We start from the raw sequence: 51,675 nt of genomic DNA, 5'->3' as shown, positions 1-51,675 counted from the left end.
ACGAGCACAGATATAGCTCAGCTTAGGACAGCAATCAAGAACAAATAGAGAACACACTTGCCTGCCCATGTCCTCACTCTCATTCTGAGAGTTCGGCTCCTATGGCGCGACAGCCCTCCCCCTTGTGAGGAGGAGTGGGGAGTGGGGGGCTTCAGAACGAACCGTCAAAGCCCTCACCTCCTCAGGATGAGGGCTGTGGGAAACGAGAAAGGCCAGGGATGACGGGGAGGGGGGCGCATCAGGCACTATCATTCCAGGCCGGAGCGCAGCAGCCATTGCCCGTTTTATCTTGCAACGCCGGTAGTTCTGAACTCGGTCTCTGCCGGAACGAAAAGGGGGGGTAGAGCCAGGCGATAATAGCCGTTGCAACAAACTGTTCATAAAGCGGAATGTACAGTCGCAACCAGGGGTTATGTGTTGCAAAATTTCAAAAAGGGGGTCCACTCAGACGACTGAGCAGGGGGTAAAAATGTCTGCATCAGCCATTCTCGGCATTATCTTTCTTTTTCTCCCATTCGCACTTGTTTTCGCTCTCTACAGGTTATGGAAGGAGAGAGGCCAAAGGCGGGCCCTCGAAACGCGATTCAAAGGCGTTATTGATGCAGATGCTGAGGTGCAGAGCCTAGGAAAGCAGGCTTCAGAACTGCGCCAGGAAATCGAAAAAATTCGTGCCGATTATGCGTCCAAGCGAGCGACGTACAATCAACTGGCGAAAGAGGTCGCGATATTCGATGAGAAGCTCGCCTTCGCGGAAATGGGTATCTATGAACCTCATTTCGACTTCACGGGATAGCGAGGCATACAAAGATGCTATCCAGAATGTTCGCGAGGAGCAGAAACAACTGGTCTCTCTCGGACAGGCCGTTCTCTGCACCAAGCAATGGTCCATTGATGGCAGCGCCGCAAAGGGCAAGACCATGACCAATCGCAACATTCGGCTGACGCTAAGAGCTTTTAACAATGAATGCGATGCAGCTATCGCGAACACTCGATGGAACAATGTCAATGCCATGGAGAAACGGATTGTTCGCGCTCAGGAGCAGATAGACAAGCTGAATGCCTCCAATTGGATCTTCATCACCAAAGAATATCTTTCCCTGAAGCTGAAGGAGTTGTTCCTCACCCATGAGTATCGAGAGAAGCTCAAGCAAGAGCGTGAGGAGCGCGCCGAAGCGGCGCGTCTAGCCAAGGAGGAGCAGAAGCTTCTTCGTAATATGGAAAAAGCACAGGACGAGGAAGCTTACTATCAAAAGCTACTTTCTAAGGCCAAAGCAGAGGCGGCCAAGGCTACAGACCTGCAACTAGAGGCGGTTACTGAACCGACCAAAAAGTTGGAACGCGATCTTGCGGATGCGCACGCAAGGGTTGAGCGAGCGCAAGCCACGGCTGAGAAGACGCGATCAGGATATGTCTACATCGTATCGAATATCGGTTCATTCGGTGACGATGTGGTGAAGATTGGCCTCACTCGGCGCCTCGATCCTGCGGACCGGATAAGAGAGTTGGGCGATGCAAGCGTGCCTTTCACTTTCGATACACATGCCATCATTTACAGCGATGATGCGCCTGCTCTTGAGCGAGCTCTGCACAATGAGTTTGAAAAATATCGCGTGAACGCGGGCAACTATCGCAAAGAACTTTTTTAGAGTTTCAATCAGCGATGTTGAGGTTGCAGTTAAACGATTGGCACCAGAGGCACCATTCTTCCGAGACATTGAAGCGCAGGAGTATCAGGAGACGCTCGCTCGCAGACAGGCCGCATTGAGTCCTGCGAATACAGCCGAGTTAACTCCGCTACCCGAAGCAATATAGAGCGAGTGGTGGCATACCAGCCATGACCAAAACACCCGACGAGCGGCTCGAAACCGAAGGCCCGGAATACGCTGAGTTCCGGCGCTACAGGGCCTTCGTGGCGCGGCACCGGGAGGCGGAGGGGCGGCGCAGGCGCGCGGCCTTCCGGCGGCGGGTTCTCGTCCGCGCCGCGCTGCTGGCGCTGCTGCCTGCCGGAATCCTGGCGGCGGCCTGGGGCGTCGGGCGGCTGAACGAGCGCGCGCGGCCGGTCCATCCGAGCGCCTGGACTTTTGCGGTGAAGGCGCGGCACGAGGCGGCCCGCCCGCGCGGCGGGCCTCGCGCCAGCCTTCCGGGGCGAGCCCGGCTACTGGCCGCATCTCGACCGGGACGGCGACGGGATCGCCTGCGAGACCACCCTCTTCGGCATGATCGGCCAGGGGCTCCGCACGCTCCTCGGCGTGCGGTGAGAAAGCGGCAGGGCAGGGGCTGAGGGCCGCGCGGGCGGGCCGGTCCTCGTCGCCAAGAAAGGGGCTCTATTGCGGGTCGATGCCGTCGACCCGCAGGGCGAAGAGCGAGGCGAATTCGGCGATGCCCTTATAGGTGTTGCACTCGAGGGTGACCGGCTCGACGTCCTTGACAGGAAGCGTCGCCTGGAGGGCGATGCAGCCGCGCCAGGATTGCGTCGCCCAGACGGTCACCGCGTCGAGCGGGACGTTCTGGTGATGCAGGATCTTGGCGTTCACGAACTGGTTGTCCCCGTCGTGATTGTAGACGAGGACGCGGCCGAAGAGCGCCCAGTCGCCCAATCTCAGCATCAGCTTGACGAGCTCCGTATCGGCGAAGCCGTTCAACTGAACGAAGCTGTCCCTCCTGGCGGTCGCAACGATCTCGGCGCCCATGGTCGGTCTCCCCTCGGCCCCGCGGCGCGCGGGGCATGGAAGCCTTTATGAGCCCCGGCTGCGGCTTTCGCCTCCCCTGAACGGTGGACGCGGCGCGGCCCGCGCGGCGCTAGCCTCGATGTCCTGTCCCGAACGCCCGCCCGGTCCGGGGCGGGCAGGGGCTGCGGCGCGAGGCCTATTCGTCATGAACGGCATGTCGGCATTTCTCTCGGGGGCAACGGTCGGGCTCGCCATCACGGTGCCGGTCGGGCCGATGAGCGTCCTGTGCATCCAGCGGGCGCTGAGTTTCGGTGCGGCGGCGGGCTTCGCCACGGGGCTCGGGGCCGCGACGGTACTCGCGGTCTATACGGCCTGCGCGGTGATGGGGCCGGGCTCCGCCATGCTCCCGGCGCTCGACGGCTGCGAGGCTTTCGTCTCCGCGGTCTCGGCCTGTCTCCTGCTCTGGTTCAGCGCGCGGATCCTGAGCCGCAGCGTGTCCCTGGCGGGGGCCGTCGCGGAGGGGCGGGGCGTCCTGTCCTCCTATGGCAGCGCGGTAGCCTGCGCGCTCCTCAACCCGCTGACGCCGGTGCTTCTCGCGGCGGTGCTGCCCGCCGTCGCGGCGCCGGAGCCGGCGGCCGCCTCCACCATGATCGCGGGCGTCTTCGCCGCTTCCGTGACCTGGTGGATGCTGGTGAGCGGCGGCGTCGCCGCCCTGCGCTCGCGGGTGAGCGTGGCTTTGCTCAACCTCATCAACAAGGCGTCGGGCCTGGCGCTCGGCGCGCTCGGCCTGATGATGGCGGTGCAGACCTATGGGCTGCGGTTTTAAGGCATCGGACGAGCGCATCGCCGCGCGCGGCCCTCCGGCTCCGCACGGGGCCCTAGAGCATCGTGCGGAAAAGTGGATTCGGTNATGGCGGTGCAGACCTATGGGCTGCGGTTTTAAGGCATCGGACGAGCGCATCGCCGCGCGCGGCCCTCCGGCTCCGCACGGGGCCCTAGAGCATCGTGCGGAAAAGTGGATTCGGTTTTTCCGCACTCAACGATGCTCTCATCATAAGAGAAAGCATCGGATGGGATCCCAAAAGTATAAGAGAAAGCATCGGATGGGATCCCAAAAGTGCAAGTCCACTTTTGGGTCCGATGCTTTAGGGAAGCCTGTCGGGCGCAGCCGGGAGGACGGGCTGGGTCATCCGCATGGTCAGGCGGATCAGCTCCGTCTGGCGGGACACGCCGGTCTTGGCGAAGATGTGGTCGAGATGCGTTTTCGCGGTCGAGGGAGCGACGCCGCAATGGGCGGCGGCCTCGGCGAGCGTATGGCCTGCGAGCAGGCTCTCCAGGATGCGCGTCTCGGCGGCGGTGAGGTCGAAGGCGCGGGCCACGAGCCCGACGCCGCTCTGCTCGTCGGGCAGGCCGATGAAGAGCGCGGCCACGGCGCGGGGCATGAGCCGCGTGCGCAGGTCGCCCGCCTGCATGGGAAGCACATGGGCGTAGGCGGGCGGCGTGTCGGATTCCGTGAGGCGGATGGCGGCGCTCATCCCGCCCTGCGGCGTCTCCTCGCGGGCGGCGCGCGCGATCGCGCTGCGAAGCTCCCGGTTCGCACGGGGCGCGCTCGCCGCCACGACGCGGTTCGCGCTCCTGATCGGGCCGCCCTTGCGCATCATGCGCTCGGCGGAGCGGTTGGCGTGCAGGATGGTGCCGCGCCCGTCGGTGAGCACGACGCCGCAGCGCAGCGCGTCGAGGGCCTCGGCCATGCGCGCGCGCTCGATGGTGCGCACGTCCAGGATGTCGCTGATCGTCACCGCCTTGCGCAGATGCGGCAGCAGCAGGCGGCCGAGTTCGATCTCGCGCGCCGTGATCACGCCCTGCCGCGCGTGCCGCCCCAATCCGATCTCCGCGAATTGCCGGTGCGTGTACATCAGGAACATGTGCATGATGTCCACGATGCCCTGCGGCTTCAGGCATTCCTCAACGTAGAGCGACGTCGCGATGTATTCGGGAGGCAGGTGCCGCGAGGTGACGAACATCTCGTTGGCGGAGGGCTGCGCGGCCAGCCACTCGGTCAGGCGCGCGTTGATCTCGGCGACGTGCCGCTCCGACTTGAGCCGCAGCAGCTCGGGCTCCCAACCGGCGGCCTTGTTGATCAGGAAGCGGTTGTGCCGGACATCGTTGAGGGTCAGGGACACGAAGGCGCAGTCGAGGGTCTCGGCTATCTTCGCCAGCGTCGCCTCCCAGCGGCCGGGATCGAGCGCGCAGTCATAGATCTCGCCGATCAAGGCCGACAATGCGCAATGCGACAGCGCCTCGCCCATCGATTCCCGCTCCCGGGCCGAATCCGCCGTCCACTTTACGGCTCCCGGCCCGGAGGCGGGATTCCCCTTTCGGGCAGCGCCTCATCCGTCAGGGCGGACCTGGTGGCGGGCAATGCGGGCGAGGCCTGCGATCAGCGCCGCTTTCGGGGACTTCACCTGCGTTGCGATGCCGTGGCGGGCGAGCGCCTGGACGTAGAGCCCGGCGCGGTCCTCGCTCGCCAGGATCGTGACCGAGGCGGGGCGGCCGAACTGGGCCAGCGCCCCGTTGATCTCGTCGCCGGTCAGGAGCCCCGAGAGATAGGGGGCGAGCAGCCCCGTGCCCATGCGGCCCGAGACCACCGCCGCCCGCGCTCCGAAGAGAAGGTGGAGCAGGCCGACCCCGTGCTCCCCGTGGTTGCGGTGGGCGGCGTCGAGCCCGAGGGCGAAGCCCGCCGGGTCCTCCGGCTCCGTGGCCGGGCGGCTGATCATGGAATGCTCGCGCAGGAGCGCGTACATCTCGCCGGTCATGTAGGTGGCGAAGCGCGTGAGGCGGCCGCCGCGCATCTCGATCCACTTGGGATGGGTGCCGGCGGAGCAGATGAGCCCGTCCTCGACGCCTGCGCCCAGCGCCAGGGTCTCCTCGCCGCGCATCACGTCGGACGCGCCCGGGATCGGCTCGCAGAACAGGCCCGGCACGATGCGCGCCTGACGCCCGCCCTCGAGGTCGACGGAGACGAGCGCCGCCGCGATGTCGGCGGGACCGGCGGGGCAGGCGGCGTAGGGAGCCTCCACCCAGCCCTCGCGGCTTCCCGCCATGCCGACCAGCAGCACGGGCGCGTCGGGATGGGCGTTGAGCCAGTGCCCGCATCGGCGCAGGAAGATTTCACGATGCTGGCCCTTCTGAAGGGCCGAGACGCCCTCGTCCGACGCGACCTGATCGAGAACGGTCTCGTTCTCGATCAGATAGCCACGAAAGCGGGTGGTTCCCCAGTCGGCGACGATGACGCGCAAGCTCTCCATCCTTCTCGACTACGCTTCGCAGTCCTCATCCTGAGGAGGTGCGTAAGCACCGTCTCGAAGGACGAGGGCGTCTCCAGTGCTCCCTGGATCATCCTTCGAGATGCCTGCTGCGCAGGCTCCTCAGGATGAGGTCTTCGAGGTCGGCAACCGCAGTGTGATTAACCGGCCCGGTCTCTAGCGCGTTCCATACATCCGGTCGCCGGCGTCGCCCAGGCCCGGCACGATGTAGCCGTGGTCGTTGAGGCGCTCGTCGATGGAGGCGGTCCAGATATGCACGTCGGGGTGCGCGCCGCGCAGCTTCTCGATGCCCTCGGGCGCCGCCAGCAGGCAGACGAAGCGAAGGTCCTTCGCGCCGCGCTCCTTCAGCCGGTCGATGGCGGCCACCGCGGAATTGGCGGTGGCGAGCATCGGGTCGAGCACCAGCACCATGCGGTCGGCGAGATCGGAGGGGGCCTTGAAGTAGTATTCCACCGCCTGGAGCGATTCCGGATCGCGGTAGAGGCCGATATGCGCCACGCGGGCGGCGGGGACGAGGGTGAGCATGCCGTCGAGAAAGCCCACGCCTGCGCGGAGAATCGGGGCGAAGACGAGCTTCTTGCCGGCGATCTGCGCACCCTCCATGGTGGTGAGCGGCGTGTCGATCTGGATGCGCTCCATCGGCAGGTCGCGGGTGACCTCGTAGCAGAGCAGCATGCCGATCTCGTTGAGGAGCTGGCGGAAGCCCTTCGTGGAGCGCTCCTTGTCCCGCATCAGGGTCAGCTTGTGCTGCACCAGTGGATGATCGACCACCGTGACGCCCTGCATGCTCTGTCCCCCCTTTGCCGTCATGTGCTGATTCATTTTCAAAATACCGTTCCGTCGCTGATCACGCTGAGAGGAGGAGAGCCGTCGCCGCGCTTGGCTCTTGCGAGCCTGCGCCCCGTGGCCCAGGTGCCGCCTTCGAGCACCTTGGCGAGGGGAAAGTTCTCAGGCCGCAATCCCAGCTTCTGTCGTATGGGATCGGCAATGCGGTCCAGAAGCGCGACCGTCAAGGCCCGCCACTCGACCACAAGCCGGGAATCCACCGCATGCGCGCGATCCGCATCGGCGGGGTCCTTGAGCGCGATCACGCCGGTGTCGAGGAAAAGCCCGCCATTGCGGTATTCGGGCAGGCCCGTGAGCCCGTCCACATCCGTCACCGTGTAGCCCGCCCATTCGAGGGGCTCGATCAGCGAATAGGAGAGCCATTGGGAGAGCTTGTGGAAGGGGATGAGCCTCTTCGTTTCGTCCGGGGCCTCGACCAAGGGATGGCGCCAGGTGTCGCCGAGATCGACGCCGCCCGACGTGATGCGGCCTGGCCAGATGGGCCCCAAATGGGTGAGCAGCGCCTCCAGGATCGCAGGCGCGCGGATGCGGTCGTCCTCGGCCGTTCCTGCGATCACGTCGAAGAGCCCGCCGGGCCGCGGATCGTCCGCCTGCCCGAAGATGTCCGGGTTCGTCGCCACCACGCGCCCGAGGCGGTTGAGCAGGGATGCGCGGCCCTCCAGCCCCACGAGCGGGTTGTCGGGCGAGACCTGGAAACCCGATGCGAGATCCTCGCCGTTGAGCGCGAGCAGCACGTCCGCATCGACGCGGAAAGGGTCCTCCGGGCGGCTCGAAAACGCGCCGCTCACGAACATGTCGAAGCTCGCCACAGCAAGCCCCTCGGAGCGGGCATAGGTCTCGCCGGTGCGGCCTTCCTCGTAGCGCCACTGAGCGCCCGCGCCCGCATCGAGGAGCACGGAGACGATGGCGAGGTCGAAGGCGGCGCGGGCCATCTCGGCGGCGTTCTGCCAGGGTGCGCCGTGCATCACCGCATCCCAGCGGTCGTGCCCTCCGGCCGAGAAATGCCGCCAGCGGGCATGGAAGGGAATCTCGAGGGACGGATAGGCCTCGCGGATGGTGGCCACCACCTCGTCGGCGCAGGCCTCGATGCGGCTCAGATCGACGGTGAAATGGTCGAGCCTGCCCTCGAGGCCTTGCTGGAGGAGCTGATGCGAGCGCTCCCGCACCGCCGCCGCCGACAGGAGGTTCAGGGCAGCTTGTCTCTCGGACGATGAATGAGGCTGATCCGTCACAAAGGGGCTCCGATGCTCTCTGACGAGAAGCGATAGCATAGTCTGCCGTGGGCCCAGCACCGCTGCGCCCGGCTCTTTGCCAACAGGGTTAAGGCTCAAAAGCGCTCCAGGTCGCGGCCCTTCACCTGGTTCAGATCGGACGGGTCCGGCGCGCCGTCGGGGGTGTAGTAGTAGCCTGCGGCCTTCTTCGCCTCCAGCTCTACCTGCGCGTCCTGCGGCACCAGCTCCGGCGGAATGGGCACGCGCTCGACCACCTCAATGCCCGACGCGGTGATGGCGTCGTACTTCATGTTCGACATGGACATGAGCCGGTCGATGCGGCGGATGCCGAGCCAGTTGAGCACGTCGGGCATGAGCTGCTGGAAACGCGCATCCTGCACGCCCGCCACGCATTCGGTGCGCTCGAAATAGGTCGCCGCCGAGTCGCCGCCCTCCTGGCGCTTGCGCGCATTGTAGACGAGGAACTTGGTGACCTCGCCCAGCGCCCGGCCCTCCTTGCGGTTATACGCAATCACGCCGACGCCTCCGCCCTGCGCCTCGCGCACGCATTCCTCGATGCCGTGCACGAGGTAGGGCCTGCAGGTGCAGATATCGGAGCCGAACACGTCGGAGCCGTTGCACTCGTCATGAACCCGGCAGGCGATGCGCGTCTTCGGATCGCTCAGCCGCGCCACGTCGCCCATGATGTAAACCGTCGTGTTGCCGATGGGCGGCAGGAAGACGCTCATGTCGGGACGCGTGACGAGTTCCGGGAACATGCCGCCGGTCTGCTCGAACAGGGTGCGGCGCAGCTCGCCCTCGGAACAGCCGAAGCGCTCCGCGATGCCGGGCAGGTACCACACCGGATCCACTGCGATCTTCGTCACCGAGATGTCGCCGGACTCGTGCAGCACGCCGCCATCGGCCTTCAGCCGGGTCGCGCCCATGGCCGCGAGGATCTCCGGCATGTTGAGCCGCGCCTTGGTGACGGCGATGCTCGGGCGGATGTCGAGGCCCGCGGCGATCTCGTCCCGGAACACCTGGCCGACCATGTGGCCGAAGGGATCGAGGGAGACGATCCTGCCCGACTCGAACCATTGCGGATAGGGCCCGATCTCGGCGGTCGGGTGCGTGTTGTGGAGGTCCGGCCGCGCGAGCGGGTTCAGCGCCCGGGCGGAGATGGCCAGCGCCCGGTAGAGGGAATAGGAGCCGCCATGGGCCCCGATCACGTTGCGGTCGGCCGGGTTGGTGACGGTGCCGACGACGGGCCCACGCTCCTTCGGATCCTGGGCTCCCCACTTGATGGGTCGGCGGATGGTGGCCGCGTTCGGTTCGGGATGGGAGGTCAGCCGGATATGGGTCGAGCGATTGGGCGAGTTCATATGAGCTTCCACGCGAGAACGGGAAGACTCCCCCAACGATCGTCCGGAGAGCCTCCTTACGATCCTTGGAAGACTGATCCAAAGTAGCGGGCACGTCAACGGCTTAGAATGTGATCGTCTCTATCAATCGCTGGAGACTGGCTGGCGCAATCAAGTACATGAAATTAACCGCAGAATTTCCTCTGCGCATCGCTGCTCCTCTGAAGCGAGTCTCTGTTTTTTGCTACCAGAGAAGGGCCATTGGGAGCATGGATGGGCTCACAAAGCTTCAGCATCTTGTCCGCTTCAGTGAGATATTCGATTGATGCTTTCAAGAAAGCGCATTGAGTTAGCTTCGTTTTGCTGCCGTTGTACTCAGCAAGCGTCTTCTTGAAGACGGCATCCCTGGCATTGGTCGCTTCTCTTGCAGCTAGGCAAAGCTTCTCCGCCTGCAGCTGAGCCTTGGACTTGCACTGGTACTTGGGTGAATCCGATTCCTTCAAGATTGAAGCTGCATCGGCTCTCAGCTTATCCGCCAACCCCGGCTCGTGCTCGTGGCAGGCATCGGCCGCCTTCTCGGCCTGGGAGATATACATTCTGGATTTAGCGAGAAACTCGCATCTGAGGCTCTCGGACTTATCTTTCTGAAAGAGCGCGAATGCCTGCTGGCGCTCATCGGCATAGCGCTTGCCGAGATTAATCTCGTTGAGGCACTCGCGCTGTGTTGCTGCCTGGGTTTGCACTGCTCCGAAGAAGGCTGCAGTAGCCGAAATCAGGAAAACCGCCGATTTTCTCATGCAGGAGCTCAGTTCGTTAGCCAGGATCTCCCTACACTGTAACCTGCAACTCCTAGGTGGCGCAATATTGTAGCGCCGATATCGGCGAAGCTTTCCCGACGTCCGATGCTGCCCGGTTCGACCTGGGGCCCGAAGCCGAGGATCGGGACGTGCTCACGGGTGTGGTCGGTGCCGTGCCAGGACGGGTCGTTGCCGTGGTCGGCGGTGATGATGACGAGGTCGCCCGGCTGCAGAGCCGCCTGGATCTCCGGCATGCGCCGGTCGAAGGCTTCGAGGGCGGAGGCATAGCCGGGAATGTCGCGGCGGTGGCCGAACTCGCTGTCGAAATCGACGAGGTTCGCGAAGACGAAGCCGCCGTCGGGAAGGTCGCGCATCGCATCGATGGCGGCGGAGAGACAGGCGTCGTTGCCGTTGGGCTTGATCTCCCGCCCGGTGCTGCGATGGGCGAAGATGTCGCCGATCTTGCCGACGGTGACGATGGGACGTCCTGCCTGCGCCAGCACGTCCAGAATCGTGTCGGACGGGGGCGGGGTCGAAAAGTCCTTGCGGTTGCCCGTGCGCTTGAAGCCGGTCTCCGGCGTGCCGAAGAAGGGGCGGGCGATCACGCGGCCGATCTTGTACTCGTCGCAGAGCTCGCGCCCGATCCTGCACACCTCGTAGAGCCGCTCGAGCCCGAAGAACTCCTCGTGCGCCGCGATCTGCAGCACGCTGTCGATGGAGGTGTAGCAGATCGCCTTGCCGGTGCGCAGGTGCTCCGCGCCGAATTCCTCGACGATGCTGGTGCCGGAGGCGTGCTTGTTGCCCAGAATGCCGGGCAGCTTCGCGCGCGCGATCAGCTCGGTCGTCAGCTTCTCTGGAAAGGCGGGCATCGTATTCGGGAAATAGCCCCAGTCGAAGGAGACCGGAACACCGGCGATCTCCCAATGGCCCGAGGGCGTGTCCTTGCCCTTCGAGGTCTCGACGCCGTAGCCCCAGGCGCCGCGCACCGCGCCCTGCGGAGCAAGGTTCGGCGGCATGCGCTCCGTGGAGGCCTCGCAGGCCAGCCCCAGACCGAGCTCCACCATGTGGGGCAGCCGCAGCGGCCCTTGGCGCAGTCCCTCGCGATCTCCCCGGCCTTCTGCGCAGGCTTGCGCGATGTGCCCGAGCGTATCGGAGCCGGCATCCCCGTAAGACTCGGCATCTTCCGCGCCGCCGATACCGACGGAATCGAGGACGATGAGGAGGGAACGCGGCATCTTGGAATCCTTCGAAACTACAGAATCGATACTGATACGCCATCACGGCGCGCGTGGCGATTCCCCCTCGCCATGGCGGTGCCCCTCATGATCGTGGTGCTCATGGCTGTGGTCGTGATCGAGAGGGCACTCGCGGCCGTCGCCTCGCGGCTCGTGGATCTCGATCTGCAGGGTCGCATGGCCGATGCCGAAGCGGTGTCTCAACGCCTGCTGGGTCTCGGCGAGAAAGCGGTCGCCCGGATGCCCCTGCGGCATGACGAGATGCGCGGTCAGAGCGGTTTCCGTCGTGCTCATGGCCCAGACATGGAGGTGATGGATGCGCGCCACGCCGGGCAGCGCCTCCAGCGCCTGCCGCACCTCGGGAAGCGAGATGCCGCTGGGCACGCCGTGGAGCGAAAGCGTCAGAGACTGCCGCAGCAAGCCCCAGGTGCCCCAGATGATGACCACGGCGATCACGAGGCCGAGAACGGGGTCGATCCAGGTCGCGCCGGTCCAGAGGATCGCGAGGCCCGCCAGCACGACGCCGAGCGATACGGCGGCGTCCGCGACCATGTGGAGGAACGCGCCGCGGATGTTCAGGTCCTCATGGCTGCCGCGCATGAAGAGGAAGGCGGTGAAGCCGTTGATGACGATGCCGATGCCGGCCACGATCATCACGGTGAGGGCTGCGACGGGCTCGGGCTCGATCAGGCGCTGCACGGATTCCCAGATGATGACGCCGACAGCCACGAGCAGGAGCACCGCATTGGACAAGGCCGCTAGGATCGAGCTGGAGCGCAGGCCATAGGTGAAGCGCTCCGTCGGGCTGCGCCTTGCAAGCACCGCCGCGCCCCACGCGATGGCGAGGCCAAGCACGTCGCTCAGGTTATGGCCCGCATCCGAGAGCAGCGCCATGGAATCCGCCCAGATGCCGTAACCCGCCTCGATGATGACGAAGGCGAGATTGAGGGCGATGCCGATGGCGAAGGCGCGGCCGTGCCCAGCCTGCGGCGCCCGGGCGTGATGGTGCCCGTGGTGGGAATGGCCGGCGGAATGATGATGTGCGCTCATGATCCGTCCGCTGTCCGTCAATCCCGGACGACGCTCGATTCCGCCGTTTCCAGATTGAAGGCGGCTGCGAAGAGCGCGCAGGTATAATCCGTCTGCGGGGCGGCAAAGATGTTCTCCGCCGAGCCTTCCTCCACGATCCTGCCATTCTGCATCACCAGCACATGGTTCGCGAGCGCGCGCACCACCTTCAGGTCGTGGCTGATGAACATGTAGGCGAGGTCGCGCCGCCTCTGGAGATCGCGCAGCAGCTCCACGATCTGCGCCTGCACCGACATGTCGAGGGCCGAGGTCGGCTCGTCCAGCATGATGAAGCGCGGCTCCAGCGCCATGGCGCGCGCAATCGCAATGCGCTGGCGCTGGCCGCCTGAGAATTCGTGCGGGTAGCGGTCCATGGTGGAAGGGTCGAGGCCCACATCGTGCAGCGCGCGGGCGACGATGTCGCGGCGCTCGGCATAGGACAGGTCCTTGTTCTGGACCTCGAGGCCCTCGGCCACGATTTCCGCCACCGACATGCGCGGCGAGAGGGAGCCGTAGGGGTCCTGGAACACCACCTGCAGATCCTTGCGCATCGGGCGGATGCCCTTCGCGCGAAGATTGTCGATGCGGTTGCCTAGGAAAACGATGGGGCCTTCCGACTGCACGAGGCGCAGGATCGCGAGGCCGAGCGTCGTCTTGCCGGAGCCGGATTCACCGACGACGCCGACGGTTTCGCCCTGGCGGACGCGGATCGACACGCCGTCGACCGCCTTCACATGCCCGACGGTTTTCTGCAGGAAGCCGCGCTTGATGGGGAACCAGACCTTGATGGGGCCTGCCTCCACGATGGTGGGCGCATTCGCCGGCACCGGATTGGCACGGCCCTTCGGCTCCGCCGCAAGGAGGCGCTGCGTATAGGCGTGCCGCGGGTTACCGAACACCTCCTCGACCGTGCCGTGCTCGACGATCTCCCCTTTCAGCATCACGCAGACGCGGTCGGCGATCTTCCGCACGATGCCGAGGTCGTGCGTGATGAACAGCATCGACATGCCGAGCCTGGCCTTGAGCTCTGCCAGGAGTTTCAGGATCTGCGCCTGCACCGTCACGTCGAGCGCGGTGGTCGGCTCGTCGGCGATGAAGAGATCAGGCTCGTTGGCGAGCGCCATGGCGATCATCACGCGCTGGCGCTGACCGCCGGAGAGCTGGTGCGGATAGGCGGTGAGGCGGCTCTCCGCATCGCGGATGCCGACGAGCTCCAGAAGCTCGAGGGTGCGGGCGCGTGCCTCCTTGTCGGCGAGGCCGCGATGCAGTTTCAGAATCTCGCCGATCTGCCGGTCGATGGTGTGGAGCGGATTGAGCGAGGTCATCGGCTCCTGGAACACCATGGTGATGTCGTCGCCGCGAACCTTGCGCATCTGGTTCTCGTCCAGCCCGATCAGGTCGCGCCCCTTGAACAGGACCTTGCCCGACGGATGATGCGCGGAGGGGTAGGGGAGGAGCTTGAGGATCGAGAGCGCCGAGACCGACTTGCCCGATCCCGACTCGCCCACGAGCGCCACCGTCTCGCCGGGCATGATGTCGAAGGACACGCGATCCACGGCCAGCATGTCGCGCCCGCCCTGGCGGAAGGCGACGGAGAGATCTTGGACGGAGAGGAGGGGTTCTGTCATTTGAACGCCTTCCGCGGATCGAAGGCGTCGCGCACGGCTTCGCCGATGAAGATGAGAAGGCTGAGCATGATGGCGATCACGAAGAAGCCCGCGAGCCCGAGCCAGGGAGCCTGAAGGTTCGCCTTGCCCTGCGCCAGCAATTCGCCGAGCGATGGCGAGCCGGGCGGCAGGCCGAAGCCGAGGAAGTCGAGGGAGGTGAGCGTCGTGATCGAGCCGTTGATGATGAAGGGCATGAAGGTGAGCGTCGCCACCATCGCATTCGGCAGCAGGTGCCGGAACATGATGGTGCCGTTGGAGAGGCCCAAGGCGCGCGCGGCGCGCACGTATTCGAAGTTTCGCGCGCGCAGGAACTCGGCGCGCACGACGCCCACCAGCGACACCCAGGAGAAGAGCAGGAGGATGCCGAGGAGCACGAAGAAGCTCGGCGTGATCACGGCCGAGATGATGATGAGGAGATAGAGCGAGGGGATCGCCGTCCAGACCTCGATGAAACGCTGGAAGAGCAGATCGACCCAGCCGCCGTAATAGCCCTGCACGGCGCCTGCCAGGATGCCGATGATGGAGGAGATGCCCGCAAGCGTCAGCCCGAAGAGGACCGAGATGCGGAAGCCGTAGATGAGGCGGGCCACCACGTCTCGGCCCTGGTCGTCGGTGCCGAGCCAGTTCCACTCGATTGCGTCGCAGCCCGTGCCGCCCGTACGCTCCGCGATGGGGCGGCACTGTTCGTCGTCCAGCATCCAGGTCGGCGGCGCGGGGGCGGGGACCGGCAGGTCGAGGTTGTGCGTGTTGTAGGAGAAGCGGATCGGCGCCCAGAGCAGCCAGCCGTTCTCCTCGATCTCATTGGCGATGACCGGATCGCGGTAATCGGTCTGCGCCAGGAAGCCGCCGAACTTCTCCTCCGGATAATCCACGAAGGCGGGGTAGAGCAGCTCGCCCTTGTAATAGGCGAGGATCGGCCGGTCGTTGGCGATGAACTCGGCGAACATGCTGAGCACGAACAGGACGAGGAAGATCCAGAAGGACCAGTAGCCGCGGCGGTTCGCCTTGAAGTTGTCGAGCCTGCGCCGGTTGAGCGGCGAGAGCTTGATGTAGCCCTCTCTCGGCAGGGGAGACGCGGCGGGCGAGGCGACGGGAACGTTCTCGTTCATCTCACGCCCCCCTGACGCCTGTCATCCCCGGCGAGCCGAAGGCGAGGAAAGGGGATCCATCGCGGTGGACGTGATGGTGGATTCCCTTCCCCCCCGCTGCGCTCCGGCCGGGAATGACATTGAAGTGTGCCTGAGCGCTCATCTCATGCCTCCCGCGTTTCGAAATCAATCCGCGGATCGATCCAGGTATAGGTGAGATCGGAGACCAAGTTCACCACGAGCCCGAGGAGCGAAAAGATGTAGAGATTGGCGAAGACCACGGGATAGTCGCGGTTCACGATCGACTCGAAGGAGAGAAGGCCGAGGCCGTCGAGCGAAAAGATCGTCTCGATCAGGAGCGAGCCCGCGAAGAACGCGCCGATGAAGGCTCCGGGAAATCCGGCGACCACGATCAGCATTGCATTGCGGAAGACATGGCCGTAGAGAACCTGGCCCTCGGAGAGCCCCTTCATGCGTGCGGTGATCACGTATTGCTTGCGGATCTCGTCGAGGAAGGAGTTCTTCGTGAGCAGCGTCGAGGTGGCGAAGGCCCCGAGCGCCATGGCCGTGATCGGCAGGGCCAGATGCCAGAAATAATCGACGATCTTGCCGAAGAGCGACAACTGCTCCCAGTTGTCGGAGGTCAGTCCCCGCAGGGGGAAGAACTGCCAGAAGGATCCGCCGGCGAACAGCACGATCAGCAGGATCGCGAAGAGAAAGCCCGGGATCGCATAGCCGATGATGACCACGGCCGAAGTCCAGGTGTCGAAGGAGGAGCCGTCCCTCACCGCCTTCCTGATGCCGAGCGGCACCGAGATGGCGTAGGAGAGGAGCGTCATCCACAACCCTAAGCTGATCGAGACGGGAAGTTTCTCCTGGATCAGCTCCAGCACCGAGATGTCGCGAAAGTAGCTCTTGCCGAAATCGAAGCGCGCGTAGTCCCAGATCATCTTGAGGAAGCGCTCGTGGGCGGGCCTGTCGAAGCCGAACTGCGTCTCGAGCTGCTGGATGAATTGCGGGTCGAGCCCCTGCGCGCCGCGATAGCGGGAGGATGTGGCGTCGGCTCCGCCGCCACCGCCGGGCTGGCCCTGTCCTCCGCCCGAAAAGTCGCCGCCCCCGCCCGAAATGCGCGAGGTCGCGCCGGTATCCTGTCCCTGGAGCTGCGCGATGATGCGCTCGACGGGGCCGCCGGGGGCGAACTGGATGATGACGAAGGAGATGAGCATGATCCCCAGAATCGTCGGGATCATGAGCAGGAGGCGGCGCGCGATGTAAGCCAGCATCAAGCGCCCGCTGATGCGCGGCCGATGCGGCCGAGATGGGTGTCGCCAAAGGCGGAGGCGTATTTCAATCCGTATCCCAGCATGCGGTCGAACCCGATATGAGCCGCCCAGATCGCGGCCAGTCCTAGGAACATAGGACTGTTCAGGAGCAGTCCAACACCTGCCAGGACGGCCGGCCCGATGGTGGAGTGCAAGGCATTATAGACCGCGGCTCCGGGCCGGGGGCCAGCCATGTAGGCGGCAAAGCTCAGGTCGGGCAGGAAGAACAGCAGGGCATAAAGCCACCAGGACAGGCCCGTGAGGGCAAAGCCTGCTGTTGCGAGAGCCAGCAGGGCTGCCCCCTCCAGGCGCAGGAGAAGGCGGGGCGCACCCGCGACAGCCGGTATTCTTAGAAGTCCGTCCAAATGTCAGCCTCGCCCGATTCGCTTCGCCTTCTCGGCATCGTACCACCAGGTTCCCGGCGCGCCCGAGCCGAAGCGGGGCTTCCTCTCGGGCCTGGAGAACTGGTCCCAATAGGCAATCCAGTCCGTGGCCTTGAACCACATGGGAACCCAATAATGGCCCGCCCGGAGCACCCGGTCCAGGGCCCGGCACGTGATGTTCAGCTCCTCGCGCGACTTGGCGTTGCCGATCCGCTCGATGAGCGCATCGATGGCGGGATGGCTGATGCCCGCAATGTTGCGCGTTCCGTTCGTCTTGGCGGCCTGCGAGCCATAGACCACGCGCAGGCTGTCGCCCGGCGTCGTGGCGCCGACTAGGGCCCGGCTCGTCATGTCGAAATCGTATTCGTCCAGGCGCCGCTGATACTGGGCCGCATCCACGATGCGCGAGCGGGTCTCGATCCCGAGACGCTTCAGGTTGGCCTGGAATGGCTGGGTGTGAGGCTGCAGAAAGGATGAGGAATCGAGGAACTCGATGGTGAAGGGCTGCCCGTTCGGCAGCCTCAAGACGCTGCCCTCGAGCTTGCAGCCGGCCTCCCGCAGGAGAGTGTTCGCCCGGCGCAGCAATTGCCGGTCCTGGCCGGACCCGTCGGAAACTGGCGGCATGACGGGCTCGCCGAAGGCCGCGGTGGGCAATGTGTCCCGGAACGGTTCCAGCAGGGCGAGCTCCTCCGCCGAGGGCTTGCCCACCGCCTTCATGTCCGAGTTCTCGAAATACGATGTCAGGCGCTTGTAGGCGCCGTACATGATGTTTGCGTTCGTCCACTCGAAGTCGAAGGCGAGCCCGATGGCCTCGCGGATGCGCTGATCCTTGAACGAATCCCTGCGGGTGTTGAAATACCAGCCCTGGATGGGCGCGGGCGTGTCGTCGGGGATCTCCTCCCGCTTCACGCGTCCGTCCTTCACGGCGGGAAAATCGTATCCCGTCGCCCAGATCCGCGAGGTGTATTCCTCGTTGAAGTTGAGCGTCCCGTTCTTGAAAGCCTCGAAGGCAACGGTGCGGTCGCGGAAATACTCGTAGCGGACGCGGTCGAAATTGTTCTGGCCCACATTCACGGGCAGGTCCTTGGCCCAGTAATCGGGCACGCGCTCGAACTCGATGAAGCGTCCCTGCTCGAAGGAGCCGACCTTGTAGGGGCCGGAGCCGAGGGGCGCTTCCAATGTCGAAGCCTCGAAGTCGCGGCCCCGCCACCAGCGCTCGGAGAAGATCGGCATGCCGGCGATCACCAGATGCAGGTCGCGGCTGCGCTCGGGCGAGAGCTGCACGCGCAGCACATCGTCAGCTTCCGCTTCCGCCGCGACCATCTGCGTGAGGATGGAACGGAAGACCGGGTGCCCCTTCGTCTTCAGGATGTTCAGGGAAAAGGCCGCATCCTTCGCCGTGACAGGCGAGCCGTCGTGGAAGCGGGCCTCGGGGCGAAGGACGAACCGATAGGTGAGCTTGTCGTCCGAGATCCGCACCGACTTGGCCACAAGCCCGTAGAGCGCATCCGGCTCGTCGCCGGAGCCCGCCATCAGCGTGTCGAAGGTGCTGCCCATGCCGGCGGCGCCGTCGCCCTGCAGCACGAAGATGTTGAGGGTGTTGAAGGTGTCGAAGTTCTGGTTGCCGGACGCCTGCCTGATCTGGATCGAAAGCAGGCCGCCCTTGGGCGCTGCGGGATTCACATAGTCGAAATGCTTGAAGTCGGGGCCGTATTTCAGGTCCCCGAAGCTTGAGAGACCATGGGTCTCAGGTCCGCCGTTCTCCTGCGCGAAAGCGAATTTCGGCATAAAGGACAGGGCCGCAGTTGCGGCCCCGCTCTTGAGCAGACTTCTGCGGCTGAACACATTCATCGCGGCGCTCCCGTCTTGGCGGCTTTGGCCTCGTCATACCACCAGATGCTGGGGAAGGCGGCTGCGCCATAACGCGGCATGTTCTCCGGATGGCTGAAGCGGTCCCAGCGCGCGGTGCGCTGCTTCAGACTCGTCCATTGCGGAACGACATAGTCATGCGCCAGCAGAACGCGATCGAGAGCTTTCGTGGCCGCCACCAGCTCTTCGCGGTTCTTCGCGAAGATCACCATCTCGATCAGGGCGTCGATGGCCGGATCCGAAATGCCCGCGAGGTTCTGCGAGCCTTCGCGGTTCGCCGCCTGCGAGCCCCAGTATTCGCGCTGCTCGTTGCCCGGCGAGGACGATTGGGCCCAGAGACCGGTGGTGATGTCGAAATCGAAGGATCGGGTGCGGTTGACGTACTGGACTTCGTCCACGGTTCGCACGGTCGCATCGATCCCGAGACGCTTGAGAGCCTCGGCATAGGGCAGGAAGACGCGCTCGTCGTTGGGGCTGTTGCCAAGCAGTTCTGCGCTCAGGACCTCGCCTTTCGCATTCACGCGGCGGCCGTTCTTGATCTCCCAGCCGGCTTCCTTGAGCAGCCGGTCGGCCTCGCGCAGGTTGCGGCGGATCGCTTCGGGCGAGTCGTTGACCGGGTTCTTGTAGGGCGTCGTGAAGACCTCCGGCGGAATCTTGTCGCGCAGGGATTCGAGGATCTCCAGCTCGTGCCCTTCGGGCAGGCCGGAGGAGGCGAGGTCGAGCCCGTAGAAATAGCTCGAGGGGCGCTCGTAGAGGCCGTAGAACAGCGTTCTCTTGAGCTCCTCGAAGGGGAAGGCGAGGTTGAAGGCCCGGCGCACGCGCTCGTCCTTGAACTTGTCGCGCCTGAGGTTGAGCACGAAGGCTTGCATCCTGCCGCTGGCGCGGACGGGAAACTCCTCCAGCACCACGCGTCCCTGCTGCCGGGCCGGGAAATCGTAGCCCGTCGCCCAGTTGCGGGCGCTGTTCTCCGACCGGAAGTCGATGCGGTCGCCCTTGAAGGCCTCCAGCAGCACCGTCGCGTCGCGGTAGTACTCGTTGCGGATCTCGTCGAAATTGTACTGGCCGACATTCACGTTGAGATCCTTGCCCCAATAGTCGGGCACGCGCTCATAGGTGGCGCTGCGGCCCGCATCGAAGCTCTTGAGGCGATAGGGGCCGGATCCCAGCGGCGGCTCAAGGGTCGTCTGGGTCACGTCGCGCTTGCGGCCGCCCGGGCCCGTGCCCTCCCACCAGTGCTTCGGCAGGACGATCAGCTGGCCCATGATCTGCGGCAGTTCGCGGTTGCCGGTCTCGTTGAAGGTGAACTTCACCTCGCGCTCGCCCACCTTCTCCGCCTTCGCCACGTTGGCGTAGAAGGCGTAAGTCGGGCTGTGCTTCTTCAGGGTCTCGAAGGAATAGATCACGTCCTCCGCCGTGACCGGCCGGCCGTCGTGCCAGCGGGCCTCCGGGCGCAGGCGGAAGGTGACGGAGGAATAATCCTCCGGATAGGAGAAGGATTCGGCCAGGAGCCCGTAGGATGTGTTCGTCTCGTCCGCCGAGGGCGTGGTCAGGGTCTCGTAGATGAGCCCGAGGCCCTGTTCGGGGGCGCCCTTCACGCCGGCGACGACGATGTTGAAGCTGTCGAAAGTGCCCTGCGCCCCGAGGCGCACCAGCCCGCCCTTGGGGGCGTTGGGGTTCACATAATCGAAATGCTTGAAGCCCGGGGCGTATTTCGGCTCGCCCAGAAGCGCCGAGCCGTGCCGCCACAACGTTTCCTGAGCCGAGAGGGGGGTAAAGGCAAGACCAGCGGCCAGGACGCTCAGCAACAGGGTACGGATCACACACAATCTCCCGGGGACGAGGGCTGTTTCTCGTCAGCTACATTTTTGTCCATCGAGGGACGAGCGCAAGGGAGACGGGGCAAAACAAAAAGCCGGGCCTTTCAGCCCGGCTTCACGAATACGAGAGTTCGGTGCGCGTTACTGGGCCACAGGGGCCGCGGGAGCCACAGGGGCCGCCGGGGCGGCGGGAGCAGCAGGAGCTCCGGCAGTGGCAGGAGCCGCGGGAGCGGCGGCGTCGGCCGGAGCAGCGGCGGCGGCCTCAGGAAGCGGAGGAGCATTGGGGGAGATCGACTTCAGATAGGCGATCAGATCCGCCCGCTCCTTGGCCTGGCCGATGCCGGCGAAGGCCATGATGGTGCCGGGAGCCCAGGTCTTGGGGGTATGGATGAACTCGAACAGCGCCTCATAGGTCCACTCGCCGCCCTTCTCCTTGAGCGCTGCCGAGTAGTTGAAGCCGGGATGCGCGGCGAGAGGACGTCCGACGATGCCGTGGAGGTTCGGGCCGACCTTGTTCGCGCCGCCCTCCTCGAAGGTGTGGCAGGAGGCGCACTTCTTGGCCGAGGCCTGGCCCTTGGCGATATCGGCGCTGGCGAGGAGCACGGGAAGCGGCTCCTCCTGAACGGCCGGGGCGCCTGCGCCTGCAGCGGCTTCCTCGGGAGCCGGGAGATCGTAGCCCGGGACCGCGGGCGTCTCCGGCGAGAACAGCCCGCCGGCGATGACGTTGATGCCGACCACGAAGAGAAGCGTACCGAAAACGGCGCCCGCGATCTTATTGGTCTCGATATTCATGGATTAGGCTCTCCTCGCCTCGACACCGGCGAAATCAGCGCAACGGAACTCATTCGCAGGCAGGGTGCCCGCGACCGCGCGTTGCTTAGCCGTAGAGATGGGGTTTTGACAATGGGGTCTAAGGGCTTTTCGTCAGTCTCATGGTCGCAGTGGGGCGGATAAAAGGCCAACGACAGGCCTATTCTCCTCGGGCGCGGCTCTCCCGCGGGCCATGACAAACGAGGCCCGCCTTGCTAAGGACGCGCAAGCCTCCTCTGCAAAGATCCCCATGTCCGACCCGCTCGTCCTGATCCCCGCCCGCCTCGCCGCGACCCGCCTGCCCAACAAGCCCCTGGCCGACATCGCGGGCGAGCCCATGATCGTCCATGTCTGGCGCCGGTCGGTCGAGGCCGGAATCGGCCCGGTGGCGGTCACCACCGACGCGCCCGAGATCGCCGAGGCCGTGACAAAGGTCGGAGGTCAGGCGGTCATGACCCGATCCGACCACGCCTCCGGCTCCGACCGCATCTTCGAGGCTGTGGAAAAGCTCGACCCGGAGGGGCGGCACGACGTGGTCGTGAACGTCCAGGGGGATCTTCCCACCATCGACCCGGCGGTCATCGCCGCCTCCGTGGCTCCCCTTGCCGACGCTTCCGTCGATCTTGCGACCCTCGTGGCCTTGATCGAGCGGGAGGAGGAGAGGACGAACCCCAACGTGGTCAAGATGGTCGGGAGCCCTGTCTCCCCGGGACGGTTCCGCGCCCTCTACTTCACCCGCGCGACCGCGCCCTACGGGGACGGGCCGCTCTATCATCACATCGGTCTCTACGCCTACCGCCGCAAAGCTTTGCAGCGTTGCGTCGGGCTTCCGGCCTCGGTCCTGGAAACCCGCGAGAAGCTGGAGCAGCTGCGGGCGCTGGAGGCCGGCATGCGGATCGACGCCGTCGTCGTCGACGATGTGCCGCTCGGCGTCGACACCCCTCACGATCTGGAAAGGGCGCGCGAGATCATCGCGGCTCGGAGGAAGCCATGAACAAGATCATTTCGTTTCAGGGTGAGCCGGGAGCCAACTCTCACATCGCCTGTTCGGAGGTGCACCCCGACTGGCAGGTCTTGCCGTGCCCGACCTTCGAGGACGCGTTCGCGGCCGTGAACGAGGGAACGGCGGGGCTCGGCATGATCCCCATCGAGAACTCGATTGCGGGGCGCGTGGCCGACATTCACCACCTCCTGCCGACCTCGGGCCTCCACATCGTCGGCGAGCATTTCCTGCCGATCCATTTCCAGCTCATGGCGGTCCCGGACGCCAATCTCGGCACCATCAAGAGCGTGCACAGCCATGTCCATGCGCTGGGCCAGTGCCGCAAGATCATCCGCAAGCTCGGGCTGAAGGCGCATGTGGCGGGCGACACGGCGGGCTCGGCCCGCGAGGTGTCCGAGTGGAAGGACCCGACCAAGGCCTCCCTCGCCCCGCGCATGGCCGCCGACATCTACGGCCTCAAGATCCTGGCCGAGGACGTGGAGGACGAGGCGCACAACACCACGCGCTTCGTGATCCTCTCCAAGACGCCGCAATGGGCGCCTGCCGGCAACGGGCCGACGGTCACCTCCTTCGTCTTCCGCGTCCGCAACCTGCCCGCGGCCCTCTATAAGGCGCTGGGCGGCTTCGCGACCAACGGCATCAACATGACCAAGCTCGAGAGCTACATGCTCGAAGGCGAATTCCTGGCGACCCAGTTCTACGCCGAGGTGGACGGCCACCCGGAGGATGCCAACCTCAAGCGCGCCCTGGAGGAGCTCGACTTCTTCTCCCGCGAGCTGCGCATCCTCGGCGTCTACCCGGCCGATCCCTTCCGGGAGAAGATCAGGGAAGCGGCGGAGTGACGGTGGCCGTCCGCGATGGCTTGGAGTCGGACGCGGAAGGCATCGCAAGGGTCCATGTCCAGGGCTGGCGGGAATCCTACAAGGATTTCATGTCTCCCGATGCGCTGGCAGGCCTGTCCGTCGAGGAGCGCCTGTCGATGTGGCGGAGCACTCTGGCCAAGCCTGATCCCCGGTCGAAGCTGCTTGTCGCGGAGATGGATTGTAGGGAGATCGTCGGCTTCGTATGTGCCGGGCCAGCTCGGGCGGAAGGGGCGGAGCTGCTCGCCACCGAGGCCGAGTTTTTCGCAATCTATCTGCTGGACAGGGTCAAGCGGCAGGGGCTCGGCCGCAGGCTCATGGCTGGGGTCTTCAGCCACTTGGCCGGCCAAGGCTTCCGCTCAGCAGGCTTGTGGGTGCTGAAGGACAACCTGCCGGCCCGTCGCTTCTATGAGGCCCTTGGCGGCCAAGCCGGGCCGGAGCAGTCATTCGACGTGCGTGGACAGAGGCTGGCCGAGATCGTCTATCGTTTCGAGCCGATCCCGCACTGATCCCTACTCCTTCACCCACTCCCGCAGCAGGTGGTTCGCAATTGCGATCCGGGCGGGAGCCTGGAAGGTCTCGTGCGCGCCCTCCAGCATGAGCCGGACGTCCTCCTTCGTGAACCAGCGGGCATCCTCCAGCTCCTCGCCGTCGAAGGCGATCTCGTCGGTGAGCGCCTCGCCGATGCAGCCGATCATGAGGGAGGAGGGGAAGGGCCAGGGCTGGGAGGCGAGATAGCGGACCGCACCCACGCGGATGCCGGCTTCCTCGAAGGTCTCGCGCCGCACCGCCGCCTCGACGGTTTCGCCGGGCTCCAGGAAGCCTGCGAGGCAGGAATACATCTTTTCCGGAAAGCGCGCCTGACGGCCCATGAGGCACCTGTCGCCGTGGGCGATCAGCATGATCACGACCGGATCGGTGCGGGGGAAATGCTGCGCGCCGCAATTCGCGCAGTCGCGCCGGAAGCCGGCCTGACCGGCCTGCGTGGCCGCGCCGCAATTGGCGCAGAAGCGGTGGCGGGCATGCCAGTCGAGCATCGACTTGGCCATGGCGAGGATGCCGAGCTCCTCCTGGGGCACGAGGTCGCGCACGGCGATCGCGCGCAGGTCCGCGACCGCGAAAGCCGGATCGTCCTGGAACAGACCGGCGGCTTCCGGCAGCGCGAGGGTGGCGACCACGGGACGGCCTTCGAGAGTGCCGAGGAGAACCTGTTCCCGGCGGCTCGTGATCCGGTCGAGGATCGCGGCGGGGAGGAGCCCCGTTCCGGGCTCGCCCGCCTGCAGGATCGGCAGGTCGCCGGCCAGGACCACCATGGCGGTCTGCGGATCGTGGACCGCCTTGGCGAGAGCCTCCGGGTCCCGTTCGGCGCTGTGCCGCACGAGGGGGTTGATGATGTAGCCGATGGGTTTGGTCATGGTCAGGACGCCGCGAAAAGGGCAGCGGCGCGCTCGATCAGGGCCGTCGCCGCGTGGTCGGGATAGGGTGTCCGGGTCCCGTGCCCCCAGACGGGGCCGGGCCAGGCGGGATCGGAGCGGAAGCGGCCGATCACGTGGACATGAAGCTGCGTCACGATGTTGCCGAGCGCCCCCACATTCACCTTGTCGGGCCTGGACAGCTCCAGCATGACCTTCGTGGCGATGCGGATCTCCTGCATCAGCAGGGCCGACTGCTCGTCCGAGAGGTCCGTCAGCTCGCCTGCCCCCGGGATGCGGGGAACCAGCACGAACCAGGGGAACCGGGCGTCGTTCAGGAGAAGGACCGAGGAGAGGGCGAGGTCGCCGATGGGGATCGTGTCGGCGTCGAGCCTAGAATCGAGCTGGAAGGTCATGGACCTATCTAGCCGAGCCTGCGGCCTTGTGTCAGCCTGTCTCCTTCGTCCTTACAGGCCCTGAGTGTCATTCCCGGCCGCAGCGAAGCGGAGGGGAAAAGCGGAGGGGAAGGGAATCCATGTTCATGCACAGTGCCCCCATGATCCTCTTCCCGATCCTGCAGGCCGCCGGGGGTGACACGCGGTGCATGGTGGAGAGCGGGGATGACAGGGAAGGCAGCTCGTTTCCAACTTGCGTTCCTGGCCTGAAACGCCCATATAGCGATTGGGAGGTTGGCGAGGGACGTCTCACTCGCCAACCGGGTCAGGTCCGGAAGGAAGCAGCCCTAACGAGACCGAACGGGTCTTCGTCCAGCCTCCCACCTTTGATTTTCCCAAAGCCTTGCAGTCGATGGACGATACCACAGCCGGCACGCCCCTGAACGACGAGCCGGCCCTGCCGGGCTTCCCCGCCGCGGCCGCGCCGTCCTTGCCCTATCGCGTCCTTGCCCGCAAATACCGCCCGCGCACCTTCGACGACCTGATCGGCCAGGAGGCGATGGTCCGCACCCTCTCGAACGCCTTCGAGACGGGGCGCATTCCGCAGGCCTGGATGCTCACGGGCGTCCGCGGCGTCGGCAAGACCACCACCGCACGCATTCTCGCCCGCGGCCTCAACTACCAGAAGCCCGACGGCGCCGGCGCGCCCACCATCCACATGCCGGAACTCGGCGTGCATTGCGAAGCCATCATGGAATCGCGGCACGTGGACGTGCTGGAGATGGACGCGGCCTCGCATACCGGCATCGACGACGTTCGCCAGATCATCGACGGCATCCGCTATTCGCCGGTCTCGGCCCGCTACAAGGTCTACATCATCGACGAGGTCCACATGCTCTCGGAGAAGGCGTTCAACGCCTTCCTGAAGACGCTGGAGGAGCCACCGCCCCACGCGAAGTTCATCTTCGCCACCACCGAAATCCGCAAGGTCCCCGTCACGATCCTGTCCCGCTGCCAGCGCTTCGACCTGCGCCGCATCGAGGCCGACAAGCTCGTGGCCCATCTCGGGCGCATCTGCGACGAGGAAGGGGTGAGGGCCGAGGCGGAAGCGCTCGCGGCCATTGCCCGCGCGGCGGAGGGATCCGCGCGCGACTCGCTCTCGCTCCTGGACCAGGCCATCGCCCACGGCGCAGGCGTCGTGACGCCCGATACCGTGCGCGACATGCTGGGGCTCGCCGACCGCACCCAGGTCATCGACCTCTTCGAGGCGGTGATGAAGGGCGACGTGCCGGCCGCCTTCGCCGGGCTCCGCTCCCAGTACGATGCGGGCGCGGACCCGGGCGTGATCCTCTCCGATCTCGCCGCCTTCTCCCATGTGGTCACGCGCCTCAAGCTGATCCCCGAAGCTGCCAAGGACCCGGCTTTGTCCGAGATCGAGCGGGTGCGCGGCAGGGAATTCGCCGAGAAGCTTTCGGTGCGCACGCTCTCCCGCACCTGGCAGATTCTGCTCAAGGGCATCCCCGAGATTCAGGCCTCGAACCGTCCCATCGCCGCCGCCGAAATGGTGATCGTGCGCCTGGCCTATGCGGCCGACCTGCCGACGCCGGACGAGGCCCTGCGCGCGCTCAAGGACGGCGCGCCGCTGCCCGCTGGCGGCGGTTCGCCCGCGCCCGCAGTGGGGCCCTCCGGCCCCGCCACCTCCGGCAATATGGCGCTGGCAACCTCGCAGCCCATGCCGCAGCAGCGGCCTCAGGCATCCTCGCCCCAGCCGACCATGCGCCTTCGCCGTTTCGAGGACGTGGTGGCGCTCGCCGGCGAGAAGCGCGAGATCGTGCTGAAGTCGCAGCTCGAGCGCGACGTGCGCCTCGTCCGTTTCGAGGAGGGCCGCATCGAGCTCAGCCTCACGGAGACTGGCAGCCGCACCATCGCCAACGACCTGACGCGCGCCCTCCAGCAATGGACCGGCGAGCGCTGGATGGTGGCGCTCTCCTCGCAAGAGGGACAGCGGACACTGCATGAGAAGGCCGTCGCCGCCGAGCGCGAGCGCAAGGAGGGTGCCGCGAACCATCCCCTCGTGCAGGCGGTGCTCGCGAAGTTTCCCGGCGCGCAGATCGTGAACGTGATCGAGCGCGCGGAGAAGCCGGGCGAGGACGGCGCCGACGCAGAAACGGAGATCCTGGGCGAGGCCGATGCGGCCGATGCGCTCGAGACCGAAGCCGACGACGATCTGGATTAAGGGAGAGAGCCATGAAGGACATCATGGGACTGATGAAGCAGGCGCAGGCCATGCAGCAGAAGATGCAGGACGTCCAGGCCGAGCTCGACAATCTCGAAGTCGAAGGCACGGCAGGCGGCGGCGTCGTGACCGTGAAGGTGTCCGGCAAGGGCAACCTCAAGGCGATCAGCATCGATCCCACGCTCATGAACCCGGACGAGAAGGAGATTCTCGAGGATCTCATCGTCGCCGCCATGAACGACGCGCGCGGCAAGGCGGATCGCGTCACTCAGGAGCGTATGGAGAGTCTGACCAAGGGGCTGCCGCTGCCTCCGGGCCTGAAGCTGTTCTGAGCAAAGCGTCGCACGAAGAAGCGGATACCGGTTCTTCGGATCAAGCGATGCGATGAAAGCAAAAGAGAACTTGAATGGCCCAGCATGTCGCAGGCCCTGAGATCGAGCGCCTGATCCAGCTGCTCGCCCGTCTGCCGGGCTTAGGTCCCCGTTCGGCGCGGCGCGCGGCGCTTCATCTCATCAAGAAGCGGGACACGCTGCTCAACCCGTTGAGCGACGCCATGCGCGTCGCCACCGAGCGCATCGTCGTGTGCTCGTCCTGCGGCAATGTCGATACCTCCGATCCCTGCACCATCTGCCGGGACGCCAAGCGCGATCCCTCCATCCTCGTGGTGGTGGAGGACGTGTCCGATCTCTGGGCGCTGGAGCGCTCGGGCGCGGTCAACGCCAAGTACCACGTGCTCGGCGGCGTGCTCTCGCCGCTCGACGGCGTGAGGCCCGAGCACCTGAACCTGGATCGGCTCGTGGCCCGCGCCTCGGAGCCCGGCGTCTTAGAGGTGATCCTGGCGCTCAACGCCACCGTCGACGGCCAGACCACGGCCCATTACATCACCGAGCTCCTGGCCCATCTGCCGGTGAAGGTGACGAAGCTCGCCCACGGCGTCCCGGTGGGCGGCGAACTCGACTACCTCGACGAGGGGACGCTCTCGGCGGCTATCCGCCAGCGCACGAGTTTCTGAGGTTGTCGCTCTGAAATTCCCTCCCCCTTGCGGGGAGGGGCAGGGGTGGGGGCTGGACCGGGCGAGCAATAGCCGGATGTGGCGCTGGTTCACCTCTCCTAGAGGGAGAGGTCGCCGCGCGTCAGCGCGGCGGGTGAGGGGTTAGTGTCCTCTCCGGAAACAGCTCTCCCCCTCACCCTCGCTGCGCTCGACCTCTCCCCGCCGGGGAGAGGTATGGCTGTAGCGGCCTCGCGCTTCTCCTTTGAGCAGGGCGCCTGACATTCCGACTCCCACCTCCAACTCCTCCCCACAAGGGGGAGGAGGGTTCGCGTTGCGCCCGCATTCCGACTTGCGCCAGGCGAAAGCAGGTCTCGGGCAAGCCCGAGGGAAGGAACGAGAGCTGACGATGCGACCAATGACGGGACGTCTTGCAGGTGACAGGTCCCGGCGCCGTTGCTAATCAGGCCGCACCGCAATTCTTGTCCGGGTTTGCCATGTCCACCGCCGATCTCTCTCGAACCATCGATGCCGCCTGGGAAGACCGGGCCAATGTGAGCCTCACCACGCAAGGCGCCGTCCGCGACGCCGTGGAGGAGGCGATCCAGCTGCTCGACTCAGGTAAAGCGCGGGTGGCCGAGAAGACCGGCGATACGTGGCAGGTGCATCAATGGCTAAAAAAGGCGGTCCTGCTGTCCTTCCGCCTCAACGACATGGAAGTCGTCAGGGGCGGGCCGGGCGAGGCCACCTGGTGGGACAAGGTGCCCTCCAAATTCGCCGGCTGGGGCGAAAACCGCTTCCGTGACGCAGGCTTCCGCGCCGTGCCGAACTGCACCGTGCGCCGCGGCGCCTATATCGCGCCCGGCGTGGTGCTCATGCCCTCCTTCGTCAATCTCGGCGCCTATGTGGACGAGGGCACGATGGTGGATACCTGGGCGACCGTCGGCTCCTGCGCCCACATCGGTAAGAACGTGCATCTCTCCGGCGGCGTTGGCATCGGCGGCGTGCTGGAGCCGCTCCAGGCCAATCCCACCATCATCGAGGACAACTGCTTCATCGGCGCGCGCTCCGAGGTGGTGGAGGGCGTCGTGGTGGGCGAGGGCTCGGTGCTCTCCATGGGCGTCTTCCTCTCGGCTTCCACCAAGATCATCGACCGCAACACCGGCGAGATCTTCGTCGGCCGCGTGCCGCCCTATTCCGTGGTCGTCCCCGGCTCTCTCCCCGGCAAGCCGCTGCCCGACGGCTCCCCCGGCCCGTCCCTCTACTGCGCCGTCATCGTCAAGCGCGTCGATGCGCAGACCCGGGCAAAGACGGGGATCAATGAGCTGTTGAGAGACTAAACTGACGACTGACTAAATTCATCTCCCTCTTTGATATATTGTATCAGTGAGGGGGATGATGTCGGTTCAGCAGCTTTTCTTCAGTTTTGAAGGACGGATCAATCGCGCCCGATATTGGGCAGCGACAATCGCTCTTATCATCAACAATCGCTCTTATCATCATTGGTGCTCTTGCCTCACTGCTAGAGACCGGTCTTGCCCGTGCATTCGGCGCTCATGTGGCTTTCCCATTTGCAGTGTTGTTTACTCTCGCTCAAATTTTTCCGAGCTTTGCTATCACTGCAAAAAGACTTCAGGACCGTGACCTGAGCGCATGGTGGATGCTTGTCGGCTATGCCTCCCTGCCATTGGGATTTTTGCTTCTTGTTTATGCCGACTTTTCTTTGCTCGAAGTAACCGTGATTTTTATTCTCTGCAGGCTCGCCACCTTCGGATCTTTTATTTGGCTATTCATACAAGTCGGATTCTTGCGTGGAACGGTTGGTCCCAACAGGTTCGGTCCCGATCCACTTGAGCCCAATCTCAATCCAACATCTGCCCAAGTCTGACATTCAGGAATTGATTTCCTGACCAGAAATGCATCATGGGAGACATGACGCACGACACATCCCCCCTCTCCCTCGCCCGATCACTCCTCCGCTGCCCCTCCGTGACGCCGGAGGAGGGCGGGGCGCTCGCCTTCATCGAGAGCGTGTTGAAGGAGGCGGGGTTCGAGGTGCACCGGCCGGTCTTCTCCGAGCCCGGCACGCCGGATGTGGAGAACCTCTACGCCCGCTATGGTGAGGGCGAGCCGTATCTTCTCTTCGCCGGCCACACCGATGTGGTGCCGCCGGGCGATCCGGGCCGCTGGACGCACGATCCGTTCGGGGCCGAGATTCACGAGGGCGAGCTCTACGGGCGCGGCGCGGTGGACATGAAGGGCGGCATCGCCTGCATGATGGCGGCGGCGCTCGCCTTCATCCGCGACAATCCCGGCTTCAAGGGCTCCATCGGCTTCCTGATCACGGGGGACGAGGAGGGACCGGCCGTCAACGGCACGGTGAAGCTGCTGGACTGGGCGACGGCGCGCGGCGAGTGCTTCGACCATTGCATCCTGGGCGAGCCCACAAATCCCAACCGCCTCGGCGACATGATCAAGATCGGCCGGCGCGGGTCGCTGACCGGAAAGATTGCGGTCGAGGGCAAGCAGGGTCACGTGGCCTATCCGCATCTCGCGGATAATCCCATTCCCGGCATGATGCGCCTGCTAAACGGACTTCTTGCCGAGCCGCTGGACCACGGCACCGAGCATTTCGACGCATCGAAGCTCGAAGTCACGACGGTCGATGTGGGCAATCCCGTCTCCAACGTGATCCCGGCGGAGGCGCGCGCCACCTTCAACATCCGCTTCAACGACCTCTGGACGCCCGAGGGCCTGGAGGCGGAACTCGTCCGCCGCCTCGACGAGGCCGCCGGCAATTCGGTCCGCTACCGGCTGACCATGGAACCAAGCAACGCCATCGCCTTTATCACCCCGCCCAACGCCTTCGTCGGCTTCATCAGCGACGCCATCGAGGCGGAAACGGGCGGGCGTCCGAAGCTCTCCACCACGGGCGGCACGTCGGATGCGCGCTTCATCGTGAAGCACTGCCCGGTTGTCGAGTTCGGCCTCGTCGGGCAGACCATGCATCAGACCGACGAGCGGGTAGCGGTCGCCGATCTCGACCGGCTCGCCGCGATCTATCGCAAGGTGCTCGACGCCTATTTCTCCCAGACAGCCTGACGCTCCTGCACACAGACTCGTTAGACTAAAGTCTAGGGATGTGTGGAACGTTTTGAATCGTCCGCCTGTTTCTCGTGAGCAACCCGGTCCGCAAGAGGCTGCTCATGATCGTCACCGCCGATGAGGTCAACCGCTCGTTCAAGGGAACGCTCGATCTGCTGCACAGTCGGGCCGAGGGGTTGAAATCCTTCGACATCAGCGAGCAGGGTTTCTGGCGCTCCTTCACGGCGATCTGGCTGACCTTGCCGGCCTATGTGGTGTCCCTCGCCTTCGAGCGCCTGCGGCTCGGCATTCTCGATCCCGAGCGGTCGCTCCTCGACAACATGTGGCTCGATTTCGTCGTGGGGCTCGCTCATGTGGCGAGCTTCGTCGCGCTGCCCCTGGTGATGATCTTCGTCGCCCGGGCCTTTCGCCTGACCCACGCCTACGTGCCCTTCGTGATCGTCACCAACTGGATCACCGCCATCGGCCTGCTGGTGCTCTCCGTGCCCGCCATGCTGCTTCTGCTCGGCTGGGCGACGCCGGGGCTCGCGGTGCTCTTCAACTTCGCCTTCGCAGTGATCGTGCTCCGGCTGCAATGGTTCGCGACCAAGGCGACACTCAGCCTCTCGAGTCTCGCCGCCTTCGGTATCGTCATGCTCGGTCTCGTGCTCAACTCGCTCATCGGCACGGCCATGCGGGCGATGCTCTCATCATAAGAGAAAGCATCGGATGGGATCCCAAAAGTGCAAGTCCACTTTTGGGTCCGATGCTTTAGAGCGGTTTGCGTTCCGGTGGAATCGCAACCCGCTCTAAAGGTCTTTGGTCTGTCGCCATTTCGGACGGAAAACCGGTTCCCACTTTTCCTGAAATGGCTCTAGTCGGAGTAATCCACGCCGATCAGGTAGAGCCCCGTCGGCGGCGCCATGGGGCCGCAGCGGGTGCGATCGCGCGCATCGAGCGCCGCGCGCACATCCTCCACCGACCAGCGTCCGGCGCCGGCCCGCTCCAGGGTTCCGGTCATCGAGCGCACCTGATGGTGCAGGAAGGAGCGGGCGGATGCGTAGATGCGGATCTCGTCCCCGATCCGCTCCACATCCAGCCGGTCGAGGGTGCGCAGAGGCGAATTCGCCTGGCACTCGGCCGCACGGAAGGTGGTGAAGTCGTGCCGGCCTGTCAGCAGCTGGGCGGCCTCGTGCATAGCCGCCGCATCGAGAGGCCACGCCACATGCCAGACGCGGTTGGCATCGAGCGACGGCGGCGCGCGGCGGTTGAGGATGCGATAGACGTAGTGGCGCTTCACCGCCGAAAGGCGGGCGTGAAAGGTGTCGGGCACGATCGCTGCCGAGAGGATTGCGACGGGATGCGGCTTCAGGTGGGCGTTGGTGGCGTCGCGCACCGTGTCGGCCCGCCACTCCTTCTCGAGGTCCACATGCACCACCTGATGGGTGGCGTGGACCCCCGAATCCGTGCGACCCGCGCAATGACTGCGCACGGCTGCGCCGTTGAACCGCGCGATGGCCTCCTCGACCGCCTGCTGCACCGACAGGCTGTTCGCCTGGTGCTGCCAGCCGGTGAATGGCGTGCCGTCGTATTCGACGACCAGCTTGTAACGGGGCATGCTACTTCAATTCTGCGAAGGCGCGGGCATAGGAGACCGGGCCATGCGCCTCGTTCCCCCTCTCGGAGAGGGCGAGGGATTGGACATAGGGGCCGTCATAAGGCGTCCTGAGCTTCTTCGCCAGCTTCGGGGAGAACCCGAAACGGCCGTAGAAGTTCGGATCCCCCAGAACGACGACGAGGTCCGTTCCTGCTTGCTTCAGGCGCTCCAGCCCCTCGGCGACGAGAGCGGAGCCGATGCCATGCTTCTGATGTGACGGGACGACCGCCAGGGGAGCCAGGACTGCGCCCTTCACCCCCGGCGCCGCATTCAGGATGAGGCGCGAGAAGACGATGTGTCCCACGGGCCCGGCAGACCCGTCATAGGCGGCCAGGGACAGGATGAGATCGCCATCCTTATGGATGCGCTGGACGAGATCGGCCTCCGCGGATTGCCCGAAAGCCGCTGCATAGATGGTGTAGACCGCCGTCCAGTCGGCCGTTTCCTCCAGGCGGATATTCATGCCGGACCTCACCCCAAGTGGGCGCCCGGTCCAAGCCTCACGCCGCGCAGAAACTCGTCGGCTGCCACCGGGCTCTTGCCGGCCCGCTGAACCTGGACCAGGCGAATGGCGCCGTCGCCACAGGATACTGTACCATCGGCGTCGGCGAGTGTCCCAGGGTCGCCCGAACCTTTCCCCAGCGTCGTGCGCAGCACCTTCACCCGCTCCGGACCCTTGCCGAAATCGGCGGTGAAGAAGGCCCCGGGGAAGGGGGAGAGGCCGCGCACATGGTCGTGCACGGCCTGAGCCGGCTTCGACCAGTCGATGCGCGCTTCCTCGTTCTTGAGCTTATGGGCATAGGTCACGCCCTCTTCCGGCTGGGGCGTGATGCTCAGTCCGCCGCGGGAGAGGGCGGCGAGCGCCCGCACCATGAGATCGGCTCCCAGCACCATGAGCCGGTCGTGCAGCTCGCCCGCATTCATGTCGGGGCCGATGGCGACGCGCTCCGCCATGGCGACGGGGCCCGTATCCAGGCCCTCTTCCATCTTCATCACGGCGACGCCGGTTTCCCTGTCGCCCGCCATGACGGCCCGCTGGATCGGGGCCGCGCCGCGCCAGCGCGGCAGAAGCGAGGCATGGAGATTGAGGCAGCCGAGTTCGGGTGCCTCGAGGATCGCCTTCGGCAGGAGCATGCCATAGGCCACCACCACCGCCACATCCGCCTGATGGGAGCGGAAGGTCTCCGCGGCCTCCTCGGTCCGCAGGGTTGTCGGGGTCAGCACGGGTAGCCCGAACCGCTCCGCCATCTTGTGGACGGGGGAGGGCTTCAGCTCCATCCCGCGCCCGGCGGCGGCGGGCGGCCGGGTATAGACGGCCACCACCTCGTGGCCCTGGCCCACGATCTCCGAAAGGGTCGGCACCGAGAAGTCGGGCGTTCCCATGAAGACGACGCGCAGGCTCATGGGTGGCCCCCCTCGCGCTTGGCGGCCTTCTTGAACTTGGTCATCACCCGGTCGCGCTTCAGCTTCGAGAGGTAGTCGATGAAGAGCACGCCGTTCAGGTGATCGATCTCGTGCTGCACGCACGTGGCCAGAAGGCCGTCGGCCTCCTGCTCCACGGTCTCGCCCTGAAGGTTCATGTAGCGGAAGCGCACCCGGTCCGGCCGCTCGACCTCCTCGTAGTATTCGGGGATCGACAGGCAGCCCTCCTCATAGGTGCGCTTTTCCTCGGAGGCCCAGGTGATCTCCGGATTGACGAGCACCAGGGGCTGACGCTCCGCCTCGGTCTTCGACACGTCCATGGTCACCATGCGGACAGGCACGCCGATCTGGATGGCGGCAAGCCCGACGCCCGGCGCGTCGTACATGGTCTCCAGCATGTCGTCGGCGAGTTTCCGGATCTCGTCCGTGATCGACGGCACGGGCTCGGAAACGAGGCGCAGCTTGGAATCGGGGAGGATGACAAGGGGTCTGATGCTCATGATCGCGGGAGATAAGGGCTTCCAGGAGGATGGTCAAATCGTTCGTCTTATGTTCGGATGCGCCCGTCAACCGGAAGCTTGAGCGCCCATGAACGACGTCGTCCTGACCCTAGGCCAGTATCCGCTCACCCTGGGGCATTTGGCCGTCGGCACGGCCGCTGCCTGCCTCGCGCTCCTGCTCCTCGTGGCAGGTCTTTTGGCCCGCTCGCGCCGGGAGAGGGCGCTCGAGGCGGCCATGGCCGCCGAGCGGGCGCGGGAGATGGACGACAAGGTCGCCGAACTGACCCGGATCCAGGCCGAGATGACCGGCCGGATGCAGACCATCGCCGAGGTCTTCGGCTCCCGCCAGAGCGATTTCGTGCGCATGATCTCCGAGCGGATCGACGGGCTCCAGCACCGGGTCGGCCAGGGGCTGGAGGCTTCGACGCGCCACCAGACCGAGAACCTGTCGAAGCTCAACGAGCGGCTGGCCGTCATCGATGCGGCCCAACAGAACCTCAGCAATCTCACCGGCGAGATCGTGGGGCTGAAGGAAATCCTCTCCAACAAGCAGAGCCGGGGCGCCTACGGGCAGGGTCGGATGGAGGCGATCGTCCGCGACGGGCTGCCGGCGGGGTCCTTCGAGTTCCAGGCGACGCTCTCCAACCGCACGCGGCCCGACTGCCTCGTGCGCCTGCCGGGCGACGGGCGCGGCCTCGTGATCGACGCCAAGTTCCCGCTGGAGGGCTTCACCCTGTTCCGCGAGGCCAGGGGCGACGAGGCGCGGCTTCGCGCGGCGGCGCGGGTGCGCAACGACATGCTCGTCCATGTGAAGGACATTTCCGAGAAATACCTGATCCCCGGCGAGACGCAGGATATCGCCATGCTGTTCGTGCCGGCGGAATCGATCTATGCGGATCTCGCCGAGCATTTCGACGACGTGGTGCAGAAAGCCCACCGGGCGCGTGTCGTCATCGTCTCGCCGTCGCTTCTCAACCTCGCCATCCAGGTCATGCAGGCGCTCGTGCGCGACGCCCGCATCCGTGAGGAGGCGCGCGTGATCCAGGTCGAGGTGCAGAAGCTTCTGGAGGACGTAGTGCGGCTCGACGGCCGCGTCGCGAAGCTCGACGCCCATTTCCGCCAGGCGCAGGAGGACGTGGCGCAGATCAGGGTCTCGACGGACAAGATCGTGAAGCGCGGCGAGCGGATCGAGGCCCTCGAATTCGAAGACGGTGAGGCAGGAGCCAAAGCCGAGTTGCTGCGCCTGCAGGGACGCAGCCTGCGCGCCGCGGAATAAGCCGGGAACTGCCTGAGCATCGCAACGTTTCCCCGTTGTTACGCAACGCGCCGGAGCCGAACGCCGGCGCTCTTTGGGCGTTTGCACCACAACTCGGGAAGGATTTGCGCCATGGGCCTTTTCTCAAAGGACATCAAGACGTTGGATGACCTCTTCATCCATACCTTGCAGGACATCTATTACGCCGAGCAGCAGATCGCGAAGTCTCTGCCGGAGATGATCGAGAAGGCCACCGACCCGCAGCTGAAGCAGGCCTTCCAGACGCACCTGGGCGAAACCCAGCAGCAGATCCAGATGGTGGAGCAGGTGTTCCGCCTGCACGGTCATGATCCGAAGGGCGTGACCTGCCCGGCCATCGACGGCATCATCGACGAGGCCCAGGACATCGCCGGCGACGTCGAGGACAAGGACGTTCTCGATGCGGCGCTGCTCGCCGCCGCGCAGGCCGTCGAGCACTACGAGATCACCCGCTACGGCACCCTTTCCGCCTGGGCCAAGCAGCTCGGCCGCGACGATTGCGCCACCATCCTGCACCAGATCCTGGAGCAGGAGCGCGCCACCGACCAGAAGCTCACCCGGATCGCCGAGAGCAAGATCAACACGAAGGCTGCTTAAGGGCTTTCTTCGTTCGAGAATGGAAGTGGCCTCCGCAAGGAGGCCATTTTCGTTTGGCGGGAGGTTTGAACGATCACTTCGCCGGCAGCGCGTGCGAGCGCAGGAAATCCGCGAGATCGTTAGTGATGTAGTCGATGTCCGGCGTCTTCACCGCTTCCTGCTCGAAATCCTCCCGGAAGGGATCGATCGTCTTCGGGATGATGAGCGTCGTCGTCATGCCGAGCTGGTGCGGCACGGCCAGATTCTTGGCGATGTCCTCGAACATGGCGGCCTTCGCCGGCTCGACCGCATGCTTTTCGAGGAAGACCTCATAGGCGCGCCGGTCGGGCTTGGGCACGAAGTTCGAGGCGGCGATGTCGAAGACGTCCTCGAAATGGTCGAGGATGCCGATCTTGCGCGCCACGTTCTCCGCATGCTTGCGCGAGCCGTTGGTGAGGATGAGCTTGCGGCCCGGCAGCCGCTCGATGGCTTCGCCCAAACTGGCGTTGAGCTCGATGTCGGAATGGTCGATGTCGTGCGCGAAGTCGAGGAAGTCGTGCGGGTCGACGTCGTATTCCTCGATCAGCGCGCGCAGGGTCGTGCCGTGGCGGTGATAGAAGAATTTCTGCAGTGCCCGGGCCGAGAGCCCGTCGAGCCCGAAGAGTTCCGCGATGTAGAGGGTGATCCGATCGTCGATCTGCGGCCAGACCCGGGAGGTGTGCGGATAGAGCGTATTGTCGAGATCGAAGATCCACGTCTCCACATGCGAGAAGGCGCGCGATTCGGGCGTGGACAGGTGATTTTCGATAGATGGCTTCGCGTTCATGAGTCCCTAGACGACAATGGGGCCGAGCGGCCCCACTGACAAATATATAGGCATCTCGTCTCTCGCGGGAAGGGGGTGCATCAGCCTCGGCGGATCAGGGTGCCCGCGCCGTGGTCGGTGAACAGCTCCAACAGCACCGAATGGGGCACCTTGCCGTCGAGGATGACCACGGCCTCCACGCCCCGCTCCAGGGCGTAGATGCAGGTCTCGATCTTCGGGATCATGCCGTCGGTGATGGTGCCGTCCGCGATCAGGCGGCGGCAATCCTCGATGGTCATTTCCGGAATCAGGTTCTTGTTCTTGTCGAGAACGCCCGGCACGTCGGTCAGGAGCAGGAGGCGCTTCGCCGTCATCGCGCCTGCAATGGCGCCGGCAAAGGTGTCGGCGTTGACGTTGTAGGTGTGCCCGTCCTTGCCGACGGCAACGGGAGCGAGGACCGGAATGAGCTCGGCGCTCAGCACCTGGTCCAGAACGGCGCGGTTCACATGCTCCGGCTCGCCGACGAAACCGAGATCGACGATCTTCTCGATGTTCGAGTCCGGGTCAACGGTCGTGCGGGTCACCTTTCGGGCGGTGACCATGTTGCCGTCCTTGCCGCACAGGCCCACGGCCTTGCCGCCCTCGGCGCCGATCCAGCCGACGATCTGCTTGTTGATGGAGCCGGCGAGCACCATCTCGACGATCTCGACGGTCGCCGCATCGGTCACGCGCAGCCCCGCCTTGAACTCGGACTTGATCCCGAGCTTGTCCAGCATCTTGCCGATCTGCGGCCCGCCGCCATGGACGACGATGGGCTTGATGCCCGACTGTTCCAGCAGGACCACATCCTCGGCGAAATCCTCGGCGGCCGCCCGGTCGCCCATGGCGTGGCCGCCATACTTGATCACCACGATTTCCTGATCGTAGCGCTGCATGTGCGGCAGCGCCTGCACAAGCACCTCGGCCTGGACATGGACGTCGGGGAGGGACGTGGACGGATCGGACATGAACGGCTCCGGCGGGTGGATCAGGACCAAACGGCCAGCCTTCTAGCTGAAGGTTGGGCCGCTGCAAACAGGGACTTCAGGTGCGAAGACGCAAGAGGGCGGAAATCCCCACCATGAGCCAGCCGACCATCAGGAGGATGCCTCCCGAGGGCGCAGCCCTGGGGAACAGGGCCACGCCGTGAAAGGCGCGGCGGGAGAGATCGCCGCAGAACAGGACGAGGCCCAGAACCAACACATAGCCCGCGATCTGCGCCAGCATCGGGTTCACGGCGCCGGCCGCCATCAGGGCGACGAGGGCGAGGAGCGCAGGCGCATGAAAGAGAAGGAACTGCGCTGCTGTCGCGAGATTGCCGCCGGTGATATGGGCCGCGGCGGCCGACAGGCCGACGCCGAGGAGCCCTGAGAGGGAGGCCAGGACGAGGAGGATCCGGGCGGCGAGGTTCATTCCACGCCTCTCTCGCTCAGGAGCCGGGCGATCCCGGCCCGAAGCTCGGGAATGCCGAAGCCGGACCGGCTCGACGTCGCCAGGATCTCGGGGAAGGCGGCGGCGCGCTTGGCGATCTTCTGCTGCGTCTCGGCGATGCGCTTGTCCAGCTCGCCCGGCTTCAGCTCGTCCGCCTTGGTCAGGACGATCTGGTAGGAGACGGCCGCCGTGCCGAGGGTCTCCAGCACGCCCTCATCGACGGGCTTGATGCCGTGCCGGGCGTCGATCAGCACATAGACCCGGGCGAGGCTCGCCCGGCCGCGCAGGTAGTCGTGGATCAGCTGGGTCCAGGCCTGCACCTTGTCCTTTTCGACCGCCGCATAGCCGTAGCCGGGCATGTCGACGAGATGGAAGCGGTCGTTGATGTTGAAGAAGTTGAGCTGCTGGGTGCGCCCTGGCGTGTGCGAGGTGCGGGCGAGCGTATTGCGCCCGGTGAGCGCATTAACGAGGCTCGATTTCCCCACATTGGAGCGCCCGGCGAAGGCGATCTCCACCTTGCTCATGGGCGGCAGGCCCTTCAGGGAATTGGCGGCCCAGATGAAATCGGCCGGGCCAGCAAAGAGCTTGCGGCCGGTTTCGAGAAAGGGATCGGTGTCAGGTGCCGGTTCGGTCATGGGTTCCTTATCGGCGTTCGGGCCGCTTTCTTCAAGGCCGGCCTTCTCAGAGCCAGAAGGGCTCGGTCCTGGCGAGCTTGCCCAGAGCGGCCTCGCTCTTGTCGAGCAGCTTCTCCCGCCGCCGTTCCGTGTGCTCGGGCGACGGGCCGGGCAGGGACGGGGCAAGGGAGCCTCCGACCGCGAGGTCGTTCAGCTCGCCCAGCATCTCCTGGAGGTCCTCCAGAACGCCGGAGAGCTTCTTACGGCGCTTCTGCGCTTTTCCGGATGGGAAGAGCGAGGCGAAGAACTCGGCTCCGTAGCGCAGCTTCTTGATGCGGATGCGCAGTTCGTGGCGCTCTTCGTCGCTGAGCTCCCGCAGGTTCCTGCCCAGCTTGCAGATGCGCTTGAAGCGGCGGGAGAGCTCGCCTGCCGCGAAATCCCGGGCGGGACGCTCACGCGCCTCCTCAAGACCCGGATCGTCGGAAACCGCCCAGGCTCCGGCCTCGATCCAGGCGGCGGCCTGGAGAACGACATCCATGAAACGGCGGGATTCGAGCGTCTCCAGCAGCTCCCTGTAGGCCTGGGCGCGACGCTGCTCGACCTCCTCGACCTGTGTCCCGTCATGGCCGGCATCGTCCATAGAGCGAAGCCGTTCGAGGAAGACGTCGAGGTCGCGAGCAGTCCCCAGCGCCTGTCCCGCCCAGCGGAGGTTGTCCTTGATCGCCGCGCTTTCCGGGTCCGTCAGCAGCTGGTTCTTGAACAGGGACATGGCGGCCCTCAGCCGCCGCAGGCCGACGCGCATCTGGTGCAGGGCCGCAGACTCCTGCGTCTGCCGCACGAGGTCCTCGTTCCGCACCATCTGGGACAGGCAGGACCGGGCGATGACCTGGAAGGCCTCGGCGCAGGTCGCATTCCTGTCCAGCTCGACCTTTTCGGCGCGGAACGGGCGAACGGCGCCGTTCTCCAGGAGACGGTAGCCGCGTTCCGACTTCGCGACCGTCGAGAGCCGCAGGGGAGCAGCCTCGCTCAGATGCCGGGCGAGGGCGAAGAGGGCGGCGGGGGCTCCCTCCCGCAGCTCCAGCTCGATTTCGGAAAAGGCGACGGCCTGCTCGTCGGCGGAAGCCTTGGCCCGGTCGAGCGCCACTTCGATGAGCGCCCCGTCGAGTTCGGCCTCGAAGGCCCGTCGCTCGGTCTCGACGGTGAAAACGGGCTTGATGTTTCCGCGTACGGACGCATCCGAGACGAAGGCTTCGAGAGGGGTTCCGGTTGCCGCGGCCAGGTCGAGCTCGCCGTCGACGAGGGTTTCCCACTCGCCGCGATCCATGGCGACGCCACGGTGGGAGCCCTCGGCCTTGATGGTCTGGACCGACTTGCCGTTCTCCCGGCGGATGCGCAGGCTTATCCCTTTTCTGCGCAGGGCGTGATCGTCCGTGTCGAAATAGACGGCGTGAAGCGCGCCCCCCTGGCTGTTCTTGGAACGAGCCTCGACGAGAACGGGATGGGCAAGCAGCGCATCGGCTTCGCCCGAAGCGATTTCCAGCTTTAGCTCGATCTCGCGGGGCCGCTCATTCGGGCTCAATGTCCGTTTCGGCCGTCCTTTGGGATCGCTCATGAGGGTCCACCGGTTTGTTGCTACGGCCGGATCATATAGATGCCGAACCCAAGGAGAAAATGACTCCGCCGCGAGGTGCAGCGGGCATGTCTCAGATGGCCTTCCGCAGGGCAGAAAGATCGGCTCCCCGGATCGCGTCGAGGTTGCGGGAGATTCTGTCGACGCTCCAATCCCACCAGCGGATCTGCAGGAGTTCTGCAACGACCTCGTCGGGAAAGCGCATGCGGATGATTCTGGCAGGGTTGCCGCCGACGATGGAATAGGGAGGCACGTCGGCGCCCACCACCGCCTTCGTGGCCACAATCGCTCCGTCGCCAATGGTGACGCCCGGCAGGAGCGTGGCCTCGTGGCCGATCCAGACATCGTTGCCCACCATCGTGTCGCCCTTGAAGCCCGCTTGGATCGTCGCCCAGTCGAAGCCTTCCTCCCAGCCGTGACCGAAGATGTTGAACGGGAAGGTCGAGAACCCGGTCATGGCGTGATTGGCGCCGTTCATGATGAAGGTGACGCCGGTCGCGATGGCGCAGAACTTCCCGATCACGAGCCTGTCGCCCATGAAGTCGTAATGATGCAGCACGCACCGTTCGACGAAGCCCTCTGGACCGCGCGGGTCGTCGTAATAGGTGAAGTCGCCGACTTCGATGTTCGGCCGGTTCACCAGTGGCTTGAGAAAACCGACGCGCGGATGCGCCGGCATCGGGTAGGGGATCTGGGGATCGGGGCCTGGCATGCCGCTCCTCCTGAAGACAAATGAAAACCCCCGGGACCGGCCCGGGGATGATCGCGTCGAAGCTTTCGTCGCTTAGCCCTTGGCGGGGCTCTTGCGGTTGAAGGTCTTGCGCAGGTTGTCCCATAACTCGATCTTCACGCCGTTGCGCCGCATGATGAAGCCCTGTTGCGTGACCGAGAGCAGGTTGTTCCAGGCCCAGTAGATCACGAGACCCGCCGGGAAGGAGCCCAGCATGAAGGTGAAGATCACCGGCATCCAGGCGAAGACCTGCTTCTGCACCGGGTCCGGCGGCTCCGGGTTCATCTTCATCTGCAGCCACATGGTGATGCCCATGATGATCGGCCACACGCCGATCATGAGGAACGGGCCGAGCACCGGCAGCGCGCCCGGGTTGTAGGGCAGGAGGCCGAAGAGATTGAAGATCGAGGTCGGGTCGGGAGCCGCGAGGTCCTGGATCCAGCCGAAGAACGGCGCATGGCGCATTTCGATGGTGACGAAGAGCACCTTGTAGAGTGCGAAGAAGACCGGGATCTGGATCAGGACCGGCCAGCAGCCGGCGACCGGATTGATCTTCTCCTTCTTGTAGAGCTCCATCAGCGCCTGCTGCTGCTTCATCTTGTCGTCGGCATAGCGCTCGCGGATCGCCGTCATCTCCGGCTGCACCGCCTTCATCTTCGCCATGGAGGCGTAGGACTTGTTGGCGAGCGGGAAGAAGAAGATCTTCAGGACCACCGTCACCAGCAGGATCGCGATGCCGAAATTGCCGAAGAGCCGATAGAAGAAGTCGAGCACCATGAAGAGCGGCTTGGTGATGAAGTAGAACCATCCCCAGTCGATCAGCAGGTCGAAGTTCCGGATGTTGAGCGCCTCGTCATAAGCATCAACGGTGGCCACTTCCTTCGCCCCGGCGAAGAGGCGCTGGGTTGCTTCCGTCGTCGCGCCGGGCTCGAGCGTCCGGGCGTCGCCGAGGACGTTCGATTGGTAGACCTGGCCCGTGGGGCCCTGTCGCACGGTGAACGAGCCCTGGAAGACCTGGGTCTGATCCGGGATGACCGCCGCGGCCCAGTACTTGTCGGTGATGCCGACGAAGCCGCCGGTGACGGCGTTCCAGACTTTCCCGGTCGTGTTCGGGCCGGTTGCCGTCTCTTCGTCATCGAGATTGGCGTAGGTGTATTCCTGCAGGCCGTTCTCGCCCAGAACGCCGATGAGGCCTTCGTGCAGAACGTAGTAGCCGAGAGTCGTCGGCCGGCCGTGGCGCGAGACGAGGCCGTAGGGGTGGAGCGTCACCGGCGCGGCGCCCCGGTTCTCAACCGCGTCCCGAACCGTGAACATGAACTTGTCGTCGACCGCGATTGTGCGGCGGAAGACGAGGCCCTGCTCGTTCTGCCAGGTCAGCGTGACGGGATTGCCGGGGGTCAGGACGTTCCGGTCAGCCGTCCAGACCGTCGCCGGCCCGGGAAGGTTGCCGGCCTGTGTGCCGACCCAGCCGAACTCCGCATAATAGGGGTTCTGGGTGCCGGAGGGCGACAGGAGCACGATGTTCGGGCTCGCGGGGCTCACCGTCTCGCGGTAGTTCTTCAGCGCCACGTCGTCGATCCGTCCGCCGCGCAGATTGATCGAGCCGGCCAGGGCCGGGGTATCGATGGCGATCCGCGGCGAGCGGGCCAGGGCCGCTTCGCGGGTCTCGACGACGGGTGCCGTCGGCGTGCTCGGGACCGTTCCCGGAACCGGAGCCGAGGGGCCGCCGGCCTGGCTGGGCGTCGGCGCGGCGGGGACGGTCTGCGTCGCCTGCTGCTGCTCGGCGAGCTGGCGCTGCCGCTCGGCCTGGGGAGCCGCGAAAAAGTATTGCCAGCCGATCAAAACCGCCACCGACAGCGCGACGGCGACGATGAGGTTCCTGTTTTCTTCACGCATGGGATTGTCCGCGACGCTCGCCCTTGGAGGGAGGTGAGGAGGATAGGGAACGGTCCGCCGGCCGCGCAGTCTTCGGTTTGGTCACAACCCGCAGGGCGCGCCGAAGATCGTCGATGAGCAGGTCGTACTCGGCGGTCAGAATGTCGCGCCGCCCGATGATCACGACATCCGCATCGATGCCGGCGTAGTCCTGGCCTGCCGCCTGGGTGGCGGCCCGGAGCCGGCGTTTGATCCGGTTGCGCTCCGTCGCATGGCCGACCCGTTTTGTGACGGTCAGGCCGAAGCGCAATCCAAGGCCCAGATCCTCGCGCAGGCGGGCCTGGACCGTCATCCGTTCGGTATGAAAGCGGCGGCCCGAGGCCGCCGCGACGAAGTCAGGTCTTTTCGTCAGGCGCCCAAGCTTTGGGTCTGCGCGAGGCTCGCGCACCGGGGCGTCCTTAAGGTCTTAGGCCGACAGGCGCTTGCGACCATGGGCGCGGCGAGCAGCAATGACCTTGCGGCCGCCCTTGGTCGCCATTCGCGCACGGAAGCCGTGGCGGCGCTTGCGAACCAGCTTGCTCGGTTGATACGTCCTCTTCACGGCACTTCTCCGGTCGAATGGGGCAGCGGTGCTCGAAGGCTCGCGCCCGTCTGGAATGGTGGGGTTTCCCCCGAAACTGTCTCGAAAAAACGATCAGCGCCCTACGAAGAGCGCTGTCAGCTCGCGGGCTTATGACGGAATGGGAGGGCAAAGTCAACGCCGCTCGGGCCCTTCATGAGGCCGTGAGGCCCGATTTCACGAGGGTGTGACGGTCCTTGGGCTTGACCTTCCCGAGTGCGCCATAGAACACCCTTCTCAGGGGGATGGCGTGGCAGCGGAGCAGCAACAGCTTGGATCGGGAGGGCGCAGTCCTCTCTGGCGCTATCTGCCCCTCGTCCTTGTTCTGGGCGCCATCGCGGCGGTCTTCCTGACCGGCATTCACCGCTCTCTCACCTTCGAAACCTTCGTCCAGTACCAGACCCGCCTGCAGGAGCTCGTCGCGGCCAACTTTCTGAGGATGCTGGGCATCTACATTCTGACTTACGTGATCGCCGTCACCCTGTCCCTTCCGGTCTCGGCCTTTCTGACGGCCATCGGCGGCTATCTTTTCGGCTGGGTGATCGGTGGCGCGGTGGCCTCCATGTCCGCGACCATCGGCGCCACCTGCATCTTCCTCATCGCCCGGACGTCCCTCGGCCAGCCTCTCCTGAGGCGGGCTGGCGAGCGGATCCAGAGCCTTGCCACCGGCTTCCGGAGACAGTCCTTTTCCTATCTGCTTTTTCTGCGGCTCATGCCGGTCATGCCCTTCTGGCTGACGAACCTGGCGGCCGCCTTCTTCGGGATGCGCCTGAGGACCTTCGTCCTGGCCACCCAGATCGGCATGCTGCCGGCCTCCTTCGCCTTTGCCGTCGCCGGATCCGGGCTCGACGACCTCATCGCCAGCCACGAGAGAATTCGCGCGCAATGCCTGGCGTCCGGGCGGACCGGCTGTGTTTTCGATTTCAATGCCGGAAGCCTGATGACTCCCGAATTGATAGCCGCCCTGGGAGTGTTAGGAATATTGGCATTGGCGCCGATTGTGGTCAGGTTCTGGCGGGCGAGGCATCAAGGGGGCGGGATTGAAGACAACGGCTAAGGGTGATCGGGCATCTCTCACCCCCGATCTCTGCGTCATCGGAGCCGGGTCCGCCGGACTGTCGGTCGCGTCCATCGCAGCCTCCCTCGGGGCCTCCGTCGTGCTTGTCGAACGGCACCGGATGGGCGGGGAGTGCCTGAATGTCGGCTGCGTCCCCTCCAAGGCGCTGCTGGCCGCGGCCCACAGGGCGCATGAGATCCGTAGGTCCGAGCCCTTCGGCGTCGGGGCAGGGGAGCCTGCCATCGACCCCGCCAAGGTCCGCGACCACGTGCGGAATGCCGTTGCCGCCATCGCGCCCATGGATTCCGCCGAGCGGTACCGGGCCATGGGCGTCCACGTCATCGAGGGGGAGGCGCGCTTTACCGGCACCGGAACGGCGATGGCGGGAGGGCAGATCATCCAGGCCCGCCGGTTCGTCATCGCAATCGGCTCCCGCCCGGCGATTCCCCCGATCCCGGGCCTCGATCAGGTTCCGTACCTGACCAACGACACCCTCTTCGACCTGGGCGAGACGCCGGAGCATCTGGTCGTGATCGGTGGCGGAGCCGTCGGCGTCGAGATGGCCCAGGCCTATCGCCGCCTCGGCTCCGCCGTCACCATCCTCGAGGCCGGGGAGCGCATCCTGGCCAAGGAGGATCCCGAAATGGCCGCCGTCGTGGAGCGCGCCCTGCGGGCGGAAGGCGTCGCCATCAGGGCCGGACGGGGCGTCGAGCAGGTCGCGCCAGGGCCGGAAGGGCGCTTCGCCGTGGATCTCGAAGGCGGAGAGCGGATCGAGGGAAGCCATCTGCTCGTGGCCGCGGGACGCCAGCCGGTCTTCGACGGCCTGGACCTGGAGGCGGCCGGGATCGAAACGGACAAGTCGGGCATCGTCGTCGGCAGGAGCCTGAAAACATCGAACCGACGGGTCTTTGCCATCGGCGACTGCGTCGGCGGGGCAGGGGCGGGAGCCCGTTTCACCCATGCGGCGAATCACCAAGCCGGGCTCGTGATCCGCTGCGCCCTGTTCGGCCTCCCCGTCCGCTATGGCAGCGCGCCGGTCCCCCGGGTCCTCTACACGGATCCGGAATTCGCCGCCGTCGGCCTGAGCGAGGAGGAGGCCAGGGCCCGGCATGGGGCCTTCCGCATCCTGCGCTGGTCCTTTGCCGACACCGACCGGGCGCGCGCCGAGAGGGCGACAACGGGCCATGTGAAGGCCATCGTCACCCGGCGTGGGCGGATTCTCGGCTGCTCCATCGTCGGAGCACGGGCGGGCGAGCTGATCGTCCCGTGGGTTCTGGCCCTGAACAAGGGGCTCAAGGTTTCGGATCTCGCAGGCTTGGTCTATCCCTATCCGACCTTCTCCGAAGTGACGAAGGGCGCGGCGGTGGAGTTTCTCAGGCCTTCGGCTCAGAATCCCTGGCTGCGGCGATTGATGGGCCTGGTTCGCCGGCTGGGATGAGACGGATATGGATGCGGAGCGGCCGCCTTCCTTAAGAGAGCGCCTGTCGGGCCGATTCGGGCTCTCCGCGCGCCTGCTCCTGCTGACGATCGTGTTCATCATGATCGCGGAAGTGCTGATCTATGTCCCCTCCATCGCCAATTTCCGCATGACATGGCTGGGCGACCGCTTGGCCGCGGCGAAGATCGCGGCCATGGTCCTCGATGCAGCGCCCGAAGAGAACCTGTCGGAGGAGCTGGAACTGCGCCTCCTCCAGGGCGTCGGCGCCCGGGCGATCGCGATCCGGGGCGGAGGGCGGCGCAGCCTGCTCACCACCGGCGACATGCCGCCTGAGGTCGCCAAGACCATCGACCTGCGCGAGGTGGACCGGATCGATCTGGTCGTGGATGCCTTCGAGACGCTGTTCGACCCGGCGGACAGGCCGATCCGCGTTGTCGGACACGGCATGGGCGTCGATTTCGTGGAGCTGGTTCTCGATCAGCGTCCTCTGCGCGCGGCCATGCTCGATTTCTCGCGCAACATCCTCTTCCTCTCCCTCTTCATCTCTGCACTGACGGCGGGCCTCGTCTATCTCACCCTGCAATGGGTGATCGTGCGTCCCGTGCAGAGGCTCACGGGCAACATCGCGGAATTTTCCAGCAACCCGGAGGACGCCTCCCGCGTCATCCGCCCCACGGACCGCGCCGACGAGATCGGCATGGCCGAGCAGGCGCTCGCGCGCATGGAGACCACGCTCGCGGACGAGTTGCGCCAGAAGCGGCGCCTGGCGCAACTCGGCCTGGCGGTCAGCAAGATCAACCACGAACTGCGCAACATGCTGACCACGGCCCAGCTTCTGACGGACCGTCTCGACCGGGTCAGCGACGAGGCAGTTCAGCGCATCGCGCCGCGCCTCGTGAGCACCCTCGACCGCGCCATCGCGTTCTGCGAGACGACGCTCGCCTATGGCCGCGCGTCGGAGCCCCTGCCGCAGCGCAGGCTCATTCCCCTCAGGCCGCTGGTGGAGGATCTCTCGAACCTGACGGATCTCGCGCCCGAGGTCGGCATCGCCTTCGAGGCGGACGTTCCCGAGGATCTTATGGTGGATGCGGATCCGGACCAGCTCTCGCGCGCCCTGGTCAATCTCGTCCGCAACGCGGTCCAGGCCCTGAGCCAGGCGGGGTCCTCCGACGGAGCGCCCCGGATCCATGTGGCGGCGGCCAGGGAGGGTAGGGCCGTGGTCATCCTGGTCGAGGACAACGGCCCCGGCATCCCCGAGCGCGTCCGCGGCAATCTCTTCACGCCCTTCCAGGGCTCCGCCCGCCAGGGAGGCGCAGGCCTCGGCCTGCCCATCGCGGCGGAACTGGTCCAGCGCCATGGCGGAGCAATCGACCTCGACGATACGGCTACCGGCACCCGTTTCCGGATCACGATCCCGGATCGCACCTCGGCGGAGATTTAAGGGACGGGTTCTGCACAATCGGGCTTGCCAACCGCGCCAGAACCCTTTAAGTCACCCGCCTCGGCCGACGTTGCTTCCCGCAACCATCCGCCAATCAGCGCCCGTAGCTCAGCTGGATAGAGCACCAGACTACGAATCTGGGGGTCAGAGGTTCGAATCCTTTCGGGCGCGCCATTCCTTGATATTCCTCGCACATTTCCGGTTTTAGGACCCTCTCGTGGGGTACGTTAGGACACGGTTTTCGGACCGTCCTGATCGACGCCGGTCAGCTTGTTGCCGTGGTTCTCTCCCGTCTTCCGCGATCCAAGCTCTCAGGTTCGACCCTACCGATTCGTCCCTTGGTGGAACTGAGAGGTTTCGCTGGCTTTCGCCTGCCTTCTGGCGGTGTGATCAGAGGGCTGCTGCGCAAGCCAAGTTCCGCCAATGATCGCTCGGCTCCAGACAAAGTTACTTTGAGCGGGTGGCCAGGAGCATTCGAACCACCGAAACGGACCTCGGAATGCAACTTGCGCCCGGCGACCTGCGTCCGCTGCGTATCTGATAGGCGCGGTTCCCGCGCCAGAAGAAGGTAGGGGTGCCGACGAGCCGAGGGAAAGACAGCGCCCTTGTGATTGGCTGGCCCTGATCTAGTCCCCTCCATCGAGTTGCATCGCGAACCGGCCTATCGGGAGCCGGGGCCTTTGGCCTCGGGCGGGAGATAGCCGGTTCATGACCGAGCGCGGGTCGCAGGCTCGCGCTCGGTCGGGGAGCTTTCCTTCTGGATGACATGCCCGGCGCGACGCCTTGCGTCGCCCCGATGATTGGGGTGAGGAGCCGTGCGGCTGCGGGCCTCGCCCGATGGGCTCGTGTCCTCACCTTCGCTCCTCACCCCAATCGCTTCAGGCAAGTCCCATGATGTATACCTAAGTAAATTGCGTCCGCACTAAATATATAGATATCAGATACGCAGTGGACCTATAATGATGACATTCATTGTTACAGGAATTTACTTGAATGATTTACCCAAGAGTTATGGTTGGTGCGCCCGGTTCTGGCAAAACATGGAAGATGATCCAGGAAATGGCAGAGCGCAAAGGAAAGCATCTCTTCGCGACAAGCCGGATTGAACTCATCAAGGAGCGTATCCAGGACCTCCAGCGGCAGGCCAAGGCTGCCGGAACGAACCCCACAATCCACGCGATCCATGGCGAGACCGGCGACCGTAGTAGCGGCCCTGTCCTCGCCCAGATCGAGGATGCCGCCAGCCTTCATCAACATGAGGAGCACGTTGTCGTGTTCATCACCCACGAGGGAATGATGGGAGCCGATCTTGATGGCTTTACAGGATGGCACATCTACATCGACGAGAACCCGGCAGCGGTTTGCTCCAATGTGTTCCGGGTGCCTGCAACGGCCACCTACCTCGAAGCGGCCTATGACCTCAATCCTCTCAAGGGAACCAAGTGGTCTCGGCTCATCCTCAAGTCCGAGGCTCCGAACCCCGCCGACATCATCAACGACGAGTTCCTGAGCAAGCTCGCCACCTTCGACAAGCGGGCTCGTTCCACGCAGGGTGTCTACGTGGACATCGACGATTGGTCGAAGGTGAAGGGAAGCGCTCGTCCCCTGAAGTGGTGGTCGGCCTGGACGCCTGCCGAATTGGCAGCCTTCGAGAGTGTGACCATCGCGGGCGCGGGCTACTTCCACAGCCTCGGCTACAAGGCCACGCAGGCATGGTTCTCGGACAAAGTGACTTTTGAGGCTGAAGAGGTGGTTGCACCCGAACGCGCCTGTCCCCGCGTCCTGATCCACTACTTCACTCGGCACCAGGGATCGACGAACTTCTGGAAGACGGACAAAGGGTTGTCCTGCCTGCTCCATGTCCTCGACTACCTGAAGCAGGTTCCCGATCTCGGCTATTGGGCCACCAACACCGCCATCAGCCCGTACTTCGTGGGAGCCCGCCTCTCAGGCGAGATGGTCTCACCCCGGCAGGAGGGAACGAACACGCTGATGCACCACACCTCCTGTGCGCTCATCTACTCCGCGAAGGCCGTTCCAGCGGATGGTCCCTCGCTGGAGGTGTTCGGGCTCAAGAAGGAAGATGTCGAGCGTGCTCGCCAGATCGAGGACATCATCCAGTTCACGCTTCGCGGAGCCCTCCGAAAGCCCGACTTCAGCGGAGAGTGCCGGGTGTACCTCTACGACCAGCATCAAGCCGAGGCGCTCGCCTCCTACCTGGAGCAGGAGGGCATCGCCATGGCTGAACTCATCGCTGTCGAAGAGGCCGGGATCATGGACGAGGTGCGTGAGAAGCCTGGAAGGAAGCGGGTCGAGTTGGACGAGAGCAGCAAGGCCGAGCGCAAGAAGCGTCGTCTCGAAGCGGATAAGGCCAGGAAGGCACGGGATCGTGCCGCTGATCGTGAGGCGAAGCGCAAGGCTGGGACGCTGCGGCCACGCGGGCGACCGAAGGCGAAAAAGTCACTTTCCCGACAGGCACGAGCCTACCGGGAGAGCACTCGGTATGGGCTGAGCCCACAGGCGAAGAAGAACCGCTATGAGTGGAAGGAAGACCTGTACGCCATCCGCGAACGTGAAGCCGCTGAGGCGAGGCGAAAGAAGACGTGATCACGGCTTCGACGGCGTCTTGGACGCGATGATGCTGATGATCATGACGATCTGGGGGTGATCCCCAGGTCGTCCAAACTTAGTTTGGGCTCAGGCGGCAGCCTCGACAGCCTCCATGGCACTGCGTTGTCCTGCCCGAAGGGCTGCATAGTAGCTCGATTTGCTGATCCCCAGGACCCGGCAGGTCTCCGGAACCGTGGTGTTCGGATCGTCATGGGCCAGCATCACCTGCCGGATCAGGGCCTCGGTGATCTTGGGAGGACGGCCAAAGCGAATTTGGCGTTGCCGGGCGATGGCTCGGCCTGCTGCACTGCGTTCGAGCAGAAGGTTACGTTCGAACTCTGCGAGGACAGCCAGCACACCGACGACCATTTTGCCGGTGGCTGTGCTCGTATCGATGTTGTCCATCACGGAAACTAACTTTGCGCCCTTGGCCTCGACCTCCTCCACGATCTGGAGCAGGTGAAGCTGGGAACGGGCGAGCCGGTCGAGG

At 65.1% G+C, this 51,675-nt stretch carries 52 protein-coding genes, 1 tRNA gene and 1 other RNA gene; 22 read left to right on the top strand and 32 right to left on the bottom strand.

Features of this window, described 5'->3' with window-relative positions; all coding sequences use genetic code 11:
- Positions 1 to 469 precede the first annotated feature (469 nt).
- The 3 genes from LG661_RS15025 to LG661_RS25680 all read left to right on the top strand — a co-directional run bounded on the left by LG661_RS15025 (position 470) and on the right by LG661_RS25680 (position 2,281).
- The gene (locus LG661_RS15025) at positions 470 to 793 is read left to right on the top strand and encodes a hypothetical protein (protein ID WP_230532711.1); all 324 of its coding nucleotides are present in this window, start codon (positions 470 to 472) and stop codon (positions 791 to 793) included.
- Positions 765 to 1,646 carry a DUF4041 domain-containing protein gene (locus tag LG661_RS15020; RefSeq protein WP_230532710.1) on the top strand — a complete coding sequence of 294 codons (882 nt, stop codon included), beginning with the start codon at positions 765 to 767 and terminating at the stop codon, positions 1,644 to 1,646. Before LG661_RS15025 ends, LG661_RS15020 begins: the two co-directional genes overlap by 29 nt.
- Positions 1,647 to 1,834: 188 nt before the next feature.
- Positions 1,835 to 2,281 (top strand): hypothetical protein, encoded by a 447-nt coding sequence (locus LG661_RS25680; RefSeq protein WP_456085516.1) that lies wholly within the window; start codon positions 1,835 to 1,837, stop codon positions 2,279 to 2,281.
- A 43-nt stretch (positions 2,282 to 2,324) separates the two neighbouring features.
- Here the strand turns inward: LG661_RS25680 and LG661_RS15010 are convergent, their stop codons facing one another.
- On the bottom strand, positions 2,325 to 2,690 hold the full coding sequence (locus LG661_RS15010) for a hypothetical protein (protein WP_230532709.1): 366 nt from the start codon (positions 2,688 to 2,690) through the stop codon (positions 2,325 to 2,327).
- On the opposite strand from LG661_RS15010, the gene LG661_RS15005 reads away from it, so the two are divergent.
- Positions 2,689 to 3,495, top strand: a complete 807-nt coding sequence (locus tag LG661_RS15005) for a LysE family translocator (protein WP_230532708.1) — start codon at positions 2,689 to 2,691, stop codon at positions 3,493 to 3,495. The genes LG661_RS15010 and LG661_RS15005 overlap by 2 nt on opposite strands.
- Before the next feature lie 319 nt (positions 3,496 to 3,814).
- Here the strand turns inward: LG661_RS15005 and LG661_RS15000 are convergent, their stop codons facing one another.
- The 15 genes from LG661_RS15000 to LG661_RS14930 all read right to left on the bottom strand — a co-directional run bounded on the left by LG661_RS15000 (position 3,815) and on the right by LG661_RS14930 (position 21,451).
- Positions 3,815 to 4,978 carry a helix-turn-helix transcriptional regulator gene (locus LG661_RS15000; protein ID WP_230532707.1) on the bottom strand — a complete coding sequence of 388 codons (1,164 nt, stop codon included), beginning with the start codon at positions 4,976 to 4,978 and terminating at the stop codon, positions 3,815 to 3,817.
- An 81-nt stretch (positions 4,979 to 5,059) separates the two neighbouring features.
- Complete coding sequence (locus LG661_RS14995; protein WP_230532706.1) at positions 5,060 to 5,968, bottom strand: 2-dehydro-3-deoxygalactonokinase; 909 nt, start codon at positions 5,966 to 5,968, stop codon at positions 5,060 to 5,062.
- Positions 5,969 to 6,151: 183 nt separating this feature from the next.
- On the bottom strand, positions 6,152 to 6,781 hold the full coding sequence (gene upp / locus LG661_RS14990) for a uracil phosphoribosyltransferase (RefSeq protein ID WP_407666721.1): 630 nt from the start codon (positions 6,779 to 6,781) through the stop codon (positions 6,152 to 6,154).
- Positions 6,782 to 6,819: 38 nt separating this feature from the next.
- Positions 6,820 to 8,073 (bottom strand): URC4/urg3 family protein, encoded by a 1,254-nt coding sequence (locus tag LG661_RS14985; RefSeq protein WP_230532704.1) that lies wholly within the window; start codon positions 8,071 to 8,073, stop codon positions 6,820 to 6,822.
- Between the two features lie 95 nt (positions 8,074 to 8,168).
- Positions 8,169 to 9,434, bottom strand: coding sequence for a GTP cyclohydrolase II (locus LG661_RS14980; RefSeq protein WP_230532703.1), 1,266 nt, complete (start codon positions 9,432 to 9,434; stop codon positions 8,169 to 8,171).
- A gap of 164 nt (positions 9,435 to 9,598) precedes the next feature.
- The gene (locus tag LG661_RS14975; protein ID WP_230532702.1) at positions 9,599 to 10,210 is read right to left on the bottom strand and encodes a hypothetical protein; all 612 of its coding nucleotides are present in this window, start codon (positions 10,208 to 10,210) and stop codon (positions 9,599 to 9,601) included.
- 8 nt (positions 10,211 to 10,218) lie between these two features.
- A complete protein-coding gene (locus LG661_RS14970; RefSeq protein ID WP_230532701.1) occupies positions 10,219 to 11,445 on the bottom strand; it encodes a phosphopentomutase in 1,227 nt (408 codons plus the stop codon).
- Positions 11,446 to 11,487: 42 nt separating this feature from the next.
- On the bottom strand, positions 11,488 to 12,495 hold the full coding sequence (locus LG661_RS14965; RefSeq protein WP_230532700.1) for a cation diffusion facilitator family transporter: 1,008 nt from the start codon (positions 12,493 to 12,495) through the stop codon (positions 11,488 to 11,490).
- Positions 12,496 to 12,512: 17 nt separating this feature from the next.
- A complete protein-coding gene (locus tag LG661_RS14960) occupies positions 12,513 to 14,141 on the bottom strand; it encodes an ABC transporter ATP-binding protein (protein WP_230532699.1) in 1,629 nt (542 codons plus the stop codon).
- On the bottom strand, positions 14,138 to 15,289 hold the full coding sequence (locus LG661_RS14955; protein WP_230532698.1) for an ABC transporter permease: 1,152 nt from the start codon (positions 15,287 to 15,289) through the stop codon (positions 14,138 to 14,140). Before LG661_RS14955 ends, LG661_RS14960 begins: the two co-directional genes overlap by 4 nt.
- A 143-nt stretch (positions 15,290 to 15,432) precedes the next feature.
- Positions 15,433 to 16,551, bottom strand: coding sequence for a microcin C ABC transporter permease YejB (locus tag LG661_RS14950; RefSeq protein ID WP_230532697.1), 1,119 nt, complete (start codon positions 16,549 to 16,551; stop codon positions 15,433 to 15,435).
- A complete protein-coding gene (locus tag LG661_RS14945) occupies positions 16,551 to 16,955 on the bottom strand; it encodes a DUF4260 domain-containing protein (RefSeq protein ID WP_230532696.1) in 405 nt (134 codons plus the stop codon). The genes LG661_RS14950 and LG661_RS14945 overlap by 1 nt, the downstream gene beginning before the upstream one ends.
- A 3-nt stretch (positions 16,956 to 16,958) precedes the next feature.
- The gene (locus LG661_RS14940; RefSeq protein ID WP_230532695.1) at positions 16,959 to 18,824 is read right to left on the bottom strand and encodes an extracellular solute-binding protein; all 1,866 of its coding nucleotides are present in this window, start codon (positions 18,822 to 18,824) and stop codon (positions 16,959 to 16,961) included.
- Positions 18,821 to 20,662: an extracellular solute-binding protein gene (locus tag LG661_RS14935; protein WP_230532694.1), complete on the bottom strand. Its 1,842-nt coding sequence runs from the start codon at positions 20,660 to 20,662 to the stop codon at positions 18,821 to 18,823. Before LG661_RS14935 ends, LG661_RS14940 begins: the two co-directional genes overlap by 4 nt.
- 138 nt (positions 20,663 to 20,800) lie before the next feature.
- On the bottom strand, positions 20,801 to 21,451 hold the full coding sequence (locus LG661_RS14930; protein WP_230532693.1) for a c-type cytochrome: 651 nt from the start codon (positions 21,449 to 21,451) through the stop codon (positions 20,801 to 20,803).
- A 268-nt stretch (positions 21,452 to 21,719) separates the two neighbouring features.
- On the opposite strand from LG661_RS14930, the gene LG661_RS14925 reads away from it, so the two are divergent.
- Genes LG661_RS14925 through LG661_RS14915 form a run of 3 tightly spaced genes read left to right on the top strand, consistent with a single transcriptional unit; the run spans position 21,720 to position 23,841 of the window.
- Complete coding sequence (locus LG661_RS14925) at positions 21,720 to 22,463, top strand: 3-deoxy-manno-octulosonate cytidylyltransferase (protein WP_230532692.1); 744 nt, start codon at positions 21,720 to 21,722, stop codon at positions 22,461 to 22,463.
- On the top strand, positions 22,460 to 23,314 hold the full coding sequence (locus LG661_RS14920) for a prephenate dehydratase (protein WP_230532691.1): 855 nt from the start codon (positions 22,460 to 22,462) through the stop codon (positions 23,312 to 23,314). Before LG661_RS14925 ends, LG661_RS14920 begins: the two co-directional genes overlap by 4 nt.
- Positions 23,311 to 23,841 carry a GNAT family N-acetyltransferase gene (locus tag LG661_RS14915; protein WP_230532690.1) on the top strand — a complete coding sequence of 177 codons (531 nt, stop codon included), beginning with the start codon at positions 23,311 to 23,313 and terminating at the stop codon, positions 23,839 to 23,841. Before LG661_RS14920 ends, LG661_RS14915 begins: the two co-directional genes overlap by 4 nt.
- A gap of 3 nt (positions 23,842 to 23,844) precedes the next feature.
- Here LG661_RS14915 and nudC read toward each other — a convergent pair whose 3' ends face one another.
- On the bottom strand, positions 23,845 to 24,747 hold the full coding sequence (gene nudC / locus LG661_RS14910) for an NAD(+) diphosphatase (RefSeq protein ID WP_230532689.1): 903 nt from the start codon (positions 24,745 to 24,747) through the stop codon (positions 23,845 to 23,847).
- A 2-nt stretch (positions 24,748 to 24,749) separates the two neighbouring features.
- Positions 24,750 to 25,160 carry an HIT domain-containing protein gene (locus LG661_RS14905; protein ID WP_230532688.1) on the bottom strand — a complete coding sequence of 137 codons (411 nt, stop codon included), beginning with the start codon at positions 25,158 to 25,160 and terminating at the stop codon, positions 24,750 to 24,752.
- Between the two features lie 267 nt (positions 25,161 to 25,427).
- On the opposite strand from LG661_RS14905, the gene ffs reads away from it, so the two are divergent.
- The 8 genes from ffs (at position 25,428) to LG661_RS14865 (ending at position 32,163) form a co-directional block, all read left to right on the top strand.
- Positions 25,428 to 25,524: signal recognition particle sRNA small type (gene ffs / locus LG661_RS14900), an RNA gene on the top strand.
- A 27-nt stretch (positions 25,525 to 25,551) separates the two neighbouring features.
- A complete protein-coding gene (locus tag LG661_RS14895; RefSeq protein WP_230532687.1) occupies positions 25,552 to 27,375 on the top strand; it encodes a DNA polymerase III subunit gamma/tau in 1,824 nt (607 codons plus the stop codon).
- 11 nt (positions 27,376 to 27,386) lie between these two features.
- The gene (locus LG661_RS14890; RefSeq protein ID WP_230532686.1) at positions 27,387 to 27,707 is read left to right on the top strand and encodes a YbaB/EbfC family nucleoid-associated protein; all 321 of its coding nucleotides are present in this window, start codon (positions 27,387 to 27,389) and stop codon (positions 27,705 to 27,707) included.
- A gap of 74 nt (positions 27,708 to 27,781) precedes the next feature.
- Positions 27,782 to 28,387: a recombination mediator RecR gene (recR, locus tag LG661_RS14885; RefSeq protein WP_230532685.1), complete on the top strand. Its 606-nt coding sequence runs from the start codon at positions 27,782 to 27,784 to the stop codon at positions 28,385 to 28,387.
- Between the two features lie 473 nt (positions 28,388 to 28,860).
- Positions 28,861 to 29,703 (top strand): 2,3,4,5-tetrahydropyridine-2,6-dicarboxylate N-succinyltransferase, encoded by an 843-nt coding sequence (gene dapD / locus LG661_RS14880; protein ID WP_230532684.1) that lies wholly within the window; start codon positions 28,861 to 28,863, stop codon positions 29,701 to 29,703.
- Between the two features lie 86 nt (positions 29,704 to 29,789).
- The gene (locus tag LG661_RS14875) at positions 29,790 to 30,251 is read left to right on the top strand and encodes a DUF805 domain-containing protein (RefSeq protein ID WP_230532683.1); all 462 of its coding nucleotides are present in this window, start codon (positions 29,790 to 29,792) and stop codon (positions 30,249 to 30,251) included.
- A gap of 44 nt (positions 30,252 to 30,295) precedes the next feature.
- A complete protein-coding gene (gene dapE, locus LG661_RS14870) occupies positions 30,296 to 31,465 on the top strand; it encodes a succinyl-diaminopimelate desuccinylase (protein ID WP_407666720.1) in 1,170 nt (389 codons plus the stop codon).
- 104 nt (positions 31,466 to 31,569) lie between these two features.
- On the top strand, positions 31,570 to 32,163 hold the full coding sequence (locus LG661_RS14865) for a hypothetical protein (RefSeq protein WP_230532681.1): 594 nt from the start codon (positions 31,570 to 31,572) through the stop codon (positions 32,161 to 32,163).
- Positions 32,164 to 32,321: 158 nt separating this feature from the next.
- Here the strand turns inward: LG661_RS14865 and truA are convergent, their stop codons facing one another.
- Genes truA through def form a run of 4 tightly spaced genes read right to left on the bottom strand, consistent with a single transcriptional unit; the run spans position 32,322 to position 35,026 of the window.
- Positions 32,322 to 33,065 (bottom strand): tRNA pseudouridine(38-40) synthase TruA, encoded by a 744-nt coding sequence (gene truA / locus LG661_RS14860; RefSeq protein ID WP_230532680.1) that lies wholly within the window; start codon positions 33,063 to 33,065, stop codon positions 32,322 to 32,324.
- Between the two features lies 1 nt (position 33,066).
- Entirely contained in the window at positions 33,067 to 33,567 is a 501-nt protein-coding gene (locus tag LG661_RS14855; RefSeq protein WP_230532679.1) for a GNAT family N-acetyltransferase, read from the bottom strand.
- Between the two features lie 8 nt (positions 33,568 to 33,575).
- Positions 33,576 to 34,508: a methionyl-tRNA formyltransferase gene (fmt, locus tag LG661_RS14850; RefSeq protein WP_230532678.1), complete on the bottom strand. Its 933-nt coding sequence runs from the start codon at positions 34,506 to 34,508 to the stop codon at positions 33,576 to 33,578.
- Positions 34,505 to 35,026, bottom strand: a complete 522-nt coding sequence (def, locus tag LG661_RS14845; RefSeq protein WP_230532677.1) for a peptide deformylase — start codon at positions 35,024 to 35,026, stop codon at positions 34,505 to 34,507. The genes fmt and def overlap by 4 nt, the downstream gene beginning before the upstream one ends.
- An 88-nt stretch (positions 35,027 to 35,114) precedes the next feature.
- Between def and LG661_RS14840 the strand changes: the two genes are divergently transcribed.
- Together LG661_RS14840 and LG661_RS14835 are read left to right on the top strand one after the other, a co-directional pair.
- Positions 35,115 to 36,302, top strand: coding sequence for a DNA recombination protein RmuC (locus LG661_RS14840; protein ID WP_230532676.1), 1,188 nt, complete (start codon positions 35,115 to 35,117; stop codon positions 36,300 to 36,302).
- Positions 36,303 to 36,413: 111 nt separating this feature from the next.
- On the top strand, positions 36,414 to 36,917 hold the full coding sequence (locus LG661_RS14835) for a YciE/YciF ferroxidase family protein (RefSeq protein ID WP_230532675.1): 504 nt from the start codon (positions 36,414 to 36,416) through the stop codon (positions 36,915 to 36,917).
- 73 nt (positions 36,918 to 36,990) lie between these two features.
- Here the strand turns inward: LG661_RS14835 and LG661_RS14830 are convergent, their stop codons facing one another.
- The 9 genes from LG661_RS14830 to rpmH all read right to left on the bottom strand — a co-directional run bounded on the left by LG661_RS14830 (position 36,991) and on the right by rpmH (position 44,621).
- A complete protein-coding gene (locus LG661_RS14830) occupies positions 36,991 to 37,722 on the bottom strand; it encodes a pyrimidine 5'-nucleotidase (protein ID WP_230532674.1) in 732 nt (243 codons plus the stop codon).
- A gap of 80 nt (positions 37,723 to 37,802) precedes the next feature.
- The gene (gene argB, locus LG661_RS14825) at positions 37,803 to 38,708 is read right to left on the bottom strand and encodes an acetylglutamate kinase (RefSeq protein ID WP_230532673.1); all 906 of its coding nucleotides are present in this window, start codon (positions 38,706 to 38,708) and stop codon (positions 37,803 to 37,805) included.
- A 76-nt stretch (positions 38,709 to 38,784) separates the two neighbouring features.
- Positions 38,785 to 39,153: a DUF423 domain-containing protein gene (locus LG661_RS14820; protein WP_230532672.1), complete on the bottom strand. Its 369-nt coding sequence runs from the start codon at positions 39,151 to 39,153 to the stop codon at positions 38,785 to 38,787.
- Positions 39,150 to 39,806: a ribosome biogenesis GTP-binding protein YihA/YsxC gene (yihA, locus tag LG661_RS14815; RefSeq protein ID WP_230532671.1), complete on the bottom strand. Its 657-nt coding sequence runs from the start codon at positions 39,804 to 39,806 to the stop codon at positions 39,150 to 39,152. The genes LG661_RS14820 and yihA overlap by 4 nt, the downstream gene beginning before the upstream one ends.
- Positions 39,807 to 39,852: 46 nt before the next feature.
- Entirely contained in the window at positions 39,853 to 41,397 is a 1,545-nt protein-coding gene (locus tag LG661_RS14810; RefSeq protein WP_230532670.1) for a CYTH and CHAD domain-containing protein, read from the bottom strand.
- 91 nt (positions 41,398 to 41,488) lie between these two features.
- The gene (locus LG661_RS14805; RefSeq protein WP_230532669.1) at positions 41,489 to 42,127 is read right to left on the bottom strand and encodes a CatB-related O-acetyltransferase; all 639 of its coding nucleotides are present in this window, start codon (positions 42,125 to 42,127) and stop codon (positions 41,489 to 41,491) included.
- A gap of 72 nt (positions 42,128 to 42,199) precedes the next feature.
- Positions 42,200 to 44,041, bottom strand: coding sequence for a membrane protein insertase YidC (gene yidC, locus LG661_RS14800; protein ID WP_230532668.1), 1,842 nt, complete (start codon positions 44,039 to 44,041; stop codon positions 42,200 to 42,202).
- On the bottom strand, positions 44,034 to 44,468 hold the full coding sequence (gene rnpA, locus LG661_RS14795) for a ribonuclease P protein component (RefSeq protein ID WP_230532667.1): 435 nt from the start codon (positions 44,466 to 44,468) through the stop codon (positions 44,034 to 44,036). The genes yidC and rnpA overlap by 8 nt, the downstream gene beginning before the upstream one ends.
- Before the next feature lie 18 nt (positions 44,469 to 44,486).
- Positions 44,487 to 44,621 (bottom strand): 50S ribosomal protein L34, encoded by a 135-nt coding sequence (gene rpmH / locus LG661_RS14790; RefSeq protein WP_027314822.1) that lies wholly within the window; start codon positions 44,619 to 44,621, stop codon positions 44,487 to 44,489.
- A gap of 268 nt (positions 44,622 to 44,889) precedes the next feature.
- Between rpmH and LG661_RS14785 the strand changes: the two genes are divergently transcribed.
- The 5 genes from LG661_RS14785 (at position 44,890) to LG661_RS14765 (ending at position 51,182) form a co-directional block, all read left to right on the top strand.
- On the top strand, positions 44,890 to 45,696 hold the full coding sequence (locus LG661_RS14785) for a TVP38/TMEM64 family protein (protein WP_230532666.1): 807 nt from the start codon (positions 44,890 to 44,892) through the stop codon (positions 45,694 to 45,696).
- Entirely contained in the window at positions 45,680 to 47,134 is a 1,455-nt protein-coding gene (locus LG661_RS14780; protein WP_230532665.1) for a dihydrolipoyl dehydrogenase family protein, read from the top strand. The genes LG661_RS14785 and LG661_RS14780 overlap by 17 nt, the downstream gene beginning before the upstream one ends.
- Before the next feature lie 7 nt (positions 47,135 to 47,141).
- Entirely contained in the window at positions 47,142 to 48,575 is a 1,434-nt protein-coding gene (locus LG661_RS14775) for a sensor histidine kinase (RefSeq protein ID WP_230532664.1), read from the top strand.
- A gap of 97 nt (positions 48,576 to 48,672) precedes the next feature.
- Positions 48,673 to 48,749, top strand: a tRNA-Arg gene (locus LG661_RS14770).
- Between the two features lie 885 nt (positions 48,750 to 49,634).
- On the top strand, positions 49,635 to 51,182 hold the full coding sequence (locus LG661_RS14765; protein ID WP_230532663.1) for a hypothetical protein: 1,548 nt from the start codon (positions 49,635 to 49,637) through the stop codon (positions 51,180 to 51,182).
- A 90-nt stretch (positions 51,183 to 51,272) separates the two neighbouring features.
- Here the strand turns inward: LG661_RS14765 and LG661_RS14760 are convergent.
- Positions 51,273 to 51,675 (bottom strand): recombinase family protein (locus LG661_RS14760; protein WP_230532662.1); only part of this gene is annotated, 403 nt, incomplete at its 5' end.

The organism is Microvirga roseola, from assembly GCF_020866965.1.
Lineage (GTDB): Bacteria > Pseudomonadota > Alphaproteobacteria > Rhizobiales > Beijerinckiaceae > Microvirga > Microvirga roseola.
This window is presented reverse-complemented; position numbering and strand designations above follow the sequence as displayed.

Excerpts from the sequence above, each read along its gene's own strand:
- LG661_RS15025 (WP_230532711.1), top strand. The coding sequence starts at position 470 with ATGTCTGCATCAGCCATTCTCGGCATTATCTTTCTTTTTCTCCCATTC.
- LG661_RS15020 (WP_230532710.1), top strand. The coding sequence starts at position 765 with ATGAACCTCATTTCGACTTCACGGGATAGCGAGGCATACAAAGATGCT.
- LG661_RS25680 (WP_456085516.1), top strand. The coding sequence starts at position 1,835 with ATGACCAAAACACCCGACGAGCGGCTCGAAACCGAAGGCCCGGAATAC.
- LG661_RS15005 (WP_230532708.1), top strand. The coding sequence starts at position 2,689 with ATGGTCGGTCTCCCCTCGGCCCCGCGGCGCGCGGGGCATGGAAGCCTT.
- LG661_RS15010 (WP_230532709.1), bottom strand. The coding sequence starts at position 2,690 with ATGGGCGCCGAGATCGTTGCGACCGCCAGGAGGGACAGCTTCGTTCAG.
- LG661_RS15000 (WP_230532707.1), bottom strand. The coding sequence starts at position 4,978 with ATGGGCGAGGCGCTGTCGCATTGCGCATTGTCGGCCTTGATCGGCGAG.
- upp (WP_407666721.1), bottom strand. The coding sequence starts at position 6,781 with ATGCAGGGCGTCACGGTGGTCGATCATCCACTGGTGCAGCACAAGCTG.
- LG661_RS14980 (WP_230532703.1), bottom strand. The coding sequence starts at position 9,434 with ATGAACTCGCCCAATCGCTCGACCCATATCCGGCTGACCTCCCATCCC.
- LG661_RS14975 (WP_230532702.1), bottom strand. The coding sequence starts at position 10,210 with ATGAGAAAATCGGCGGTTTTCCTGATTTCGGCTACTGCAGCCTTCTTC.
- LG661_RS14970 (WP_230532701.1), bottom strand. The coding sequence starts at position 11,445 with ATGCCGCGTTCCCTCCTCATCGTCCTCGATTCCGTCGGTATCGGCGGC.
- LG661_RS14965 (WP_230532700.1), bottom strand. The coding sequence starts at position 12,495 with ATGAGCGCACATCATCATTCCGCCGGCCATTCCCACCACGGGCACCAT.
- LG661_RS14960 (WP_230532699.1), bottom strand. The coding sequence starts at position 14,141 with ATGACAGAACCCCTCCTCTCCGTCCAAGATCTCTCCGTCGCCTTCCGC.
- LG661_RS14955 (WP_230532698.1), bottom strand. The coding sequence starts at position 15,289 with ATGAACGAGAACGTTCCCGTCGCCTCGCCCGCCGCGTCTCCCCTGCCG.
- LG661_RS14950 (WP_230532697.1), bottom strand. The coding sequence starts at position 16,551 with ATGCTGGCTTACATCGCGCGCCGCCTCCTGCTCATGATCCCGACGATT.
- LG661_RS14940 (WP_230532695.1), bottom strand. The coding sequence starts at position 18,824 with ATGAATGTGTTCAGCCGCAGAAGTCTGCTCAAGAGCGGGGCCGCAACT.
- LG661_RS14930 (WP_230532693.1), bottom strand. The coding sequence starts at position 21,451 with ATGAATATCGAGACCAATAAGATCGCGGGCGCCGTTTTCGGTACGCTT.
- LG661_RS14925 (WP_230532692.1), top strand. The coding sequence starts at position 21,720 with ATGTCCGACCCGCTCGTCCTGATCCCCGCCCGCCTCGCCGCGACCCGC.
- LG661_RS14920 (WP_230532691.1), top strand. The coding sequence starts at position 22,460 with ATGAACAAGATCATTTCGTTTCAGGGTGAGCCGGGAGCCAACTCTCAC.
- nudC (WP_230532689.1), bottom strand. The coding sequence starts at position 24,747 with ATGACCAAACCCATCGGCTACATCATCAACCCCCTCGTGCGGCACAGC.
- LG661_RS14905 (WP_230532688.1), bottom strand. The coding sequence starts at position 25,160 with ATGACCTTCCAGCTCGATTCTAGGCTCGACGCCGACACGATCCCCATC.
- LG661_RS14895 (WP_230532687.1), top strand. The coding sequence starts at position 25,552 with ATGGACGATACCACAGCCGGCACGCCCCTGAACGACGAGCCGGCCCTG.
- LG661_RS14890 (WP_230532686.1), top strand. The coding sequence starts at position 27,387 with ATGAAGGACATCATGGGACTGATGAAGCAGGCGCAGGCCATGCAGCAG.
- recR (WP_230532685.1), top strand. The coding sequence starts at position 27,782 with ATGGCCCAGCATGTCGCAGGCCCTGAGATCGAGCGCCTGATCCAGCTG.
- dapD (WP_230532684.1), top strand. The coding sequence starts at position 28,861 with ATGTCCACCGCCGATCTCTCTCGAACCATCGATGCCGCCTGGGAAGAC.
- dapE (WP_407666720.1), top strand. The coding sequence starts at position 30,296 with ATGACGCACGACACATCCCCCCTCTCCCTCGCCCGATCACTCCTCCGC.
- LG661_RS14865 (WP_230532681.1), top strand. The coding sequence starts at position 31,570 with ATGATCGTCACCGCCGATGAGGTCAACCGCTCGTTCAAGGGAACGCTC.
- truA (WP_230532680.1), bottom strand. The coding sequence starts at position 33,065 with ATGCCCCGTTACAAGCTGGTCGTCGAATACGACGGCACGCCATTCACC.
- LG661_RS14855 (WP_230532679.1), bottom strand. The coding sequence starts at position 33,567 with ATGAATATCCGCCTGGAGGAAACGGCCGACTGGACGGCGGTCTACACC.
- fmt (WP_230532678.1), bottom strand. The coding sequence starts at position 34,508 with ATGAGCCTGCGCGTCGTCTTCATGGGAACGCCCGACTTCTCGGTGCCG.
- def (WP_230532677.1), bottom strand. The coding sequence starts at position 35,026 with ATGAGCATCAGACCCCTTGTCATCCTCCCCGATTCCAAGCTGCGCCTC.
- LG661_RS14840 (WP_230532676.1), top strand. The coding sequence starts at position 35,115 with ATGAACGACGTCGTCCTGACCCTAGGCCAGTATCCGCTCACCCTGGGG.
- LG661_RS14835 (WP_230532675.1), top strand. The coding sequence starts at position 36,414 with ATGGGCCTTTTCTCAAAGGACATCAAGACGTTGGATGACCTCTTCATC.
- LG661_RS14830 (WP_230532674.1), bottom strand. The coding sequence starts at position 37,722 with ATGAACGCGAAGCCATCTATCGAAAATCACCTGTCCACGCCCGAATCG.
- argB (WP_230532673.1), bottom strand. The coding sequence starts at position 38,708 with ATGTCCGATCCGTCCACGTCCCTCCCCGACGTCCATGTCCAGGCCGAG.
- LG661_RS14820 (WP_230532672.1), bottom strand. The coding sequence starts at position 39,153 with ATGAACCTCGCCGCCCGGATCCTCCTCGTCCTGGCCTCCCTCTCAGGG.
- yihA (WP_230532671.1), bottom strand. The coding sequence starts at position 39,806 with ATGACCGAACCGGCACCTGACACCGATCCCTTTCTCGAAACCGGCCGC.
- LG661_RS14810 (WP_230532670.1), bottom strand. The coding sequence starts at position 41,397 with ATGAGCGATCCCAAAGGACGGCCGAAACGGACATTGAGCCCGAATGAG.
- LG661_RS14805 (WP_230532669.1), bottom strand. The coding sequence starts at position 42,127 with ATGCCAGGCCCCGATCCCCAGATCCCCTACCCGATGCCGGCGCATCCG.
- yidC (WP_230532668.1), bottom strand. The coding sequence starts at position 44,041 with ATGCGTGAAGAAAACAGGAACCTCATCGTCGCCGTCGCGCTGTCGGTG.
- LG661_RS14775 (WP_230532664.1), top strand. The coding sequence starts at position 47,142 with ATGGATGCGGAGCGGCCGCCTTCCTTAAGAGAGCGCCTGTCGGGCCGA.
- LG661_RS14765 (WP_230532663.1), top strand. The coding sequence starts at position 49,635 with ATGGCAGAGCGCAAAGGAAAGCATCTCTTCGCGACAAGCCGGATTGAA.